General features: G+C 71.7%; 50 protein-coding genes and 2 pseudogenes (1 of these 52 running past the window's edge). 35 read left to right on the forward strand and 17 right to left on the reverse strand.

The window, feature by feature from the left end:
* On the reverse strand, positions 1-462 hold a 462-nt coding region (locus SSP24_RS28365), incomplete at its 3' end, for an ATP-binding protein (protein ID WP_141312557.1).
* 130 nt (positions 463-592) lie between these two features.
* On the opposite strand from SSP24_RS28365, the pseudogene SSP24_RS28370 reads away from it, so the two are divergent.
* The 6 genes and pseudogenes from SSP24_RS28370 to SSP24_RS28395 all read left to right on the forward strand — a co-directional run bounded on the left by SSP24_RS28370 (position 593) and on the right by SSP24_RS28395 (position 5,852).
* Positions 593-1,428, forward strand: a pseudogene (locus SSP24_RS28370) (helix-turn-helix domain-containing protein).
* Positions 1,425-1,610, forward strand: a complete 186-nt coding sequence (locus SSP24_RS28375) for a DUF397 domain-containing protein (RefSeq protein ID WP_141312558.1) — start codon at positions 1,425-1,427, stop codon at positions 1,608-1,610. Before SSP24_RS28370 ends, SSP24_RS28375 begins: the two are co-directional and overlap by 4 nt.
* A gap of 78 nt (positions 1,611-1,688) precedes the next feature.
* The gene (locus tag SSP24_RS28380) at positions 1,689-1,994 is read left to right on the forward strand and encodes a hypothetical protein (RefSeq protein WP_141312559.1); all 306 of its coding nucleotides are present in this window, start codon (positions 1,689-1,691) and stop codon (positions 1,992-1,994) included.
* 104 nt (positions 1,995-2,098) lie between these two features.
* A complete protein-coding gene (locus SSP24_RS28385; protein WP_141312560.1) occupies positions 2,099-3,196 on the forward strand; it encodes a hypothetical protein in 1,098 nt (365 codons plus the stop codon).
* Complete coding sequence (locus SSP24_RS28390) at positions 3,126-4,904, forward strand: RHS repeat domain-containing protein (RefSeq protein ID WP_268255085.1); 1,779 nt, start codon at positions 3,126-3,128, stop codon at positions 4,902-4,904. The genes SSP24_RS28385 and SSP24_RS28390 overlap by 71 nt, the downstream gene beginning before the upstream one ends.
* Positions 4,905-5,372: 468 nt before the next feature.
* Positions 5,373-5,852 carry an Imm1 family immunity protein gene (locus SSP24_RS28395; protein ID WP_141312562.1) on the forward strand — a complete coding sequence of 160 codons (480 nt, stop codon included), beginning with the start codon at positions 5,373-5,375 and terminating at the stop codon, positions 5,850-5,852.
* Positions 5,853-5,919: 67 nt separating this feature from the next.
* Here the strand turns inward: SSP24_RS28395 and arfA are convergent, their stop codons facing one another.
* The 4 genes from arfA to SSP24_RS28415 form a co-directional block, all read right to left on the reverse strand.
* Entirely contained in the window at positions 5,920-7,431 is a 1,512-nt protein-coding gene (gene arfA, locus SSP24_RS28400; protein ID WP_141312563.1) for an arabinosylfuranosidase ArfA, read from the reverse strand.
* Between the two features lie 104 nt (positions 7,432-7,535).
* Positions 7,536-8,384: a carbohydrate ABC transporter permease gene (locus tag SSP24_RS28405; protein WP_141312564.1), complete on the reverse strand. Its 849-nt coding sequence runs from the start codon at positions 8,382-8,384 to the stop codon at positions 7,536-7,538.
* Entirely contained in the window at positions 8,381-9,322 is a 942-nt protein-coding gene (locus SSP24_RS28410) for a carbohydrate ABC transporter permease (protein ID WP_141312565.1), read from the reverse strand. The genes SSP24_RS28405 and SSP24_RS28410 overlap by 4 nt, the downstream gene beginning before the upstream one ends.
* Positions 9,319-10,647: an extracellular solute-binding protein gene (locus SSP24_RS28415; RefSeq protein WP_141312566.1), complete on the reverse strand. Its 1,329-nt coding sequence runs from the start codon at positions 10,645-10,647 to the stop codon at positions 9,319-9,321. Before SSP24_RS28415 ends, SSP24_RS28410 begins: the two co-directional genes overlap by 4 nt.
* Positions 10,648-10,895: 248 nt before the next feature.
* On the opposite strand from SSP24_RS28415, the gene SSP24_RS28420 reads away from it, so the two are divergent.
* Genes SSP24_RS28420 through SSP24_RS28430 form a run of 3 tightly spaced genes read left to right on the forward strand, consistent with a single transcriptional unit; the run spans position 10,896 to position 14,099 of the window.
* Positions 10,896-11,465: a toxin-antitoxin system, toxin component family protein gene (locus SSP24_RS28420; protein ID WP_174864732.1), complete on the forward strand. Its 570-nt coding sequence runs from the start codon at positions 10,896-10,898 to the stop codon at positions 11,463-11,465.
* A 14-nt stretch (positions 11,466-11,479) separates the two neighbouring features.
* Complete coding sequence (locus SSP24_RS28425) at positions 11,480-12,703, forward strand: MAB_1171c family putative transporter (protein WP_141312615.1); 1,224 nt, start codon at positions 11,480-11,482, stop codon at positions 12,701-12,703.
* Positions 12,696-14,099 (forward strand): NAD(P)/FAD-dependent oxidoreductase, encoded by a 1,404-nt coding sequence (locus SSP24_RS28430; RefSeq protein WP_141312567.1) that lies wholly within the window; start codon positions 12,696-12,698, stop codon positions 14,097-14,099. The genes SSP24_RS28425 and SSP24_RS28430 overlap by 8 nt, the downstream gene beginning before the upstream one ends.
* An 89-nt stretch (positions 14,100-14,188) precedes the next feature.
* Here the strand turns inward: SSP24_RS28430 and SSP24_RS28435 are convergent, their stop codons facing one another.
* The 4 genes from SSP24_RS28435 to SSP24_RS28450 form a co-directional block, all read right to left on the reverse strand.
* Positions 14,189-14,680 (reverse strand): tetratricopeptide repeat protein, encoded by a 492-nt coding sequence (locus SSP24_RS28435; RefSeq protein ID WP_141312568.1) that lies wholly within the window; start codon positions 14,678-14,680, stop codon positions 14,189-14,191.
* Positions 14,681-14,690: 10 nt separating this feature from the next.
* Positions 14,691-15,536: an SMP-30/gluconolactonase/LRE family protein gene (locus SSP24_RS28440; RefSeq protein WP_141312569.1), complete on the reverse strand. Its 846-nt coding sequence runs from the start codon at positions 15,534-15,536 to the stop codon at positions 14,691-14,693.
* Entirely contained in the window at positions 15,533-16,306 is a 774-nt protein-coding gene (locus SSP24_RS28445) for an IclR family transcriptional regulator (protein WP_141312570.1), read from the reverse strand. The genes SSP24_RS28440 and SSP24_RS28445 overlap by 4 nt, the downstream gene beginning before the upstream one ends.
* Before the next feature lie 200 nt (positions 16,307-16,506).
* Positions 16,507-17,127 carry a TetR/AcrR family transcriptional regulator gene (locus tag SSP24_RS28450; RefSeq protein WP_141312571.1) on the reverse strand — a complete coding sequence of 207 codons (621 nt, stop codon included), beginning with the start codon at positions 17,125-17,127 and terminating at the stop codon, positions 16,507-16,509.
* A 74-nt stretch (positions 17,128-17,201) separates the two neighbouring features.
* Between SSP24_RS28450 and SSP24_RS28455 the strand changes: the two genes are divergently transcribed.
* From SSP24_RS28455 to SSP24_RS28510, 12 genes are all read left to right on the forward strand, one after another.
* Positions 17,202-17,939, forward strand: a complete 738-nt coding sequence (locus SSP24_RS28455) for an LmeA family phospholipid-binding protein (protein WP_167529733.1) — start codon at positions 17,202-17,204, stop codon at positions 17,937-17,939.
* 88 nt (positions 17,940-18,027) lie between these two features.
* Positions 18,028-20,262, forward strand: coding sequence for an MMPL family transporter (locus tag SSP24_RS28460; protein WP_141312573.1), 2,235 nt, complete (start codon positions 18,028-18,030; stop codon positions 20,260-20,262).
* Between the two features lie 278 nt (positions 20,263-20,540).
* A complete protein-coding gene (locus tag SSP24_RS28465; protein WP_141312574.1) occupies positions 20,541-21,626 on the forward strand; it encodes a type III polyketide synthase in 1,086 nt (361 codons plus the stop codon).
* Positions 21,627-21,695: 69 nt separating this feature from the next.
* Positions 21,696-22,823, forward strand: coding sequence for a sulfotransferase (locus tag SSP24_RS28470; RefSeq protein WP_141312575.1), 1,128 nt, complete (start codon positions 21,696-21,698; stop codon positions 22,821-22,823).
* Positions 22,820-23,368, forward strand: a complete 549-nt coding sequence (cysC, locus tag SSP24_RS28475) for an adenylyl-sulfate kinase (protein WP_141312576.1) — start codon at positions 22,820-22,822, stop codon at positions 23,366-23,368. Before SSP24_RS28470 ends, cysC begins: the two co-directional genes overlap by 4 nt.
* Positions 23,365-24,273, forward strand: a complete 909-nt coding sequence (gene cysD / locus SSP24_RS28480) for a sulfate adenylyltransferase subunit CysD (RefSeq protein ID WP_141312577.1) — start codon at positions 23,365-23,367, stop codon at positions 24,271-24,273. Before cysC ends, cysD begins: the two co-directional genes overlap by 4 nt.
* A 169-nt stretch (positions 24,274-24,442) precedes the next feature.
* Entirely contained in the window at positions 24,443-25,693 is a 1,251-nt protein-coding gene (locus SSP24_RS28485) for a sulfate adenylyltransferase subunit 1 (protein ID WP_141312617.1), read from the forward strand.
* The gene (locus SSP24_RS28490) at positions 25,680-26,828 is read left to right on the forward strand and encodes an ABC transporter substrate-binding protein (RefSeq protein WP_141312578.1); all 1,149 of its coding nucleotides are present in this window, start codon (positions 25,680-25,682) and stop codon (positions 26,826-26,828) included. The genes SSP24_RS28485 and SSP24_RS28490 overlap by 14 nt, the downstream gene beginning before the upstream one ends.
* Before the next feature lie 19 nt (positions 26,829-26,847).
* Positions 26,848-27,636: an ABC transporter ATP-binding protein gene (locus SSP24_RS28495; protein WP_141312579.1), complete on the forward strand. Its 789-nt coding sequence runs from the start codon at positions 26,848-26,850 to the stop codon at positions 27,634-27,636.
* Positions 27,623-28,519, forward strand: a complete 897-nt coding sequence (locus SSP24_RS28500; RefSeq protein WP_141312580.1) for an ABC transporter permease — start codon at positions 27,623-27,625, stop codon at positions 28,517-28,519. The genes SSP24_RS28495 and SSP24_RS28500 overlap by 14 nt, the downstream gene beginning before the upstream one ends.
* Before the next feature lie 60 nt (positions 28,520-28,579).
* Entirely contained in the window at positions 28,580-29,851 is a 1,272-nt protein-coding gene (locus SSP24_RS28505; RefSeq protein ID WP_141312581.1) for a PucR family transcriptional regulator, read from the forward strand.
* A gap of 321 nt (positions 29,852-30,172) precedes the next feature.
* Complete coding sequence (locus SSP24_RS28510) at positions 30,173-31,285, forward strand: MBL fold metallo-hydrolase (protein WP_141312582.1); 1,113 nt, start codon at positions 30,173-30,175, stop codon at positions 31,283-31,285.
* Between the two features lie 63 nt (positions 31,286-31,348).
* Here the strand turns inward: SSP24_RS28510 and SSP24_RS28515 are convergent, their stop codons facing one another.
* Positions 31,349-32,653: a PucR family transcriptional regulator gene (locus tag SSP24_RS28515; RefSeq protein ID WP_141312583.1), complete on the reverse strand. Its 1,305-nt coding sequence runs from the start codon at positions 32,651-32,653 to the stop codon at positions 31,349-31,351.
* A 3-nt stretch (positions 32,654-32,656) separates the two neighbouring features.
* Positions 32,657-32,809, reverse strand: a complete 153-nt coding sequence (locus tag SSP24_RS43060; RefSeq protein WP_167529734.1) for a hypothetical protein — start codon at positions 32,807-32,809, stop codon at positions 32,657-32,659.
* A 308-nt stretch (positions 32,810-33,117) separates the two neighbouring features.
* Here SSP24_RS43060 and SSP24_RS28520 point away from each other — a divergent pair, with 308 nt between their 5' ends.
* From SSP24_RS28520 to SSP24_RS28560, 9 genes are all read left to right on the forward strand, one after another.
* Positions 33,118-34,269, forward strand: a complete 1,152-nt coding sequence (locus SSP24_RS28520) for a glycosyltransferase family 4 protein (protein ID WP_141312584.1) — start codon at positions 33,118-33,120, stop codon at positions 34,267-34,269.
* A gap of 5 nt (positions 34,270-34,274) precedes the next feature.
* Positions 34,275-35,096 carry a class I SAM-dependent methyltransferase gene (locus tag SSP24_RS28525; RefSeq protein WP_141312585.1) on the forward strand — a complete coding sequence of 274 codons (822 nt, stop codon included), beginning with the start codon at positions 34,275-34,277 and terminating at the stop codon, positions 35,094-35,096.
* A complete protein-coding gene (locus SSP24_RS28530; protein WP_141312586.1) occupies positions 35,093-39,364 on the forward strand; it encodes an alpha-(1->3)-arabinofuranosyltransferase domain-containing protein in 4,272 nt (1,423 codons plus the stop codon). Before SSP24_RS28525 ends, SSP24_RS28530 begins: the two co-directional genes overlap by 4 nt.
* A complete protein-coding gene (locus tag SSP24_RS28535) occupies positions 39,361-40,644 on the forward strand; it encodes a condensation protein (RefSeq protein ID WP_141312587.1) in 1,284 nt (427 codons plus the stop codon). The genes SSP24_RS28530 and SSP24_RS28535 overlap by 4 nt, the downstream gene beginning before the upstream one ends.
* Positions 40,641-41,363, forward strand: a complete 723-nt coding sequence (locus SSP24_RS28540) for a class I SAM-dependent methyltransferase (protein WP_141312588.1) — start codon at positions 40,641-40,643, stop codon at positions 41,361-41,363. Before SSP24_RS28535 ends, SSP24_RS28540 begins: the two co-directional genes overlap by 4 nt.
* A 15-nt stretch (positions 41,364-41,378) precedes the next feature.
* A complete protein-coding gene (locus SSP24_RS28545) occupies positions 41,379-42,284 on the forward strand; it encodes a hypothetical protein (protein ID WP_141312618.1) in 906 nt (301 codons plus the stop codon).
* On the forward strand, positions 42,281-42,520 hold the full coding sequence (locus SSP24_RS28550) for a Trm112 family protein (RefSeq protein ID WP_141312589.1): 240 nt from the start codon (positions 42,281-42,283) through the stop codon (positions 42,518-42,520). The genes SSP24_RS28545 and SSP24_RS28550 overlap by 4 nt, the downstream gene beginning before the upstream one ends.
* 71 nt (positions 42,521-42,591) lie before the next feature.
* Entirely contained in the window at positions 42,592-43,416 is an 825-nt protein-coding gene (locus SSP24_RS28555) for an FkbM family methyltransferase (RefSeq protein ID WP_141312590.1), read from the forward strand.
* Positions 43,379-43,993 carry a hypothetical protein gene (locus SSP24_RS28560; protein ID WP_141312591.1) on the forward strand — a complete coding sequence of 205 codons (615 nt, stop codon included), beginning with the start codon at positions 43,379-43,381 and terminating at the stop codon, positions 43,991-43,993. The genes SSP24_RS28555 and SSP24_RS28560 overlap by 38 nt, the downstream gene beginning before the upstream one ends.
* A 559-nt stretch (positions 43,994-44,552) precedes the next feature.
* On the opposite strand, the gene SSP24_RS28565 is transcribed toward SSP24_RS28560, so the two are convergent.
* Both SSP24_RS28565 and SSP24_RS28570 read right to left on the reverse strand, forming a co-directional pair.
* Positions 44,553-45,425 (reverse strand): ATP-grasp domain-containing protein, encoded by an 873-nt coding sequence (locus tag SSP24_RS28565; protein WP_141312592.1) that lies wholly within the window; start codon positions 45,423-45,425, stop codon positions 44,553-44,555.
* Between the two features lie 192 nt (positions 45,426-45,617).
* Complete coding sequence (locus SSP24_RS28570; protein ID WP_141312593.1) at positions 45,618-46,919, reverse strand: RNA-guided endonuclease InsQ/TnpB family protein; 1,302 nt, start codon at positions 46,917-46,919, stop codon at positions 45,618-45,620.
* A 28-nt stretch (positions 46,920-46,947) separates the two neighbouring features.
* Between SSP24_RS28570 and SSP24_RS28575 the strand changes: the two genes are divergently transcribed.
* From SSP24_RS28575 to SSP24_RS28585, 3 genes are all read left to right on the forward strand, one after another.
* Complete coding sequence (locus tag SSP24_RS28575; RefSeq protein WP_141312594.1) at positions 46,948-47,100, forward strand: Arc family DNA-binding protein; 153 nt, start codon at positions 46,948-46,950, stop codon at positions 47,098-47,100.
* Positions 47,101-47,261: 161 nt separating this feature from the next.
* On the forward strand, positions 47,262-48,713 hold the full coding sequence (locus SSP24_RS28580; protein ID WP_141312595.1) for an acyl-CoA synthetase: 1,452 nt from the start codon (positions 47,262-47,264) through the stop codon (positions 48,711-48,713).
* Complete coding sequence (locus SSP24_RS28585) at positions 48,706-50,025, forward strand: carboxyl transferase domain-containing protein (protein ID WP_141312596.1); 1,320 nt, start codon at positions 48,706-48,708, stop codon at positions 50,023-50,025. The genes SSP24_RS28580 and SSP24_RS28585 overlap by 8 nt, the downstream gene beginning before the upstream one ends.
* A 48-nt stretch (positions 50,026-50,073) precedes the next feature.
* On the opposite strand, the pseudogene SSP24_RS28590 reads toward SSP24_RS28585, so the two are convergent.
* Positions 50,074-53,680: pseudogene (locus SSP24_RS28590) on the reverse strand (S8 family serine peptidase).
* A 323-nt stretch (positions 53,681-54,003) separates the two neighbouring features.
* Between SSP24_RS28590 and SSP24_RS28595 the strand changes: the two are divergent.
* On the forward strand, positions 54,004-55,041 hold the full coding sequence (locus SSP24_RS28595; RefSeq protein ID WP_141312597.1) for a rod shape-determining protein: 1,038 nt from the start codon (positions 54,004-54,006) through the stop codon (positions 55,039-55,041).
* A gap of 27 nt (positions 55,042-55,068) precedes the next feature.
* Here the strand turns inward: SSP24_RS28595 and SSP24_RS28600 are convergent, their stop codons facing one another.
* Together SSP24_RS28600 and SSP24_RS28605 are read right to left on the reverse strand one after the other, a co-directional pair.
* Positions 55,069-55,986, reverse strand: coding sequence for an anti-sigma factor RsbA family regulatory protein (locus tag SSP24_RS28600; RefSeq protein ID WP_141312598.1), 918 nt, complete (start codon positions 55,984-55,986; stop codon positions 55,069-55,071).
* Entirely contained in the window at positions 55,983-56,333 is a 351-nt protein-coding gene (locus tag SSP24_RS28605) for an STAS domain-containing protein (RefSeq protein ID WP_141312599.1), read from the reverse strand. The genes SSP24_RS28600 and SSP24_RS28605 overlap by 4 nt, the downstream gene beginning before the upstream one ends.
* Positions 56,334-56,539: 206 nt before the next feature.
* Between SSP24_RS28605 and SSP24_RS28610 the strand changes: the two genes are divergently transcribed.
* Positions 56,540-57,232, forward strand: coding sequence for an ANTAR domain-containing protein (locus tag SSP24_RS28610; RefSeq protein ID WP_141312600.1), 693 nt, complete (start codon positions 56,540-56,542; stop codon positions 57,230-57,232).
* Between the two features lie 5 nt (positions 57,233-57,237).
* Here the strand turns inward: SSP24_RS28610 and SSP24_RS28615 are convergent, their stop codons facing one another.
* Positions 57,238-57,503, reverse strand: the final stretch of a protein-coding gene (locus SSP24_RS28615) for an adenosine deaminase family protein (RefSeq protein WP_373306690.1). It continues 1,357 nt past the right edge of the window; the window shows 266 of its 1,623 coding nt (coding positions 1,358-1,623); its start codon lies beyond the right edge, outside the window; its stop codon occupies positions 57,238-57,240.

A 57,503-nucleotide genomic window follows, 5' to 3' on the forward strand; every position in this document is an offset into this window, starting at 1 on the left:
GAGCAGGGACAGCCAACCCGGCACATCGATCTCCGCGCGCACCGTCTTGCCCGGCGGTGGCTCTCGGTCCAGTACCTCCCAGCGGGCGGCCAGCGCGGCGACGAGTGCGAGGCCGCGCCCGGCTTCCGCGAGCGGCTCCGGCGTCCGTACGGCATCCGGATCCGGCGGGCGTGGCTCCGTACGGGTGTCGGTGACCTCGATGCGGACGCTGCCGGGAACGAGGGAGAGGCGCAGCTCGAAGTCCCTACCGGGTACGCGGCCGTGGGTGACGGCGTTGGCGGCGAGTTCCGCGACGATCACCGCGGTGGCCTGTGCGGTGTCGGAGTCGTACGGGAGGCCCCAGATCCGGAGTTGGTCGAGGGCGAGGTATCGCGCGAGGCGGGCACCTCGGGGCGTTGCGCTCAGGCGCTGAGTGAACGCACGTACGGTAACCGGACTTTGGGGGGCCGAAGGTGCTGTCATGCGCCCAATGTGACGCCGGGAAAGGGTACTTCTCCAGGTCGGAGCCGCGTACGCTGCGCAAGCGTACGCGGTGACGGGGTGGACAGTACTCGTGACATCCCGTAACCATGAGCGCGGGAGGTGACCGGCTGTGGTCGATGGCGTGGTGGGTACGGGTGGCGAGCCGGAGTCGTCGGACAGTCTGCGGACGTTCGGGGCGGTGGTCCAGGCCTTGCGGGAGCATGCGGGGCTGAGCCGGGAGGAGTTCGGGGAGCTGGTAGGGCTTTCCAAGCACATGGTGGCCTCAGTGGAGTTGGGGCGACGGATGGCGGATCCGCAGTTCCCGGATCGCGCGGAACCTGTGCTCGGCAACACAGGGGCGCTGAAGCGGTCGGCGCCGCATCTGATTCGGCAGCCGGGACTGGCGGCGTGGTTCAGGCAGTGGGCGCAGTTGGAGGCCACGGCGATCACGCTGTACACGTACGAATGCCGCATGATTCCGGGTCTGCTGCAGACCGAGGCGTACGCACGCCAGTTGTTCGTGGACCACTGCCTCCACTGAGCGACGAGCAGATCGAAGCGCAGTGGATCGCGCGAGCCGAGCGCCAACGGCTCCTGAAGGAGTGCCCCAACACGGCGTTCGGCTTCATCCTCGAAGAGCATCTTTTCCTGCGGCAGACGGGCGGGGCGGAGGTCACGCGGGAGCTGATCAACCACGTGCTGGAGATTGCCGAACTTCGGAACGTCGAGATCCAGATCATGCCGCAGGTGCAGGAGAGCCATGTTGGTCTGCACGGCCCCATGCGGTTGCTGGAGACGCCGGAGCACCGCAGGTTCGCGTACTGCGAGGGTCAGGAAAGCGGCCAGCTCTTCGCTGAACCAAAGGTGGTCAGCACGCTTCAGATGCGATATGCCAGGATGCGCTCACAGGCACTCACTATCAAAGACTCCAGAGGCCTGTTGCAGCGGATGCGAGGAGCCTTATGAGCACCACTGAACTGGCCTGGTTCAAGAGCAGCTACAGCAGCGGCTCCGGCGACGACTGCGTCGAGGTAGCCACCTCCCCCACCACCATCCACGTCCGCGACTCCAAGAACAAGCGCGGCCCCCAACTGACCCTCTCCCCCGAGGCCTGGGTCGGCTTCATCTCCCGTATCTCAGTCCGCTGAAGCAGCCACTTGATCTCAAGTCCACTTGAGATTCTAGGGTCGGGTCCACTGATGTCGATGTACGGGAGAGGAACGGCCATGAGGACACTCGTGCTGGGAAGGACGCCCGCCAGGGTGACGGCGGTGCTGGCCACACTGCGCGAGGACGGCTTTGACGCGGAGGGAGTGAGCACCGACGAAGAGGCCCGGAAGTTGTTGGAGACCAGGGAATTCGGGGTGCTGATCATTGGCGGGGGTGTGGGGCCCGACTCCCGCGCAGCGTTCAAGAAGCTCGCGACGGAGTACCAGGTGCGGCGGGTGATCGACGGCGCGCTGACGGAGCCGTTCGACGTCTACGTACGGCGTGAGTTCGAGCCGCTGATCCGGGAGGCCGCCGAAGGGTGACGGCTCGCTGGAGCTGACCGAAAACGGGCTGTCCCCCGGCATTGCCTTCTTCCGCGCGCTGGTTCACGGTGTCCAGCAGGTCCGGCTGAGGAGGGGGAAACGCCGTGCGGAGACGGAGATTTCTGGGTGGGGTGGGGGCGTTGGTGGGCGCGGGGGTTCTCGGCACCGCAACCGACACCGGCACCGCTGTCGCGCGGGACGCCGCCGCGCCCCGGGAGTGGGAGGCCGTCGGTGCGCCCGAGCGCACTCCCGCCGCGCAGCTGATCGATGTGGCCGCCGCCCGGGGCGGACTCGCCTGGGCGGTGGGTGAGGAGGGGCGCAACGGCAGTACCCGCGGCATGCCGCTCGCCCTGGTCCACTCCGGCGGCACGTGGACGCGGGTCGACCTCGCTCACCTCGGCTTCGGCGGGGCCCTGCTCTCCGTCGCCGGTACCTGCGCCCGCTCCGCCTGGGCCCTCGGCACCGGCGCCCACCTCCTCGCCTGGGACGGCAGCACGTGGCAGGAGGCCGACTTCCCCGGGCGCGGCCAGTCCGGCACCACCCTCACCGGCGTCGCGGTCGCCCCCGACGGGGAGGTGTGGTGCTCCGGCCGCGACAGCGAAGGCTCGGTGCTGATGCAGGGCGCGCGGACGTGGCTGCCCCCGCTTCCCAGCGGCAGCACCGCCACCCCCTCGGGCGTCCACGTGGCACCCGACGGGCAGGTCTGGGTCTACGGCCCCGGCATCGTCGCCCGCTGGAACGGCACCGCCTGGACCGAGCTCCCCGCCTACACCGGCATCCGCCTCACCGTCACCGGCCTGCTCCCGGTCACCCACGACGACATCTGGCTGACCGGCTACGACTACGGAGTCGGCGGTCCGCCCGGCAAACCCCCCGGCGTCACCCTCCTCCACGGCGACGGCACCACCTGGCAGAGCGTCACCGCGCCCTTCACGGTCGGCATGCTCACCGGGATCGTCGCCGACGAACGGGGACGGCCCGACCGTATCTCCGGCTGGGACTTCTGGGACCAGAACCGGGCACACCACCTGCGCTGGGACGCCGCCGGCGCCGCGTGGGTGAGCGAGCGGGGGGCCGCGTCCGAGACCCCGGTGGTCATCAGCTCCCTTGTGTCCGTGCCGGGTTCGTCGGGTGCGTACTGGGCGGTGGGTACGACGTCCACCTCGCCGTACCCGCCCGCCCAGGTGCGCATCGAGCGGTGACGGAAACGTCACTAGCCTCACCACCGCCAGCGGCCAGGACCTTCAGAGGACCGTCGACACCCAGTGCTTCACCAACGACTCCCTGCAGCGCCTGACCGAAGCCTGGACCACCACGACCGACTGCACCGCCGCACCCACCAGCAGCACCGTCGGCGGACCGGACCCCTACTGGCAGAGCTTCGCCTACGACGCGATCGGCAACCGCACCCAGCTGGCCGACCACCGCACCGGCGCCACCACCACCTACACCCACAACCCCGCAGGCGGCACCGTCCCCCACGCCCCGCAGACCGCCACCATCAGCGGCGGACCAGACAACGGGCAGACCAGCACCTACACCTATGACGCGGCCGGCAACACCAAGACCCGCACCATCGGAGCGCGCACCCAGAACCTCACCTGGGACGACGAAGGCCACCTCGCAACCCTCACCGAAGCCGGCAAGACCACCAGCTACCTCTACGACGCCGACGGCAACCGCATGATCGCCCGCGACGCCGACGGCACACAGACCCTCACCCTGCCCGGCGACAACGAACTCAAGGTCACCCCTGCAGGAGTCAAGGAAGGCATCCGTTACTACACCCACGGCGGCGAAACCATCGCCGTGAGAACCACCCAGGGCTTCTCCTTCCTCATCAACGACCATCAGGGCACCGCCAGTGCTGCGGTCGCCATGACCACCCTCGCCCTCACCCGTCGCCGCCAACTGCCGTTCGGGCAGCCCCGCTCTGAACAGAGCGAGACGATGCCCGGCACCCGTACCTTCGTCGGCGGCACCAGCGACCCCACCGGCCTGATCCACCTCGGCGCCCGTGAATACGACCCAACTCTCGGCAGCTTCATCTCCGTCGACCCTCTCATCGACATCGACGACCCCCTGCAGATGAACGCCTATGCCTACGCCAACAGCCGACCCGTCACCGCATCCGACCCCGACGGACGGATGATCTACGACGACTTCACCGGCCAGGGCTACGGCAACTCCAAGGTTATGAAGAACGCCTACAAGAGTTACGGCTACCTCGACAGCCAGGGCCGCACCACCAAGAAGTACAAGCAGAAACTCGCTTCATACAACAAGAGCTGGAATTCCTACTACCAGTCCACCTATTACAAGAAGCAGGCAGCTGCAGCCCGCAACAAGGCACAAGCTGATGCCCGCAAGCAGGCGGCTATGGACGCTGAAAGGCGCAAGAAGGACGGCATTTGGGCCTCTATTAAAGGATGGGCTTGGGATCACATGAGCACGGATCAAAAGATCACAGCCTACGTGCTGAAAAGGGCTGGCAAGTACACCTTGCAGGCTGGTGAGTATGCCTGGAAGCACGGGTACGTGTCAGGGACGGCATGTCTTATGGTTTGTGCGAATGTTGGATTCCAGAATGGCACCGTATCGTTCGGTATCAGTGGTGGCATTACCTTTGGTGGAGCCAAGGGTATTGTGCCCACAAATGCCGGCCGTTTTCTAGGCTTCTCTGCAGGGGTCAATACGGCCACGCCAGAGGATCAAGCCTTCCAACTGGCGAACGTGACAGCGGCAAACGGCTTCTTGGGAGGAAATGCTGCCGTAGGAAGGAGAGTTTCCGGCGGGAACTACTACCAATACGGCTACGCTGCAGGTATGGGATATGCTGTGCAAGGACCAATCACATTGGGAGGCAGCTGGTCTCCCAGTCGTGGGTTGTCCTGGATCCCGTACTCGTAGCAGCGGTTGACAGCCCCAGAGCAGTTCACACTCGACTTCGAGTAAGTCACCCGGCAGGCTTCGAGACCCCTGCCGGGTGACCCTAGGAAGTGGAAATGAATCTCATTATAGTAATTCTCGTAGCTGTACCGCTAGTGCTTTTTGGTGTTGCACTGGTGAGGAATTACCGCGGGCTCGCCGACTTCTTTAACCGGGAAGGGCGTCGCGATGTAGATAAAATCTCCAAGATAGTTGGTTCCGTGTTCATTATCCTGCCGCTCTACCCTGTGATCTGGGAGCTGTTCGTACTTGTGAGCTGATCCTCGATCCACCGCGTGATCACAGGCCTGGGCGAGTGTCTTCCTGAGGGCCGCGGCCTGCTCCTCTCGGCTCGTATCCGGCGAGGACCAGGAACTGCTCGCCGCCTCCTGCTGCGCGTGGCTTAGCTAAGCGGTCACCTCATTTGGTCGATTCGGTAGGCTGCGGGCCGTGGTGGGGAACGTTGAGCGGCTGATGCAGGACGAGTTGTGGCCCGTGACAGTAAGAGCTGAAGCGCGATACAAACTGGGCCATGGTGCCGACCCGGCGAAACTTGTCACGCCGGAAGACGTGGACCGGGTCATCGACGAACTTTTGACCGGCGGTCCGAAATACCAGACTCTGGCACAGATCCACTCCATGGAACGGGAACGCACGTGGGCCGGGGCTTTCGACCATGAGCTTGTCGTCGGGGCGAACGCAGAGCTCAATGCGGGAATTATGACCTACATGGATGAGTTTGGGAATTTCGCGACAGTGGGAGATCCGGGTAGCCGCAAGGAACCCCTCTACCATCTCATGGGTCACATGCGGGAGCTTCCCGACGAATGCGAGATCTCCCTAGACCTTGTCCGACAGGCCGCGAAGGAATTTGTCTTCGCGGGAGGGGTCCGGCCAACATGCGTCGCATGGAAGCCGATCGAATGGTAAGCCAGGGGGGCCGAAGGCCCGGACCTTTCAAGGTCCGGGCCTTCAATGAGCCCCTTCAGCTCTGTTTCTACGCCAGCCGGATCACGTTCCAGGACAGTGGCTCCAGTACCGCCGTCAGACGGCCCTCCTCCACGGTCGTGCCCTCGACGGTGTGCGGGGTGACGCGGTCGGGGGCGGTGAGTGTGTTGCGGGCGTCGGGGTCGGGGTCCGCGAGTGCGCTGTGTTCGACGACCCGCGTTACGTCCAGGGCGCCGAGGGCGACTTCGAGGGGCAGCGGGTTTGTGCGGTCGCGGTTCACCGCGAAGATCGTGACCGAGCCGTCCTCGGCGCGTACTGCCGTGGCGTGCAGCAGCGGGGTCTCGCCGTACTTCTGTGTCATGTATGTGGGTGCGTCCACGCGGACGTCGAGGACTTCACCCCGGCCGTATTTCGACGCCTGCGCGAACGGGAAGAACGTCGTCTGACGCCAGGCCGGGCCGCCGGGCTCCGTCATGATCGGGGCGATGACGTTGACCAGCTGGGCTAGGCAGGCGACGGTGACGCGGTCGGCGTGGCGGAGCAGTGCGATGAGGAGGGAGCCGAAGACGACGGCGTCGGTGACGCTGTAGTTGTCCTCCAGGAGGCGGGGGGCCTCCGGCCAGTCGAGGGGGTCGGTTTCGTTCTGCTCCTGGAACGTCGACATGTACCAGACGTTCCACTCGTCGAAGGAGAGGTTGATCTTCTTCTTCGACTTGAGTTTCGCGCCGATGTGGTCGCAGGTGGCGACGACGTTCTCGATGAAGGACTCCATGTCGACGGCTGAGGCGAGGAAGGAGTCGATGTCGCCGTCATGGGGTTCGTAGTAGGCGTGGAGTGAGATGTAGTCGACCAGGTCGTAGGTCTCCTTGAGGACCGTGGCCTCCCATTCCGCGAACGTGGGCATGCCCTGGCCGGAGGAGCCGCAGGCGACGAGTTCGACGGTGGGGTCGATCTGGCGCATGGCGCGGGCGGTTTCGGCGGCGATACGGCCGTATTCCTCCGCCGTTTTGTGGCCCGTCTGCCAGGGGCCGTCCATTTCGTTGCCCAGGCACCACATGCGGATGTCGAAGGGGTCCTTGTCGCCGTGGGTGACGCGGAGGTCGGAGAGGGCGGTGCCGGAGGGGTGGTTGGCGTATTCCTGGAGTTCCAGGGCCTCTTGCACGCCTCGAGTGCCGAGGTTGATGGCCATCATGGGTTCGGCTTCGGGGCCGAGTTTCTTGAGGAAGCGGATGTATTCGGAGAGGCCGAACTGGTTGGTTTCGGTGGAGCGCCAGGCCAGGTCCAGGCGGCGGGGGCGAGTCTCGGCGGGGCCGACCGAGTCCTCCCACTTGTAGCCCGAGACGAAGTTGCCGCCGGGATAGCGGATGGTGGTGACGCCGAGTTCGCGGATCAGGTTCAGGACGTCTGTGCGGAGGCCTTCCGGGTCGGCTGTGGGGTGAGTGGGTTCGTGGATGCCGGTGTAGACGCAGCGGCCCAGGTGTTCCACGAAGGAGCCGAACAGGCGGGGGTTTACCTTGCCGATGGTGAAGGTGGGGTCGAGGGTGAAGCGGGCGGTGGGCATGGGGTCCTTTCGCCGTGTGGGTTGCTCTTGTGGGTGCGTGCAGATTGTTTGTGGCTGGTCGCGCAGTTCCCCGCGCCCCTGAGGCCAACTGTCCCTAGGGCGTTTTATTGGCCTGCCAAGCCGGTGTGCGCCACCCCCGCCACTATCTGGCGTTGGAAGAAGATGAAGACGATGACCAGGGGCAGGCCTGCCATCAAGCCGCCTGCCATGAGCTGGGCCCACTGAATCCCGTAGGAATTCATCACCGTCGCAATACCGTTCGGCATCGTCATCAGGTCCGGATTGTTCGTCACCATGTACGGCCAGAGGAAGTTGTTCCACGAGGCGATGAACGTGAAGATGCCCACCGCCGACAACGACGGGCGGGACAGGGGGAGCACGATCGTGAAGAAGACCCGCCAGCGGCCCGCGCCGTCGATGAACGCGGCCTCCTCCAGTTCCTTCGGGATGCCCTGGAAGAACTTGTAGAGGATGTAGACCATCGCCGCCGGCGCGCACTGCGGCAGGATCATGCCCCAGTAGGTGTCGACCATGCCCATCGCCTGGACGGTCGTGAAGAGCGGGACGCCCAGCACCGCCGGGGAGATCATCAGGCCCGCCATCACCAGGCCCAGCAGCGCCTTCTTGCCGCGGAACTCCGTGCGGGCGAAGCCGTATCCGGCCAGGGCGCTCACCAGAACCACGATGAAGGTGACGCAGACCGAGACCACGACCGAGTTGACGAACCAGTTGGTGATATTGCCGGTCTCGAAGATGTTCCGCCAGGCCTGGAGGGTCCAGTCCTCCGGGAGCCAGTGGGTGGGGACGGCCACCGCCTCGGTCTCGGTCTTGAGGGAGGTGAAGAGGGTCCAGAGAATCGGGGCCATCATCACCGCGGAGACGAGGGCACCGAGGGTGGTGAGGGCGATCTGGCTCGGGGTCCAGCGGCGGCGTATCCCTGCGGTGGCGCTCATCGGACGGCCTCCTCACGCTTGCGCAGCAGCCACATGCGGCCTACGGCCACGGCCGCGATGATCAGGAAGAAGAGGATGGAGATCGCGGAGGCGTAGCCCACGCGGTAGCTGGTGAAGCCCTGTTCGAGGGTGTACTGGACGAGCGTGCGCGTCGATTCCTCGGGGCCGGGGCCGAACTCGTACATCACCACCACCTGGTCGAAGACCTGGAGCGAGGCCAGGATCTGGAGGGCCACGACCAGGCCGGTGACGTTGCGCAGCATGGGGAGCGTGATGTGGAGAGCGCGGTGCCAGGCGTTCGCGCCGTCGAGGGCGGCGGCCTCGTAGAGGTGGGGCGGGATGTTCTGGAGGGCGGCCAGGTAGAGCAGGAAGCTGAAGCCGACCGTCCACCAGAGGGTGGCGATGACGACCGCCGTCATGGCCGTCGACTTCTGGGTGAGCCAGGCCGATTCGAGGTGGAAGACGTGGTCCATCAGGCCCGTGTCGGGGTTGAACATCCAGCGCCACATGTTGCCGACGACCGTGGAGGGGAGCAGGAACGGCGCGAAGAAGCAGAGGCGCCAGAGCCACTTCGCGTGCTGGATGTGGTGGGCCAGCATCGCCAGCAGGAAGGCCAGCACGGTGATGCAGGGGACCACCAGGAGCGTGAAGTAGGCGCTGTGGCCGAGCGAGCTCCAGACCAGGGGGTCGCCCAGGGCCTCCGTGTAGTTGTCCAGGCCGACGAAGCTCGTGCCCTCGCCGGTGATGTTGGCGTCCGTCAGGCTCAGCCAGAGGCCGCGGGCGATCGGGGTGAGGACGAACAGGGCGTAGAGGAGCAGGAAGGGGGCGACGAACCAGCCGCCGCGCTGGAGGGAGCGGCCGAGGCGGGCGCGGACGCCGGTCACGCCCACGGTGGCGGCGGGGCGTACGACGGGGGCCGTGGTGTCGATGGTGGTCATGCCGTGCCGCCTCCCATCGGGTTGCTGGTCTCCAGGAGTTGGGTCAGGACCTGGCGCATACGGCGGGCCGCGGCGTCCGGTGTCGTGGAGCCGAGGTTGGCGGCGACGACGACCGGGCCGATGCGCTGGGCGAGGGTGCCGGAGGATCCCGCGAACCAGGCGGGGGGTTCCAGGGCCATGTGGTCCATCGCGGAGGCGTACTCGGACTGCGGCGTGAGTTTCCGGTACGCGGGATCGGTGAGGGTGGGGGTGTACGCCGGGATGTGGCCGCCCTTCGCCCAGTCCACGGCGTGCCGCACGATGTAGGCGGCGAGTCGGTGCGCGGCCTCGTTGGCGGCGCCGCCCCGGTCGGACTGGTGGGGCAGGACGAAGGCGTGCGACTCGGCCTGCGTTGCGGGCTTGCCGAAGAGCGGCGGCAGCGGGGTCGCGCCGTACGGGATCTTCGGGGCGTCGTAGACCGGCACCGACCAGCCGCCCTCCCAGACGAAGGCACCGCCGTTCATGAAGTGCTCGGCGTCGGGGCTGCCCGCGATGTTGTAGCCGTCGGTGATGTGGCGGCGGAGGAATTCCAGGATCTCGGTGGCCTTGCCGGTGTCGAAGGTGACGTCGGTGAGGTGCTCGTCGTAGTAGGTGCCGCCTGCCTGGGCGTAGAAGGACATGAAGAACCACCAGGCGAAGTTCTGGTCGAAGGCGTGCAGGCCGATGGTCTGCAGGCCCTTCTTCACCACCTTCTTCGCCTCCTTGAGGGCGTCGAACCAGTCATCGGGGGAGGTGAGGGTGATCAGGTTGCCGTCGTCGCCGATGAGGCCCGCCTGTGCGCAGATGTCCTTGCGGTAGAAGTTCAGCTGGGGGTGGATGTCGAGGGGCAGGGCGTACAACTGGCCGTCGATGAGTGAGCGTTGCCAGAGGGTGGGGTTGAAGTCCTGTTCTCGTACGCCGTATTCGGCCAGGAGGTCGGTGTCGAAGGGGTCCAGCTGGCGTTCGGGGGCGAAGCCCGCGAGGCGGCCCAGGTGGAGGACGGCCAGTTCGGGGGCTCGGTTGCCGGAGGCCGCCATGGCGAGCTTGGTGTAGTAGGGGTTGCCCCAGCGCAGGGTGGAGTCCTTGACGTCGACGCCGGGGTTGGCGGCGCGGAAGGCGTCCAGCATGTCGATCATGTTGACGCCGTCGCCGCCGCTGAAGAGGTTCCAGTAGCGGACCCGGGTGCGGGCGTCGGAGGCGAGGGCGTCGGCGCCCGTGCCGAGGGCGGCGAAGCCGAGGCTGCCGGCCACGGTCAGGCCGCCGAGTGCGGTGAGCAGTTGCCTGCGGTTGAGGCCAGGTTGTCCCATTCCCTGCCCTTACTGTTCGAGAGACGGTTCGGCTGACTCCACGCGAGGTACGTTCGATATTTCGTATGGCGCCCGTAACTTCGAACGGGACCGTAAAATCGAAGGTCTTGCGCGTCAATGGGTTGCGCACGACTTTCGACAGCGAGTGATCGTTCTCGATTGAACAACGGTCGCCGGACCACATGACGCGGGCAGTTCCGGCCGCGTACTCTCGAACCGCCCGCCGTGCGGCGGTGGAAGGGGGTGCGATGGATCTCGCGGCGCTACGGCGGTGGCGGCGCGGCTGGGCCATGCGCACGCTGGTCGCTCAGCTCGACACCGCCCTGCGGACCCGCCCCCGTCCCCCCGCCGACGTGCGTGAACTGTGCCGGGCGCTGTGCGAGGCGATGAGCGCGCACCGCGGCGGACGGCCCATCGAGCTGCGCTTCGAACGGTTCCCCGACGAGATCGAAGTGACCGGTCTGTGGGTGGAGTTCCAGGACTTCGACCTCGTCATCGTCGAGGAGCGCGCCGAAGCCCTGCAACAGCTGGTCATCCTCGGGCACGAGTTGTGGCACATGCACGCCGGACACGACCATCAGCATGTCGCCGGGACGGCCGCAGCGCACGCCCTCGCGGACCCGTCCGGCCGGAAGGGCACCGCCCTCGCCGTCGCCGCCCGCAACGGCTCGCGCCGACGGGAGGAAGCCGAGGCCGACCACTTCGGCCACCGGCTCGCCGCGCTGTTCCGGCCGCTGCTCTGCGGCGACCGGAGCGCCGACGCCTCGCTCGACCCCGTGCGCCGGTCCATGGGCTACCGCGGACGAAAGGGTACGTAGCGGTGACGAACACCGTGGGCGGTCTCCCCACCGCCGGCGACCTCTTCAGCCCGGTGCACCTGACCTTCTGGGTGCCGACCGTCGTCCTGACCGCCGCCCTGGCGATCAAGCTGCCCAGCATCATCAAGATGTGGCGGGACCCGCTGCTGCGGGCCGTCGGTGGTCTGCTGCTGTTCGCCTGCGCCGTGTTCGTCTTCGCGGCCCCGCAGACCATCGCCTGGACGAACCGGGTCACCGGAGTGCCGAACATCTCGGCACCCTGGGTGTACTCCCTGCTCACCGCGCTCTGCGCGTCCTGGCTGCTGCTGATCATCGCCTGGCGCAACGGCCTCACCGACCGCGCGGACCGCACGCGCCGCGCGGTCCGCTGGGTCGTCTCCGTCTACGCCGGTGTCATCGTCGCCCTGTGGGTGCTCTTCTGGCTGGCGGACGCGCCCGTGGAGCGGCTGCGCGACCTGGACACGTACTACGCCACCACCCCGTTCATGCGCGAGCAGATCCTGCTCTACCTGACCGCGCACACCGTGGCCTGCGCGATCACGGCCCGGCTGATCTGGAACTGGATCCGCACCGACGGCCTCGACGCCTGGCTGCGCTGGGGGCTGCGGCTGCTGGGCATGGGCTACGCGACGAACCTGTTCTTCGACGCGTCCAAGCTCACCGCCATCGGCGCCCGCTGGACCGGCCACGACCTGGACTGGCTGAGCACCGATGTGGCGCCGGCGGCCGCCTGTGTCTCCGCCACCCTCGTCGCGATCGGCTTCATCGTCCCGCACGCCGGCCAGTACCTCCAGGAGCACTGGCGGGTCCGGGCCCGCCACCGGCAACTGCGCCCGCTTGGCCTGCTGATGCGGACCGTCACCGGCGGCCGCGAGCCCTTCGCCCCGCACGCCCCCGCCGAACTGCGCCTGATCCGCCGCGAGACATTCATCCGGGACGCGCTCCTGCAACTGTTCCGCCATCTCGACGAGGAGCTGAGCAGGCGGTCCTACGAGGCAGCGCTCGCCCTCGGCCATCCGCCGGCGCGGGCGCAGGCGCTGGCCGCCGCCGTGGCCCTTCAGGACGCCGTCGAGCGCAAGCGGCGGGCGCCGGACAGCGACGGCACCGGCGACCCCGACACCACGTACCTCCTCCGGGAGATCCACGCCGTGTCCCAGGCCCTTCGCAGTCCCGACGAGATCAAGGCGGTGCGCGCCCGCGCCGCCGCCCCGGCAGAGAGTGTTTCCGCGCATGACTGAACCGTCCGTCCCCGCCAGAACCGCCGTCGTCCTGGGGGGATCCCACACCGGCATGCTCGCGGCGCGCGCCCTGGCCGGGTTCGCCGACCGGGTCGTCGTCGTGGAGCGGGACGTGCTGCCCGAGGGCCCCGAGCCCCGCAAGGGGCTGCCGCAGGCGCGGCACGCCCACATGCTGTGGTCGGGCGGTGCGCGGGCGGTGGAATCACTGCTGCCGGACGTCACCGACGCCCTGCTGGACGCCGGGGCGCACCGGCTGCCCGTCACGACGGACATGGTCGCGCTGTCGCGGCAGGGCTGGTTCCGCCGCTGGCCCGAGTCCCACCACGTGATCCTGGCCGGCCGCGACCTGCTGGACGCGACGATCCGCGCGCAGGTCCTCGCGGACGACCGGGTCGAGGTCCTCCAGGGCACGCAGGCGGTGGGTCTTGAGGGCAGCGCGGCAGCCGTCACCGGGGTCCGCGTGCGCGGGCGCGACGGCGGCGAACGCGTCATCCGCGCGGGCATGGTCGTCGACGCCACCGGGCGGGGTTCGGCGGCGGCCCGATGGCTGACGGACCTCGGGCTGCCCGCGGCCCGGCAGCGGAAGGTCGACTCCGGACTGGCGTACGCCAGCCGCCTCTATCTCGCCCCCGAGGACGCCCGGTCCGGCTTCCCGGTCGTCAACGTGCAGCCCGACCCGCGCGACGGCGGACCGGGGCGGGCGGGGTTCCTGCTGCCCATCGAGGACGGCCGGTGGATCGTCACCCTGTGCGGCACCCGCGGCGGCGAACCCTCCGACGCCGACGACGACTTCGTCCGGTACGCCCGCGAGGACCTCCGGCACCCGCTGATCGGCCACCTGCTGGAGCAGGCCGAGCCGCTGTCCGGCGTCTCGTACACCCGCGCCACCGTCAACCGCCGGTACTTCTACGAGCGGATGCCGGCCTGGCCCGAGAACTTCACCGTCCTCGGCGACGCCCTCGCCGCCTTCAACCCGGTCTACGGCCACGGCCTGGCGGCCGCCGCGCGCAGCGCCCTGATCCTGCGCGACCTGACACGGCGCCACGGATGGGGCACGCCGGGCCTGTCCCGCCGGGTCCAGAAGGCAGTGGCACGCCCTGTCGGCGCCGCCTGGGACATGGCCATCGGCCAGGACGTCTTCTACCCCGGCGCCACCCCCAACGGCCCCTCACTCAGAGACCGCCTCGTGGCCGCATACGTCGACCGCCTCATGCACACAGCCACCGGCAACGGCCGCATCGCCCGCAGGGTGACCGACGTGACGTCCCTGGAGCGGGGCGCGGAGACGCTACTGGCGCCGGGAATGGTCCTGGCGGCAATGATCGGCCCCCTGAAACCCCCACTGCCAGGCCCACCCCTGACGCCCGAGGAACGAAAGTCGGCGGGCCTTTCCTAGTCGACGGTCCAGCAACGCCCCAAAGGGGCGCGGGGAACTGCGCGCCCAGCCCCAACGGCGCCGCACACGCACGACGACAACCCGCGGCACTACCTCCGAAGCGCCTCCCGCGCATAGTTGGCCAGCGACCGGTTGTACCGCGGCAGATGCTTGGAGAGCGCCCCCAGCGCCAGCGAGGCCGCCTCCCGCTCCCGACCCACGTCCATCAACGCCAGGGCAAGAAAGGCAGTCACCGCGTCGTCGAGCTGGTCGGAGCCCTTCTCCCGTTCCGCGGTGAGCAGTTCGACACTGGTCTCCGCCTCCCCCAACGCGCGCAGGGTACTCGCCAGCTGGATCACGGCCCGCCGCCGCCGCTCACCGCTCAGCCCGCTCTCCAACGCCTTCCGGTACAGCGGCACGGCAGCCGCGCCCTCACCGGTCGAGTCATGCGCCGACGCCCGCTCGAAGTACGCGACCGGATGCCCCTCGGGGAGCTCATCGGCCAGCGCCCCGATCTTCGCGCGGAAGTCGGCGGCGTCGTAGTCGTCGATGGCGGCCCACAGGTCGGCGGAGCGCCGCTCCCATTCTGGTGTGGTGGTCATCGGCACAGCCTCACAGAGCGAACGCCGGTTGGGCCAGCCCCTTTCCGACCCCCCGCACCACCAGCAGCGAGCCCGACAGCGGCGTAGGTGCCGTCAGGCCGACGCGGGCCGTGGTGATGTACAGGTCCGTCAGGTCGGGGCCGCCGAAGGCGCACGCCGTGGGACGGGGCACCGGGAGTTGAAGGACCCGGTCCAGTTCGCCGGTCGGCGTGTATCGGCGTACCGCGCCTCCGTCCCACAGCGCCACCCACACACAGCCGTCGGCGTCGACCGTGAGGCCGTCGGGGAAGCCCGCGCCCTCCTCGATCCCCGCCAGGGGGCGGCGGCCCGTCACGTGGCCGTCCACGGTGTCGAAGACGTCGATACGGCGGGTCGGGGAGTCGATGTAGTACATGAGGCGGCCGTCGGGGCTCCAGCCCGTGCCGTTGCTCACCGCCACGTCGTCGAGGACGACCGCCACCGAGCCGTCGGGCGCGAGGCGGGACAGCGTGCCGCCGCCCGGTGCCTCGTCGTAGCGCATGGTGCCCGCCCACAGCGCGCCGTCCGGCGCCACGGCGGCGTCGTTGGCGCGGCGGCCGGGGACCGGGTCGTGGTGCAGCCAGCGGAAGGTGCCGTCCGGGTCCAGCAGGCCCACACCGTCCCGGAGGTTGAGGACCATGCCGCCGTTCGCACGGGGTTTGGCCGCGCCGACGTGCTGGGGCGTGGTGCGGGTCGTGCGGCGGCCGGTGGCGGGGTCGTAGGTGTGCAGCCGGGAGCCGAGGATGTCGATCCATATCAGCCGTCCGGCCGCCGCGTCCCACGTCGGGCCCTCGCCCAGCGTCGCCTCGGCGCGTACCGCCACGTCGTACGGCGTCATACGGCGCTCCGGTGGCCCAGGTGCTCCGACAGCTCGGCCGCGCCCTTCACGGCGAGCTGCTCCAGCTCGGCGCGGCGCTCGTCGCTCCAGCGGATCATGGGCACGGAGATGGAGAGGGCGGCCACCACCCGGCCGGTGCGGTCACGGACCGGCGCGGCGACGCAGGAGACGTCCGGGTTGGACTCGCGGTTCTCCACCGCGATGCCCCGCTGCCGGATCCCGGCCAGCGCCTCGCGCAGGGCCACCGGGTCGGTGATGCTGTTCGGCGTCATCGCGACCAGCTCCGCACCGTCGGGGATGCGGGCGGCGAGTTCCTGCTCGGGCAGCGAGGCCAGCAGCATCTTGCCGACGGACGTGCAGTGGGCCGGCAGCCGGCGGCCGGCCGCCGAGACCATGCGCACGGCGTGCGTGGAGTCGACCTTGGCGATGTAGATGACGTCCGTGCCCTCCAGGATCGCCACGTGCACCGTCTCGTCGCAGGTCTCGGCGACGGACCGGGCGACCTGCTGGCCCTCGGCGGCGAGGTCGAGCTGCTCGGCGTAGCGGCTGCCGAGCTGGTACGGCCGTACGCCGAGCCGGTAGCGGCCCGGCTGGCCGGGGACCTGGACGATGTACGACCGGGCGGCGAGCGTGGTGACCAGCTCGTGCACGGTGGTGCGCGGCAGCTGGAGCTTGCGCACGATGTCGGGGGCGGAGAGCGTGCCGTCCCCGTCGAGGAAGAGCTCCAGGATGTCGAGAGCCCGGGTCACGGCAGGTACGAGGCGTCCCACGACCGGCCCCCTCCCTTGCGTTCTGAGACGTGTGTCTGTTGGCTAGAGCGTTGGTCTGAGTTGGTCTGACGGCTGAGTGTCGATCCGAGCAGCTATGTTCGAAATTTCAACACGCGGTCGGAATGGCGAACACAGGCTACTCATGGAGTGTTTGCCTGGGCAATGGCCTTGCACGGGCCAGGTGCGGGCGGTGAGCCCGCTCAGTCCGCGCGCAGGTACTCGAAAGCCGTGCGGAGCAGGTCCTCGGCGACAGCCGGTGTGCGCTCCTCATCCGGCAGGGCCGCGTACGCGAACAGCGCGGAGCGCATCGCGCCGACGGCGGCGCGGGCGAGCACCGCGGCGCGCAGGGGCGTGGCCGCGCCGGGGTGGTGCCGCGCGAGCCGTTCCCGTACGGCCTGCGCGAGTTCGTCCTCGAACTGGCTGAGCACCGGCAGGAACTGACGCACCGGCTGGTCGGGGAAGCGCTGCGGCGGACCGCTGAACATCAGGCCGACGCCACCGTCGGCGATGAGGTCGAGGGCCGCGCCCAGCACGGCGGAGTACGGGTCCTCGCCGGCGGGCCGGGCGATCACCCGGGCCCGCATGACCGGGATCAGGTCAAGCGTCTCGTCGAGGACGAGGTCCTCCTTGGACGGGAAGTAGCGGAAGAACGTCCGCTCGGTGACCCCGGCGGCCGCCGCGATGTCCCGCACGGTGGTCCGGGCGTACCCGCGCTCCTCGAACATGCGGTGCGCCGCCTCCTGGAGCGCCTTGCGCGTGGCCGCCTTGTGCGCCTCGCGCCGGCCGCGGGGCGCGGCGGGGGGAGTGTCGAGGGTTGCCATGTGAGGAGTATCGCAGGCGGAAAACCGACGGTACAGAATCTGTCAGTCATGACACTTTCGCTATGCTGTCAGTCATGACACTTTTTCGGAGGGGGCATGCGGTCCGGCGTACGGTCCGCGGGCGGGTCTCCCGGCGGGCCCGGCTGGTCGCCCTCGGCGTGGCCGGCGCGGTGCTGGCCGCCGGGGGCGTCGCCGAGGCGGTGGCACGCGACCGGGCGGCCGACCGGCTCGCGGACCGTATGGAGCGCCGGCTGCACACCGCGCTGGACATCGGGTTCGGCCCGACACCGGTGATGGTGCAGCTGGCCCGCGGGTCCTTCCCCCAGGTGGAGGTCTCCGGCGAGGGCGCGACCTTCCGCCGGTTCACCGGAGTGGATCTGCACGCCGAGCTGGCCGACGTGGTGCGCACCGGCGACGGGCTGTCGGTGGCCGACTCCCGGGTCAGCGCCGAGCTGGCCGACGCCGCCCTCGCGGACGCCGTCGCCACGATGACCGGGGGCGCGCTGGGTGCCGCCGTCGTCAGCACCGACCCCGGCGCGGGCGAACTCGTCGTGCACGCCGGGCCTGCCGGGCGGATCGCCGTCGGTTTCCGGCCGGTGCTCCAGGAGCAGGGCATCCGTTTCGAACGCACCGCCGTGAAGGTGGGTGACCGCACAGTTCCGGACGCCCTTGCCGCGCAGCTGCTCGGCGAGACCCCGCAGGAACTGGACCTGTCCGGACTGCCGCTCGACCTGACGCCGCAGCGGCTCGCCGTGACGTCGAGCGGGCTGCGGCTGGAGCTGACAGGGGGCAGTACGACCGTGCAGGCCTGAGCCCGGCCGACGCCGATCGCCGTAGCACTGCCGTACCCCCTCCCGAAGACCCCCACCGCACTGCCACTACTGCACGAGGAGCATCTCCGTGGCGACTTGGCTCTATCGGCTCGGTCTCGGCGCATACCGTCGCCGGCGGCTCGTCCTGGCGGCCTGGCTGGCCGTGCTGGCCGGTGCCGTCTGCGCGCTGGTCGTCGTGGGCGGCAAGCTCGACAACGAGTTCACGATCCCCGGCTCCGAGTCCCAGCGGGCCCAGGACACGATGGCCGAGGACTTCCCGGCGGCGGCCGGGACCAGCGCGCAGATCGTGTTCACCGCACCCGAGGGACGCAAGGTGAGCGATCCGCAGGCGGCACAGGGCATCCAGCGCACGCTCGCCGCCACGCAGGACGCTCCGCAGGTGGCTGCGGTGATCCCGCCGGACCGGGCCGGGACCGTGACGCCGGACGGGCGGACCGCGCTGGCGCAGGTCAACTACGACGTGAGCCGTTCCGCCCTGGACGACGGCACACTCGACGCGCTGGAGGACACCACGCGGGCCGCCGAGGAGGCGGGGCTGGAGGTGTCCGTCGGCGGGCAGGCGTACGGCAACGGTGTGCTCACCCCCAGCGTGCTCGAACTGCTCGGCGTGGTCGTGGCGTTGGCGGTGCTCGCCCTCACCTTCGGCTCGCTGCTCGCCGCCGGGATGCCGCTGCTGACCGCGTTCATCGGCATCGGCACCGGGCTCGCGGCGCTGCTGGCGGTGTCGTCGGGGGTCACCGTGTCGTCGACCGCGCTGAGCCTGGCGCTGATGCTGGGGCTGGCCGTCGGTATCGACTACGCCCTGTTCGTGCTGTCCCGGCACCGCACGCAACTGGCCCAGGGGATGGACCCGCGTGAGTCGGCCGGGCGGGCGGTCGGTACGGCGGGCAGCGCGGTGGTGTTCGCGGGGATGACGGTCATCATCGCGCTGGTGGGTCTGATGGTCGTCCGCATTCCGTTCCTGACCGTCATGGGCCTCAGCGCGGCGGCGACCGTGCTGATCGCGGTGCTGGTCGCGGTGACGCTGCTGCCTGCGCTGTTCGGCCTCGCGGGCGCACGGCTCGCGCCGCGTCCGGGGTCGCGGGCGGCGCGGCGGGCGGTGGTGGCGGGCGGCACGGAAGATACGGACGAGTCACGCCCCTCCGTCATGGGCCGACGCTGGGCCCGCCTGGTCACCCGCCGCCCCCTCCTCGTCGTCCTCGCCACCGTCGCCGCCCTGGTCACCGTCGCCGTCCCCGCCGCCGATCTGCGCCTCGCGCTGCCCGACAACGGCACGGCCGCGCACGGGACGTCGCAGCGGGAGACGTACGACACCGTCGCCGACGCCTTCGGGCCGGGATTCAACGGGCCACTGCTCGTGCTCGCCGAGGCGGACACGCCGGGGCAGGCCGGGCAGCGGCAGGCGGCCGCCGTGGCCGGGCGGTTGCAGCAACTGCCGGGCGTGGTGAAGGTCGGGCAGCCGCAGTACGCGCCGGAGTCCGGGCGGGCGGTGATCCAGGTCGTGCCCGAGGGCGGCCCGCAGGACGAGTCCACGCAGGATCTGGTGGCCGCCATCCGCGACGACGCGGCCACGATCGAGGGCGAGACCGGCGCCGCCGTCTCCGTCACCGGCACCACCGCGATCGGCATCGACGTCTCCGACCGGCTGAGCGCCTCGCTGCTGCCGTTCGCGGCGGTGGTCGTGGGCCTGTGCCTGGTGCTGCTGCTGCTCGTCTTCCGGTCGCTGGTCGTGCCGGTCAAGGCGACCGTCGGCTTCCTGCTGTCGGTGGCGGCATCCTTCGGCGCGGTGGTCGCGGTGTTCCAGTGGGGGTGGCTCGCCGACGCGCTGGACGTGGCCAGGACCGGGCCCGTCGTCAGTTTCCTGCCCATCGTGCTGATGGCGGTGCTGTTCGGACTGGCGATGGACTACGAGGTGTTCCTGGTCTCCAGCATGCGCGAGGAGTGGGTGCGCACCGGGCGGGCCCGGGACGCGGTGGTCGACGGTGCCGGGCATGCCTCGCGGGTGGTCACGGCGGCGGCGCTCATCATGTTCTTCGTCTTCGCCAGCTTCGTGACGACCGAGGACGCCATCGTCAAACCCATCGCGTTCTCCCTGGCGTTCGGTGTGCTGGTGGACGCCTTCGTGGTGCGGATGACGCTGGTGCCGGCGGTGCTGGCCATGGTGGGCCGCGGCGCCTGGTGGCTGCCACGGGGACTGGACCGGCTGCTGCCCGACCTCGACATCGAGGGGGCGCGACTGCACGACGGCTCCCACAAAGAACCCGTACGGCCGCTGACCGAAATCAAAGCGGGTTCTGGCTGAAATTATCCGGGAAAACATACCGCCGGCCTGCCTCTCAGGTTCACCGAGAGGCAGGCCGGCGTTTTTCGCCATTAATTGTTTCCGCTGCGGAAATTAACAGCGGAACATTTGATTCCGGTGAAGCCCCTGTGTTTGACTGAGGGCACCGAATACACCCTCCTGGTGTATCTTCACTCTGCGCCACTCTCACGGGTCTGGCCTGCGCAAAGACGCCCTGGCCGACTTTCCTTCGGCACCCACGATGCCCTCTCCCTCCTTTCACCGAAGAGGAATCACGCATGCACCTCGAAGAGAAAATCGCCCCTGCCCGGCGCGCACAGCGTACCGTCGCACGCCCTGTCATCACCGGCTCCTCGCATTCCTTTCCGGGCACCCGGAGCAGCCAGGACGACCTGTGGCAGGACTTTTTCCTGGACCACTACGACGGTTTTCCGCTGGCCCGCCGGATATTCGAGAATTCCGGCATCACCTCCCGTTCCACGGCCGTCGACCCGCGCGCCGAGAAGGAAGTGTCCGGCTGGAGCACCGGCCGGCGCATGGCCCGCTACATCGACGAGGCCGTACCGCTCGGCAAGCGCACCGTCGCCAACGCCCTGGAGTCGGCGGGCCTGGCCCCGCAGGACGTCGGCCTGCTGGCCGTGGCCTCCTGCACCGGCTACACCACTCCCGGCCTGGACTTACGGCTCGCCGACGAGCTGGGCATGAGCAGCAGGGTCCAGCGGCTTTTCGTCGGCCACATGGGCTGCTACGCCGCCGTCCCGTCCCTGGGCGCCGTCTCCGACTTCGTCGCCTCCCGTGGCCGCCCGGCCGTGCTGCTGTGTCTCGAACTCACCTCGCTGCACGTCCAGCCGCCCTCCCGGGACATCGAACAGATCGTGGCGCACGCCCTGTTCGCGGACGCGGCCGCCGCCGTCGTCCTCGAACCCGACGCCGACTCCGGCTACGAGGTGATCGACGTCGTCGCGGTCACCGACCACTCCACCGCCGACCACATGAGCTGGCAGATCACCGACCTCGGCTTCAAGATGGGCCTGTCGCCCAAGGTCCCCGACGTCCTCGCGCAGCACGTCGGCGAGGTGGTCCGCGACCAGCTGCTCGCCCCGCACGGGCTCACCCCCGAGGAGGTCACCGGCTGGGCCGTGCACCCCGGCGGCAAGCGGATCCTGGAGGTCGTCGGCGAGCGCCTCGACCTGCCGGCCGGCGCGCTGGACGCGTCGTACGGCGTCCTCGACGAGTGCGGCAACTGCTCCTCGCCCACCGTCCTGATGGTCCTTCAGCGGCTGCCCCGCACCGACGGCCCGGTGGTCGCCATGGCCTTCGGCCCCGGCCTCACCCTCTACGCGGCCCTGCTGCGCCGATCCTGACACCGGCCGGGCACCTTCCCGCACGACCCACGGACACCGCCCAAGGACGCACGGAAGGAACAGCTGCGCATGCCCACCCCGACCTCACCGGCACCGGGCCAGGTCTTCGTCACCGGCACCGGCCGCTGCGGCTCCACCCTGGTCTCCGAGTTACTGCGCGAGCACCCGCAGGTCCTCAGCCTGTCGGAGCTCTTCAACCACCTCACGGACATGTACCGGATCACCGCCCGGGTCTTCCCCGAAGGCCCGCTCACGGCGGCGGAGTTCTGGCGGATCCTGTCCTCCCGCAACACCGTCAACAAGCTCCTGACCGCCCATGGACTGGCCCCGAAGGAAGTCCTCTACCGCCCCTCGGCCACCACCCGCTTCCAGGCCGACACCGGCGTCCCCGCCGTCCTGCTCACCACGCTCCCCCACCTCACCGACACCCCGGACGAGCTGTACGACGAACTGGAGGCGGCCGTCGCCGGGTTCCCGGACGCCGGTGTCGGCGAGCACTACCACCGCCTGTTCGCCTGGCTGTGCGCCCGCTTCGGCAAGGCCCTGTGGGCCGAGCGCAGCGGCGGCTCGCTGATCCTCGCCTCGCAGTTCCGCGAGCACTTCCCCGAGGCCCGCTATCTGCACATCGTGCGCGACGGCCGGGACACCGCCCTGTCCATGAGCCGCCACACCGGCTTCCGGATGGCCGCCGTGGTGATGGCACTGCACCTGACGCTGGGCCACGACCCGTACGCCGAGCAGCCGTCGCTCGACGCCGAGCGCGACCTGGGCTTCGTACCGGAGGAGCTGCTGCCGTTCCTGCCGGAACGTTTCGACGCCGCCGCCGTGCGCGACTACCGGGTCCCGGTGTCGCTGTTCGGCACGTACTGGGCGGACGAGATGCAGCGCGGCATGACGGCGCTGTCCGCGCTGCCGCAGGAGAACGTGCTGCACATCTGGTACGAGGACCTGCTCGCCGCGCCCGAGGAGTCCCTGCACCGCATCGGCGAGTTCCTCGGCGCCGACTTCGTGGACGCCGACTGGGAGCGGCGGTGCGCGGCCAAGGTGGGCGCGCCATCGTCGTCCTGGCGGGAGCTGCCCGACGCCGAGCGGGAGGAGCTGGAGCAGGCGTGTGCCGCCGGGTTCTCGGTGCTCGCCGCGCACGGGGTCGTCCCCATGGTCGGTACGGCGGCTTCGGCGGCAAGGAGCGGCATATGAGGACCCCTGCGACCCAGGGCGCCACGATCTGGCTGACCGGGCTGCCCAGCTCCGGCAAGACGACGCTGGCGCAGGCGCTGGCCAGCCGCCTCACCCGCGAAGGGCACCGCGTGGAGGTGCTCGACGGTGACGAGATCCGCACGTTCCTCAGCGCCGGCCTCGGCTTCACCCGCGAGGACCGCGACACCAACGTGCAGCGCATCGGCCTGGTCGCCGAGGTGCTGGCCCGCAACGGCATCCTGGTGCTGGTCCCGGTCATCGCGCCGTACGCCGACAGCCGCGAGGCGGTGCGCAAACGGCACGAGGCGAGCGGGACGCCGTATCTGGAGGTGCATGTCGCCACCCCGCTCCAGGTGTGCGCGGTACGCGATGTGAAGGGCCTGTACGCGCAGGCCCGCGCCGGGCGGCTGTCGGGGCTGACCGGCATCGACGACCCCTACGAGCCGCCGCAGGCGCCGGACGCGCGGGTGGAGACGCAACTCCAGTCCGTCGGCGAGTCGGTGGACGTCGTGCACGCGCTGATGGCGGATCGGGGGCTGCTGTGACCGCCGTGGCCGCCCGGCTCACGCACACCGACGTGCTGGAGTCGGAGGCGGTGTACATCTTCCGCGAGGTGGCCGGCGAGTTCGAGAAGCCGGTGCTGCTGTTCTCCGGCGGCAAGGACTCCGTGGTCATGCTGCATCTGGCGTTGAAGGCGTTCGCGCCGGCGCCGCTGCCGTTCCCGCTGCTGCATGTGGACACCGGGCACAACTTCCCGGAGGTGCTCGCGTACCGGGACCGTGTGGTGGCCGCACATGGGCTCACCCTCCATGTGGCCTCCGTACAGGACTACATCGACCGGGGTGTGCTGCGCGAACGTCCCGACGGGACGCGGAATCCGTTGCAGACGCTGCCGCTGCTGGAGGCGATCAGCGGCGGCGGGTTCGACGCGGTGTTCGGCGGCGGGCGGCGCGACGAGGAGAAGGCCCGCGCCAAGGAGCGGGTGTTCTCGCTGCGCGACGAGTTCGGTACGTGGGACCCGCGCCGCCAGCGGCCCGAGCTGTGGCAGCTGTACAACGGCCGCCATCTGCCCGGCGAGCACGTGCGGGTGTTCCCGCTCAGCAACTGGACCGAGCTGGACGTGTGGCAGTACATCGCCCGTGAGGGGATCGAGCTGCCGTCCATCTACTTCGCGCACGAGCGTGAGGTGTTCCTGCGGTCCGGCATGTGGCTGGCCCCGGGCGACTGGGGCGGCCCCAGGGACGGCGAGCCGGTGGAGAAGCGCCGGGTGCGCTACCGCACCGTCGGCGACATGTCCTGCACCGGTGCGGTCCTGTCCGAGGCGTCCGGCGTCGACGAGGTGATCGTCGAGATCACCGCCTCCCGGCTCACCGAACGCGGCGCCACGCGTGCCGACGACCGGCTGTCGGAGGCCGCGATGGAGGACCGCAAACGCGAGGGGTACTTCTGAGATGACCGCCGACCTGACGACTTTCGCCGACCTGACGGCTTTCGGCCACCCCCACCATGTCACCCACCCCCCGCATGTCACCGCCGCCCTGATGATGCGCGGCATCTTCCAGGAGGCCCGGTCCCGGCTGACCGTCGGGACCGGCGCACAGGAGGGACACGTGAATCCCATGCCCACCCAGCCCCTTGAGGCCCCGGCGGCCGAGGCGGACCTGCTCCGCTGGGCCACCGCCGGCTCGGTGGACGACGGCAAGTCCACCCTCGTGGGACGGCTGCTGCACGACTCCAAGTCGGTCCTCGCCGACCAGCTGGAGGCCGTGGCCCGCGCGTCCTCCGGGGAGGGACCCGACCTGGCCCTGCTCACCGACGGGCTGCGCGCCGAGCGCGAGCAGGGCATCACCATCGACGTGGCGTACCGCTACTTCGCCACCCCGCGCAGGCGGTTCATCCTCGCCGACACCCCGGGGCATGTGCAGTACACCCGGAACATGGTCACCGGCGCCTCCACCGCCGCCCTCACCGTGATCCTCGTCGACGCCCGCAAGGGCGTGGTCGAGCAGACCCGGCGGCACGCGGCGGTGGCGGCGCTGCTGCGGGTGCCGCACGTGGTGCTCGCCGTCAACAAGATGGACCTCGTCGGCTACGAGCAGTCCGTCTTCGCCCGGATCGCCGGGGAGTTCACGCACCTCGCGACCGGGCTCGGCATCCCCGAGGTCACCGCGATCCCGATCTCCGCGCTGGCCGGGGACAACGTCGTCGAGCCGTCCACGCGCATGGACTGGTACGGCGGCCCTACCGTCCTGGCTCACCTGGAGACCGTGCCGGTCACCGAGGAGGCCGCGGACGCACCCGCCCGCTTCCCGGTCCAGTACGTCATCCGCTCCGGTGACAAGCGCCTGTACGCTGGTCAGCTCGCGACCGGTGAACTGCGGGTCGGCGACCGGGTCACCGTGCTGCCGTCCGGGCGGACCACCACCGTCACCGGCGTGGACGTCCTGGGCGCCCCGGCGGAGCTGGTGCGCTCCCAGCAGTCGGGCGCGCTGCGCCTCGCCGACGACCTGGACGTCTCGCGCGGGGACCTGATCGTCCCGGCGGTCGCCCTGCCGGAGGTGTCCCGGGATGTCGAGGCGGCGGTGTGCCATCTGCACGAACGCCCGCTACGGCCCGGGGACCACGTGCTGCTGCGGCACACCACGCGGACCGTGCGCGCGGTGGTCCGGCGGATCGCGGGTGCAGGGCGGCTGGACCTCAACGAGATCGGTCAGGTGGCGCTGCGCACCGCCGAGCGGCTGGCGTTCGACCGCTACGAGGACAGCCGCCGCACCGGCTCCTTCGTGCTGATCGACCCGGCCGACGGGGCCACACTGACCGCGGGCATGGTCGGCGCCACCGCTCCGGGGACCCCCGATGCCGCTGCCTGAGCGCCGCCGCACGTCCCGCCGCTCCCGGCGTCCGCTCCGCGCGGCCCTGGCGCTGCTGCTCCTGCTGCTCATGGGCGTGGCGGGCTGCGGCTACGGGTCCCGGGCGCCGGGCGCGGCGGCCGTCCCGGCCGTCGGTACGGGTCCGCCGCTGTCGGCGGAGTCGGTCTCCGTCGGCTACTTCGCGGGCGTCACCCATGCCACCCCGCTGGCCGCCGTCCAGGAGGGCTACTTCACCCGCGAGCTGGGCGGCACCCGGCTGCGCACCCAGGTGTTCAACGGCGGCCCGTCGGCGCTGGAGGCGCTCAACGCGGGCGCGGTGGACATCGCGTGGATGGGCCCGTCGCCCGCGATCAACGGCTTCCTGCGCTCCGGTGGCCGTGGCCTGAGGATCGTCTCGGGTGCCGCCTCGGGCGGGGTCGCGCTGGTCGTCGACGCGGACACCGAGGTGCGCGGCACGGACGTCCGGGGGCTGCGGATCGCGACGCCCGAGGCGGGCGGCACGCAGGACGTGGCGCTGCTGCACTGGATCCGGCAGCAGGGCTGGCAGGTCGACCCGCGCACCGGACGCGGTGACGTGACGGTCGTACGGCAGTCCGTCAAGGAGATCCCGACCAGCTTCCGGCGCGGCGCGATCGACGGGGCGTGGGTGCCGGAGCCGGTGGCGGCGCAGCTCGTCGCGTCCGGTGGGCGGGTGCTGCTCGACGAGGCGGATCTGTGGGACGGCGGCGCGTTCGTCACCACGCTCGTGGTGGTCGACCCGTCGTTCCTGAAGGACCATCCGGACGTCGTCGAGGCCGTGCTGCGGGGGGCGGCGCGCACCAACGCGTGGCTGCAGAACCGGCCCGCCGAGGGACGGGCGGCCGTCAACCGGGCCATCGAGACGCTCACCGGCCGCCCACTGCCGGACCGGGTGCTCGACGCGGCCTGGCCGCACGTCCGCCTCACCGCCGATCCGCTCGCCGCGACCCTCGCCGAGGAGGCCGAACGGGCCGAGCGGCTCGGGCTGCTCGGCGGCAGCCGCAACGCCCTGGACGGAATCCTCGATCTGCGCCCCCTCAACCGGGTCCTCGCCCAGCGGGGCGAGGAGGCCGTGGACGACGCGGGGCTCGGTGTCGTGGCCACCCCGACTCCCTGAACCCAAAGGATTTGATCTCATGTCAGAAACGGTGCTGCGGGTAGGCGCACCGGCCCGCCCCGTCCTAGTGGCCGAGGCGGAGCGTCCCGCCGTACGCCTCACCCATGTCTCCAAGTGGTTCGACACCGCCGGGCGCCGCCAGACGGTCCTCGACGACATCGGGCTGACCGTCGGCCGCGGCGAGTTCGTCTGTGTGCTGGGCGCCTCCGGCTGCGGCAAGTCCACGCTGCTCAACCTGGTCGCGGGCCTGGACCGGCCGTCCACGGGCGCCATCGACGTGCCCGGCGGTCGGCGGCCGGCGCTGATGTTCCAGGACCACGCCCTGTTCCCCTGGCTCACCGCCGGGCGGAACGTGGAACTCGCCCTGCGGCTGCGCGGGGTGCCCCGGCGCGAGCGGCCCGAACGGGCGCGGCGGCTGCTCGACCTGGTCCGGCTGAAGGACGCGTACGGCAAGCGGATCCACGAGTTGTCCGGCGGGATGCGCCAGCGGGTCGCGCTGGCGCGCGCGCTCGCCCAGGACGCGGACGTGCTGCTGATGGACGAGCCGTTCGCCGCGCTGGACGCCATCACCCGCGATGTGCTGCACGAGGAACTCGCCCGGATCTGGGCCGAGAACAACCTCACCGTCCTGTTCGTCACCCACAACGTCCGTGAGGCGGTGCGGCTCGGGCAGCGGGTGGTGCTGCTGTCCTCCCGGCCGGGCCGGATCGCCCGCGAGTGGGCCGCCACCGGCACCCCGGAGGCCGCCCTGACGGCCCGGGTCACCGACGCGTTACGGGAGGAGATACGCCGCCATGGCCGCCGGTGAGACGGTCGCGCCCCGCGAGGTGCGGGAGACGGCGGCCGTCGAGGCGGGCCTGGACGCGCTGGACAGCGCACCCGCCGGGACCGCCCGGAGGCCCGTCGGACGGCTGCTGCGACAGCGGCTGCTGCCGCCCGTGGTGGCCGTCGTCCTGGTCCTGCTCGCCTGGCAGGCCGCGTACGAGGCCGAGCTCAAGCCGGACTATCTGCTGCCCTCGCCCGCCGACGTGGGGCGGGCGCTGTCGGACCAGTGGTACGAGGGGACGCTGTTCTCGACGGTGTGGACCAGCATGGAGCGCGGCGCGCTCGGTTTCGCCGCGGCCGTGCTCCTCGGGACCGCGCTGGGGCTGCTGCTCAGTGCGGTACGGCCACTGCGGGTCGCCGTCGGGCCGGTGCTGTCCGGGTTGCAGTCGCTGCCGTCGGTGGCGTGGGTGCCGGCGGCGGTGGTGTGGTTCGGGCTGACCGACGCCACGATCTACGCGGTGATCCTGCTCGGGGCCGTGCCGTCCGTCGCGAACGGGTTGCTGTCCGGGGTCGACCAGGTGCCGCCGCTGTATCTGCGGGCCGGTCGGGTACTGGGCGCCACCGGGGCCGCCCGGGTGCGGTACGTACTGCTGCCGGCCGCGCTGCCCGGCTATCTGACCGGCCTCAAACAGGGCTGGGCGTTCGCCTGGCGGTCCCTGATGGCGGCCGAACTGATCGCCAGCTCCCCGGAATTGGGGCTCGGCCTCGGCCAGCTGCTGGAGAACGCCCGCTCCTACCAGGACATGGCACTGGTGCTGGCCACCATCGGGGAGATCCTCGTCGTGGGCATCGCGGTGGACCTGCTGCTGTTCGCTCCACTGGAGCGGCGGGTGTTGCGGTCGCGGGGGCTGGCGGGGGCGCGGTGAGGGGGTGGCGGAGTGGGTCAGGAAGGCGCCGGGGTGGGGCGTATCTGCTGTACTGGCTGGGTGAGTGTGTCGTCGTGGCTGTTGCGGCTGGCGCCCTCGGTGGCGGCGCCGGTGGCGGTGTGCTCGGACGAGACCCTGGCCGCGGCGCGCGGGCCGCTGGGGTCGGGGCCGGTCGGCTGGGGCGTCGAGGTCGCCCGGGACATGGCGGCGCACATCGTGCGGCACGTGCCCGAGCACGGCGGGCCCGGCGCGTATCCGCCGTTCCACCGGGCGGTGGAGGCGACGGTGCTGCAGGCGCTGCGCGGGCTGCTCACCGAACCGGAGCCGAAGGGCTCGCTGGTGGTGCCCGAGGCGATGGCGAGCAACGCCGAACTGGCCCGTCGTAACGTGCCGTTGGAGCGCGTGCTGCGCGGGGTGCGGCTCGGGCACGCGTATCTGCACGGGCGGCTGATGGAGGCGCTCGACAAGGAGCCGGACGACGTCCGGATCCAGGAGAGCCACCGGGTCAGCGAGCTGCTGTTCGTCTACGCCGATGTGCAGGCCAGCCGGCTCGCGGAGGAGTACGTCGCCGAACGGGACCGCTGGCGGCGCGGCCGGGAGGCGGCACGCCGCCGGATCGTGGACGACCTGCTGGCCGGGCGGGCGGTCGGCGGCGCGGTCGCGCTCCGCACGCTCGGCTACGAACTGGCCCGCCATCACGTGGCGTTCATCGTCACGTCCGGTTCACCCGACACGTCCGTGGAGGAACTGCGGGCGCTGGCCGGGGAGCTGAGCCGGGCGGCCGGGGCGGAGAACCTGCTCAGCGTGGCGGCGGGCAGCGCCGAGCTGTGGGCGTGGGCGTGCTGGCCGACCGAGCCCCCGAGGGATGCGCTCGCCTGCCTGCCTCGGCTGGTCCCCGAGCGCCGTCCGCTTCTGGCCGCTCTGGGCCCGGTGGGGTACGGCGCGGAAGGCTTCCGGCGCAGTCACCGCGGGGCCCGCGAGGCGCGGCGCGTGGCCCACTTCGGCCACACCGGATGGCTGTGCGACTACGCCGAGGTGAGTACGGCGGCTCTGCTCACCGCCGATGTGGAGCACGCCCGGTGGTTTGCGGCGCGGGTGCTCGGGGGGCTGGGCGCCGACGATCCGCGGGTGCGGGAGCTGCGGGAGACGCTGCGGGTGTATCTGGCGGAGGGGCGCAGCCCGCAGGGGGCGGCCGAGCGGCTGTTCGTGGCGCGGAACACGGTGACGTATCGGGTGCGGCGGGCGGTGGAGCTGCTGGGGCGGCCGTTGGAGCAGGACGCGCTGGAGCTGCGGATGGCCTTGGAGATCGTGCGGTTGCTGGGGCCGGGGTAGGGAGCGACTCGCTGCAAGTGCCGGGCCATGTAGTCGATCGGGTGCGGCAGCGTCGTGGTTGATCGCGCCCACGCGGCGGAGCCGCATATCGATACAGCCCCGTGCCCCTTTTGGGGCGTTGCATGAGGCGCGTGTCCCAAAAGTGCGGCGGAGTTTGGGGCGCCGTACCAAAGCCCGGAGGGGCTTGCGGTCGTTGACTGCTTGACGAGGTCGAACTCCCGGGGCCCGGTGGGGCAACGGGAGAACAACAGCACCCGACTTCGCATCCCCCAGTGCGTACCCGCAGCCCCGTACACCTCCTCAGCCTCCCCGGGATCCGCCATGCCCAACTTCCCCGCGCCCACCCGCCGCACCCTCCTGCGTACCGCCGCCGTCGCCTCCGGTGTCGGTGCGGTCGCCGCGCTTCCCCTGCGCCCCACCCCGGCGGTCGCCGTACCGCACCAGGGCACCCAGCTCGTGCTGCTCGGCACCAGCGGCGGGCCCGTCCCCATGCACGGGCGGGCCGGAATCTGTTCCGCGCTGGTCGTCCACGGGCGGGTGTATCTCGTGGACTGCGGGCCGGGCACGTTCGGCCGGTACGCGGAGGCCTGGCTGACGGCCGAGCAGCTCACGGCGGTGTTCGTCACGCATCTGCACTCGGACCACCTGTCGGACCTGTACCCGCTGCTGTGGTTGCGGTTCGGGGGTTTCCAGCCGCTGGGCGGGCCCGTGCACATCTATGGCCCCGGTTCCGCCGGTACGCTCCCCGCCGTCCACCCCGCCGGGCGCAGCGTCCGTACCGTGTGCCCGTCCGAACCCGCCCCCGGCACCAAGGACCTGATCGCCGGTCACCTCGCCGCGACCGCCTACGACATCAACGTCCGGATGCGCAGCGAGGGCTGGCCGGACATCCGTGAGCTGATCGTGCCGCACGACATCCGGTTCCGCCCGCCCAAGGGCGCCGGGCCGCGGAAGCTGATGGCGCCGCCGATGGAGCCGTTCGAGGTGATGCGGGACGAGCGGGTGCGGGTCACGGCGGTGCTGGTGGAGCATCCGCCGGTCTACCCGTCCTTCGCGTACCGCTTCGACACCGCTGACGGGTCGGTCGTGTTCAGCGGCGACACCGCGCCGTGCGGAAACGTGGCCCGGCTGGCGCGCGGTGCGGACGTCCTGGTGCACGAGGTGATGGACCTGGACACCCTCGCCCTCGGCGGGCTGAAACCGGCCCAGCGGCGGCACATGGAGATCAGCCACACCGACGCCACCCGGCTCGGCCCACTCGCCGAACGCGCCGGCGTACCCACGCTGGTCCTGAGCCACCTGGTCCCCGGCGCCACCAACATCGTCCCGAACGCCACGTGGCACGCCAAGGCGAGCCGGGGCTACTCGGGGCGCGTGGTCGTCGGCCACGACCTGGCCCGCCTGCCGGTCGGCTCCGCCGCTCGACGGGATTAGCGCATGTCGTTCGCGCGGCGGCCCGGGTTAACGCCTACTGGATCACGCCGCCACCCGCCGGGATCAACGCCCACCGTTCGCGCCGCCCCGGCCGATCCCGCCGCCCCGGCCGATCTCCCCGCGCAGGCGCTGGGCGCGCAGGACCAGTTCCAGTTCGAAGCGGCGGTCGGGGTTGTCGATCTCGTCGCCCCACAGCTCCCGTATCTGGCGTAACCGGTACCGGACGGTCTGAGGATGCACACCGAGCCGCGCCGCCACCTCCGGCGCCCCGCCCCGCGTCTCCAGCCAGGCCAGCAGGGTCTCCGCGAGCCGCCGGGCGTGGGCGGGACCGCAGTGTGCGAGCGGGGCGAGGCAGCGCAGGGCCAGGTCGTCGAGGAGTTCCTCGGGCTGGAGCAGGACCAGCGCCTCGGTGTGCTCGGTGCAGAACAGCACCTCCCCGGCGGGCAGCAGCCGCCGCTCCATCAGGCGTACGGCGGCCTCGGCCCAGCGCAGCGACTTCGCGGCGTCGGCCAGCGGCACCGGCGGCCCGATCGCGCCCGCCCAGCCGCCGAGCGCCCGTTGCAGCAGCTCGCCCCGCCCGGCGGCGTCCGGCTCGGGCACGACCATGCGGGGCTGCTCGTACTCCAGGTCGAGCAGCACGCCCTGCCCGACCGCCGGCGCGACCGCCTCCCGCGCCGGGCGCAGCAGCACCCCGACGGCGACCTTCTCGGGCAGCTGCCAGCCGATCCGGGCGGCGCGTTCGGCGAGGGCGTCGGCGGGGTCGCCGCGGTGGCGTTCGGTGAGCAGCAGCTCCATGAGGCGGCGTTGCAGGCGCAGCCGTTCCCCGGCCTGGCGGGCCGCGGCCTCGGCGTAGCCGCGCACGGACTGGTCGACCAGGCCGTCGAGGTACTCGTAGCCCGCGTCGACCAGTTCGTACATCGCGGGCGGCGGGATCTGCACGCGCTGGCCGATGTCGGCGAAACGGCGCCAGGCCAGTCGTACCCCCATCCGGTAGATGGCCTGGAGGGAGTCGAGGGTGCGGCCGTTGTAGCCCTCGCCGCGGCCGAAGTCCTGGAAGACGCCGGGCGGCACGGTGGGGCGGCCCGTCGAGTAGTCGGCGTGCTCCAGGTGCTGCACGAACACCTCGATGGCACGCCGGATGCCGACCAGCGCCATCGGCTCGCCGTTCTCGTCCAGCACGAGCGGCAGCTGCGGGTACTCGCGGCGGATCTCGCGCAGGATCTCCTCGGCCAGCTCGGGCGCCTCGGCCATGGCGATCGCCGCGAACCGGCGCACCTGGAGCCGGGGCACGTCGTGCCAGGCGGAACGGGGCGTACCGGCCGTGCCGGTGCGGGCGGCCGGAGTGACGGTTGCCGGGCGAGCCGTCACCGGTCAGTCCCCCTGACCCGCTTGTTCGTACGTGATCAGTGGGCTGTTTGGCTGCTCGGGGGTGGCTTCGAGCAGTGCGACGATGCCGAGCGCGGCGCCCACGGCGAGGGCGGCCGCGACCACGACGGTCACGGTGGCGGCGATCAGTCTGGACATGCAGGGTCAGCCTCTCTGGTCCAGAGTCCGGAGGTCGTCCCCACCCCGGCATGCCCGCCCTGCCCGTCGGCCCAGTGTCGGTGGGTGTGCGAGTGCCGTCAAGGGCCGGAATCGGACCGACGCTCACGTTGTGACGTGACGTCAGGTACAACAAGCGCCGAAATTGTCATGCCGGTGAGTAGCCGTGACGAACGCCTGGGCGAAAACTGTCCAACCCCACCCCGAGCACAGCCTGTCCACAGCCCCGGCTCAAGAGGTACCCCTTCCCCCACATCGAGTACCGCACCCCGAGACGAGTTGGAGCACCCATGCCCCAGCACGTGCCGCCGCCGCTGCGCACCGCGCTCCCCCGGCCGCAGCAGCACCCCTCGGCGCTTCCCCCAACCCCGCGCCGAATCGTTTTCCTCGCCCACCGGGACCTCGGCAACCCGGCCGCCGGCGGCTCCGAGCTGCTCGTCGACCGGCTGGCCGAGGGCCTGACCCGCCTCGGCCACCAGGTCACCCTGCTGTGCGGCGGCCCCGCGGCCTTCCGCGACTACCGGGTCGTCTCGGCGGGCGGCCCCTACGGCCACTATCTGCGCGCCCGCTCCGCCTTCGCCCGCCAGATCGGCGACTGCGATCTGCTGGTCGAGGTGTGCAACGGCATGCCCTACCTCGCCCCCCTGTGGCATCGCGGCCCCACCCTCTGCCTGGTCAACCACGTCCACTCCGACCTGTGGCGGATGCGGTTCGGCGGGCCGCTCGCGCCCGCCGCCCGGATCGGCCGAAGACTCGAACACTGGGCGCTGACCGGGGCGCAGTCCCGCAGCCTGCTGGTCGCCGTCTCCCCGTCCACCGCGCATGCGCTGCGCGCGCTCGGCGTCGAACGTGAGCGCATCCGGGTCGTCCACAACGGCGTCGAGGAACCCGGGCCGCGCGCCGACCGCTCGGCCGAGCCGTTGTTCGTGGCGGTCGGTCGGCTTGTCGAGTACAAGCGGATCGATCTGCTGCTGCGGTTGTGGGAGCGGGTGCGGCCGGTTACCGGTGGGCGGCTGGTGATCGTGGGGGACGGGCCGGAAAGGGAACGGCTGCGCGGGCTCGCGGGGCCGGACGTGGAGTTCACCGGGCATGTCTCCGAGGCCGAGAAGCACCGTCTGTTGTGTGCGGCGTGGCTGTTGCTGCATCCGTCGGCGGTGGAGGGGTGGGGACTGGTGGTGACTGAGGCTGCCGCCCGTGAGACGCCGACCATTGCTTTTGATGTGCCTGGGCTGCGGGATTCCGTCGTGGACGGGGAGACCGGTGTGCTCGCGCACGGTGAGTCTTCATTTGCTGCCGCCTGGTGCACGTTGGCCCTGTCGGGACTTCGCCGGGAGTTGATGGGCAAGGCTGCGCGGGATCGGGCGGCGCAGTATCGGTGGGACCGGACCGTGAGGCAGTTCCGTGCGGTTGCCTCCGAGGCGGTGAGGGGCTGGGTGCCGTGACGCCTATGCGCCGTGCTGGTGAAGTCGTCCGGCGGCTGCGGGTTCGTTGTGGCTGGTCGCGCAGTTCCCCGCGCCCCTTACCGGCGTCGCCTCGCCGGGGTTTCAAGGATCCGTCTTTTCGGCGTTCCCTTGCCCTCTTCCGGGCGTTCCGCCACGAACAGCACGCCCCGGACGCCTGCTACGCCCTCCTCGCCCGCGACGCCGTCTCCCAAGTCGAGGCCTACGACGGTCCCGTCGCCGGGCGGATCGTTGTCGATGTCGGTGGGGGTAGTGGGCACTTCACCGAGGGGTTTCGGCGGCGTGGTGCGCAGGCCTACCTGTTTGAGCCCGACGTGCGTGAGCTGGGCGAGAAGCCGCCCGATGGCGCCGTGGTCGCCGACGGGTATCTGCTGCCGCTGGCCGACGGGGTGGCCGACGTCACCTTCTCGTCCAATGTGCTGGAGCACGTGGCCGACCCGCAGACGTTTCTCAGTGAGCTGGCGCGTGTGACCCGGCCCGGTGGGCTGATCTACGTGTCGTTCACCAACTGGCTGTCGCCGTGGGGCGGGCACGAGTGGGCCCCGTGGCACTACTTCGGCGCCGAACGGGCCCGCGCCCGCTACCGGCGTCGTACCGGAAAGCCCGCCAAGCACACCCTCGGCGAGAACCTCTTCGCCGTGCACATCGGCCCCACCCTGCGGCAGGTCCGCGCCCGTGACGACGTCACGCTCGTCACGGCGCGGTCCCGCTACTGGCCCTTCCTCCCGGAGGCCGTCGTCAAGGCGCCCGGCATCCGCGAGGTGGCCACCTGGAACCTCCTCCTCATCCTCCGGCGGTGTCCCCCATGACGACCACGGTCCAGGCTCCTCCCCCGGCAGCCGTCCCCACCACCGCGACCACCGCGGGCCCCCCGGAGGGCCCGCGGTCGCGGCGCTGGCTGCTGGGGTTCTGGGCCGTGGTCCTCGTGCTGTTCCTGGTGGTGCGGCCGGGTCGGCAGACCTTCGACACCAAGCTGGGTGTCACGGTGGATCCCGGTCAATTCCTCGCCGACCTGGGGCAGTTGTGGCACGACCGGGGCGGGTTCGGCGGGATCCAGGACCAGTACGTCGGTTATCTGTGGCCGATGCTGCCGTTCCACTGGCTGTGCCGCGCGGTCGACCTGCCGGTGTGGCTGGCGGAGCGCCTGTGGATGTCGCTGGTCGTGTCCGTCGCCTTCTGGGGTGCGCTGCGGTTGGCGGAGCGGCTGCGGATCGGCAGTGGTGCTTCCCGGCTGCTCGCGGCGGTGGCGTACGCGCTGTGGCCGGTGTTCACGATCGTCGTCGGCTCGACGTCGGCCGCCGCGCTGCCCGGCGCCTTCCTGCCGTGGGTGCTGCTGCCGCTGACCGACGAGCGGTACAGCGCCCGTGTGGCCGCGCTGCGGTCGGCGCTGATCATCCCGTTCATGGGCGGCGTGAACGCGGCCTCGACGCTGGCGTCCCTGCTCCCGGTGGGCCTGTATCTGCTGTCCCGCCCGCCGGGTCCCCGGCAGCGGAAGCTGATCGCGTGGTGGGTGCCGGGCGTGATCGTGGCGACCGCCTGGTGGTGGATTCCGCTGCTGCTGCTGGGCGTGTACGGCGAGAACTTCCTTCCGTACATCGAGAGTTCCGCCACGACCACGGCCACCATGTCGGCCACCGAGGCGCTGCGCGGTGCCGGGAACTGGGTGGCGTATCTGCACTTCGGTGAGGCGTGGCTGCCGGCCGGGTGGTCGGTGGTGTCCTCGGTGGTCGTGATCCTCTGCTCGGCGGTCGCCGCCGGGCTGGGGCTGGCCGGGCTGGCCCGGCGGGACATGCCGGAGCGGCGGTGGCTGGTGCTGACCGTGCTGGTGACCGGGCTGGTGCTGCTCGCCGGGTACGGCGGCGCGTTCGGGGCGCCGTTCCACGAGACCGTGCAGGACTGGCTGAACGGCTGGCTGGCCCCGTTCCGGAACATCTACAAGTTCCAGACGGGCCTGGCGCTGGCCCTGGTCCTCGGCCTGGCCCACCTGGTCGCCGTGGCGGCGGAACCGCGCGGGGCCCGGAGGGTACGCGGACGCCGGTACGCCCCGCTGGTCGCGGCGGTGCTGGTGCTGCCGGGGCTGGTGTGGCCGTACGTCAACGGGTCGATCCTCAACCCGGGTTCCTTCCAGGAACTCCCCAAGTACTGGCAGGCCACCGCCGACTGGCTGGAGAAGTACTCCCCCGACTCCCGGGCCCTCGTCGTCCCGGCCACCGCGCACGGCATCTACACCTGGGGCTCGCCCATCGACCAGCCCCTCGACGTCCTCGCCGAGTCCCGCTGGGCCCAGCGCGACTACGTCCCCTTCGGCACGCCCGGCAATCGGCGCGCGATGGACGCGGTGGAGCAGGCCCTGCTGACCGGCGGCGAAGTCCCGGGCCTGGCCGACTACTTGAGCCGCGCGGGCGTCCACTATGTCGTCGTACGCAACGACCTCGACCCCGACCAGATCGGTGCCGTGCCGACCACGATCGTCAAGCGCACGCTGGAGCAGTCCGGCTACCAGCGGGTGACCGGGCTCGGCCCGATCATGACCGGCGGGCGGATCGCGGACGACACCCCGCTCCAGGTCGAGGGCCTCTACCCGCGGCAGCGGGCGGTGGAGGTCTATCGGCCGGGCGGTGAGGGCGTGCCTCGGCCGGGGCAGGCGAGGCTTTACCCGATCGCCGACACCGCCGTCGTCTCCGGCGGCCCCGAATCTCTGCTGCCGCTCGCCTCCGAGCTGCGCGGCCGGGCGACCGTGCTGGCCGGTGACCACCACCCCGGGCTCGGCTCCCCGCAGCTCCAGGTGACCGGCGACGGGCTGCGTCGCGCGGACACGCGGTTCGGGCTCGTCAACGCCAACACCTCGTACACGTACACCCGGGACGAGCACAACGCGCCCGACGCCCACCAGGACGCCGGTGAGCCACCGCACCAGATCCTGCCGGTGACCGGCCTCGACCATCAGACGGTGGCCGAGCTGCGCGGGGCGCGGTCGGTGACGGCGTCCTCGTACGGCAGCTGGTTCTTCCATCTGCCGCAGTTCGACCCGGTCAACGCCTTCGACGGCAATCCGGACACCGTGTGGACGGAGGGGTCGGACGGGTCGCCGAACGGGCAGTGGCTGCGGATCGAGTTCGCGGGCGAGGGCGATGGGGAGTACGACATGCCGTCGTCGTTCAAGGTGACGCCGTTGCCGCAGGAGAGTGTGCGGGCGGCGCCTACGCGGGTGCGGGTGGAGACCGAGCGGGGGGCGGTGACCAGCTTCCTCCAGCCGAACGGTATGACGCAGAGCGTCAAGGCACCGGCGGGCGCGACGGGTTGGATGAAACTGACGATCGTCGACTCGGTGGCCCGCAAGTCCGGGCTGACCGGAGCGGGCTTCGCCGAGATCCAGCTGCCGGACGTGCAGGTGACGCGCATGCTGCGGCTGCCTACGGACGTCTCGCCGGCGGCCTCGGAGATCGTCTCCTTGCACCGCCCCGCCGACCCCACCGGCACCTCCCCGACCGGCACCGAGGCCGGGCTGCACCGCCGCTTCACGACGACCGGGACGGGCACGTACGAGGTGAAGGCGAGCGCGGTGCCGGTGCCGGGTGAGGAACTGGACCGGCTGCTCTACGAGATCGCGCCCGACCAGCGCAGCCGCATCACCGCAACCGCCGACTCCACCGCCCGGCTCGGCGCGGGCCTGTCCGCGCGCAACCTCACCGACGGCGACCTGACCACGGCGTGGATCGCGGGCGACCGGCCCACGATCCATCTGCGCTGGGAGGGCAAGCGGCCGGTGAGCGAGCTGGTGCTGGCGGCGGCGGGCGGCCTGTCCACCCGCCCCACCGAGGTACACATCAGCTCCCCCGACGGCGCGGCGAGCGCGGGCGTCGACGAGAACGGCTGGGTGCGCTTCCCGGCGATCACGACGGACCGCCTGGACATCACAATCACCGAGACGGCCCCGCTCACCCTCCACAACCCGGTCGTCGACGAGGACCTGCAACTGCCGGTGGGCCTGACCGAGGCCTACCTCCCGGCCCTCGACAGCTACCGCACCCCGCAGCCCCGCCCCGACCGGGAGTTCTCGCTGCCGTGCGGTGAGGGGCCGGTGCTGGCGGTGGACGGCGAGCTGTACCGGACGAGTGTGAAGGGCACGGTACGGGACCTGACGGAACGCCGGCCGGTGGAGGTGTCGCTGTGCCCGTCGGACGGTGTGGAACTGTCCGAGGGGGCGCACCGGGTCGAGGCGGGCGACGCCGGTCCGCTGGTCCTGACGGACGTGACGCTGACGCGCGGCACGGTGACGGAGCCGGTGTCCACCGGTCGGGACCTTCGGATACGGGACTGGCTCGGCGACCGCCGCGAAGTGACGGCCGGTTCGGGCGCGGCCTCGTACCTGACGACGTACGAGAACTTCAACGACGGCTGGAAAGCCACGCTGAACGGCGAGGAACTCACACCGGTCCGGCTGGACGGCTGGCAGCAGGGCTGGCGGATCCCGGCCGGGGCGGGCGGCACGATCAAGCTGTCGTACGAGCCGTCGACGACGTACGAGGCCGGGCTGATCGGCAGCGGGGTGGGGCTGGCCGGGCTGGTGGGCCTGGTGCTGTGGCGGCGGCGCGCTCCCAATCCCGACGCTCCGCAGCCGGTGCCCGCGACGCCGGGTCTGTGGCTGGGCACGGTGGCGCTGACGCTGGTCGGCGTGGTGATCGCCGGGTGGTTCGCGCTGCTGGTGCCGGTGCTGGCGGTCCTGGCGTACCGGCGGCACGCGCTGCTGGTGCCGGTCGCGTTCGTGGCGCTGGCGGGAGCGGGCGCGGTGGCGGCGACGGGGGCGGGTGAGCCGGCCGGGGACGGCGGCGGCGCGTTCTCGCACGTGGCCCAACTGCTGGCGTTGATCGGTCTGTTCGCGGCGCTGGTGAGTGTGCGGGAGCGGCGTGCCGAGGGGACCACGGCGGTGCTGCCGCCGGTGGCGGCCCCGAGGCAGCCCCTGCCTCAACGCAGGAGGGGCGCGCAGGACCCGTTCCCGCGCGCGGAGGCCGGACCACCCGTGTCGGCACGCGGTCCCGGCAGCCCGGACCTCAAGGGGGGAGACGGCATCCGATGACCACACTGGACGACGCGACGCACCGCCCGGCGGTACGGATCCCGTTCCCGGTGGTGGACGAGGTGGCCCGCCACTGCCTCCAGGACGAGGAACCGGAGACGGTCCACATCGAGGTCCACCTCCCGGGCCCCCTGGACCCACCGCGCCTCCGCAAGGCCTTCACGGAGGCGTTGCAGCGCCATCCCCGCATCCTGATGCGCGAGGCGCCGGGCCCGTGGTACCGCCGCCGCTACGAGTGGGAACTGACGGAGGAACCGGATGTGGAGGTGGTGACGTTCCCGGCGCCGGGGAGGGATGCACTGAGGGACGCGAGGACGAGGGCCCTGACGGAGGCGCCGCCGCTGTCGCTGTCTCCGCCGGTCCGGTTGGAAGTGGTCAGGACTGCGAACGGCACCGTCCTCTTCCTCACCATCAACCACACCGCCCTCGACGGCCCCGCCTGCCTCCGTGTCCTCGCCACCGCCGCGGAGCTCTACGGCGGCAAGGACAACTCCCCCGCAGCCCCGCCCCTCCGTACGGTCGAGCCCGAACCCCCCGCCGAGGCCGCCCCCTCCAACTGGGCCCCACCGGCCCGAGTAGCCCCCGGCACCCCCGACCCCTCCCCCGGCAACGGCATGCTCGTCGCCGACCTCCCCCTCCCCCACCGCCCCAAAGGCGCCCCCTACACGGTCAACGACCAGCTGATGGTCACCACCGCCCTCACCCTCGCCCACTGGAACCGCGAGCACGGCGTCCGTCCCCGCCCCCTCCGCATCACCATGCCCGTCGACGACCGTCCCCGTGACACGACGATGCCGATCGGCAACGGCACCCGCCTGGTGGAAGTCCCCTTCTCGCCGGACGAGTTGAGCCCACACGACATGCCCGCCCTGATGCGCCGCACGGCACGCCGCACCCGCGCCCTGAAGTCCCTCCCCCGCCCCCAACTCGGCCACGGCGCCGCCCTCCTGACCGCCCCCGTCGTCCCCGTCCCCTGGCGTGCCGCCCTCACCCGCGCCCTCCGCCGGGCCGCCGCCCCCTGGACGTCCACCACGCTCCTCAGCAACATCGGCCGCATCCCGTACCCCCTGGACTTCGGCGAGGAGGCGGGCCGCGCGCACGCGGTCTGGTTCTCGGCCCCCGCCCGTATGCCCCGCGGCCTGACGGTCACCACCGCCTCCACCGCGGGCCGCCTCCACCTGGCCCTGCGCTGGTCCCGCACCCTCCTCGGCCCCGGCGACGGCGCCCACCTACGGGACCTGTTCGAGCACTATCTGCACACGACGGAGGTGACTCGATGACCATCACCGCACCCCCCGGTGGCCTCCGCGACTTCTACGAGAACCCCGCCGTCCCGGTCGCCTCCGGCACCCCCCGCAGCCTCCGCCAGGCCCGCATGCTCGCCACCGCCCTCGGCAAAGGCACCAGCCTGATCCTCGACATCGGCTGCGGCGACGGCACCGCCGCCGCCACCGCCGCCCCGCTCCTGCCCGGTCACCGCATCATCGGCGTCGACTGGTCCCAGGACGCCCTCACCCGCGCCCGCCCCCACCTCGCGTACGCGATCCGCGGCGAACTCACCGACGGCGGCCTGCCGTTCCGCACCGCCGCCGCCGACGCCGTCCTGTTCAGCGAGGTGATCGAGCACCTGGTCGACCCCGACGCGGCCCTCGACGAGCTCCGCCGCGTCCTGCGCCCGGGCGGCCACCTGATGCTCTCCACCCCCAACCTCGCCGCCTGGTACAACCGCGCCCTCCTCCTCGCCGGCGTCCAGCCCGTCTTCTCCGAGGTGAGCCTGCGCGCCATCCACGGCCGCCCCGGCCGGGAGGTCGTGGGGCATCTGCGGCTGTACACGGCCCGCGCGCTGCGGGAGTTCGTCGCGGCGGCCGGTTTCGAGGTCGTACGACTTCAAGGGGCCCCCTTCCACGGCGTACCGCGCCCGCTGCGGGCCCTGGACCGTCTCGCCTGCGCCCGTCCGGCCCTGGCCTCGATCCTGCTGCTGCACGCGCGAAGGACGTAGGCCGTGTGGTGGGGAGTGGCCGCGGCCCTGCTCGCGAACGTCCTGTACAGCGGCGGGTTCGTGCTGGAGAAGCGGGCGCTGGCCGCGCTGCCCGAGGTCACCGTCCGCCGCCCGGGCCGCCTGCTGCGCCTGGTGCTCGGCAGCCCGCTGTGGATCGGCGGTTCGCTCGCCCTCGCGGCCGGTTTCGCCGCCCAGCTCATCGTCTACCGCACCCTGCCGATCGCCGCCGCGCAGGGCATCTTCGTCTCCGGGCTGGTCCTGCTCGTCCTGCTGTCCGCGCGGCTGCTGGGCGAGGAGACCACCGGGCGTGAGCGGTACGCCCTCGCCGCGATCCTCGGCGCGCTGCTGATGGTCGTGCTCTCCCTGGACGAGGGCACGGACACCGTCAGCCACGGCGCCCCCTACCCGCTGGTGCTGCTGCTGTGCGTGCCGTCGCTCGCGGGCGGCGTGTGGCTGTACCGCGCCGCCGAGCGCCGCGCCTCGCGCCGGCACCGGATGCCGACGACGGGCGTCGAGTACGGGGTGGCGGTGGGCCTGCTCTACGGGGTGAGCTCGCTCGCCATCAAGGGCGTCTCCGGCTACTGGTCGGGCGGTGACATCGGGGGCGCGCTGCTCGGCGTGCTGCGCTCCCCGTATCCGTACCTGCTGCTGTTCACCGGCGCGTTCGGCCTGGTGATGTCACAGGCGGCGCTGCAACGCTGCCGGGCCTCGCTGATCGTGCCGGTGTGCACGACGGTGACCTGCCTGTACACGGCGGTGCTCGGCACGCTGTCGTTCGGCGAGGCGCTGCCGGACGATCCGTTGCGGCTCGCCCTGCGGCTGGCGGGCACGGCGCTGGCGGTCACCGTGCTGCTGACGATGCCGAAGCACGACCCCGCTCCCCAACCCCCCGCTCCCGCCAAGGAGTTGACCCCACCATGAGCTCCTCCCCGAGTTTCGACGACCAGCTGCTGAAGATCCTGGCGTGCCCGCTCGACAAGGGGCCGCTGCACCTGGTGCCGCCGGACGAGTCGGTGACGTCGGCCGAGGCGCTGTACAACCCGCGCCTGCGCCGCCGCTACCCGATCGTCGACGGCATCCCGCAACTCCTGCCGTCCTCCGGCGAACAGGTCTCCGAGGACGAGCACGAGGAACTCCTCAAACGCATGGCCACGTGACAAGTGGCCCCATGACGGACGGCCTCGGACCCTCGGACCCGAAGCCTTGTGCACCGGAAACGGATGGCCCCATGACCACGCTCGCCGCCCGCCTCGCCCCCTTCCTCCCGGCCCGCCTCGTCGCGGCGACCGCCCGTGCGGTCTATCCCCGCTTCGAACCGGAGCTGGCGAGGATCGCCGAGCTGTGCCCGCCCGGCTGCGGCACGGCGGTGGACATCGGCGGCTGGTACGGCCCCTGGACCCGCCGTCTGTCCGGGCACGCCCGCCGGGTGGTGACCATCGAACCGGTCCCGCACCTGGCCCGGCTGCTCGCCGCCACGGCGCCGCCCAACGTCCGGGTGATCCAGGCCGCCGCCGCGGACCGCCCAGGCCGGGCCCGCCTCTGGCTGCCGCCCGACGGCACCGGAAACCGGGGCGTGTCGTCCCTCGTCCGGAGGGACATCCACGCCGTCGCGGTGGACGTGCGCTGCGTCGCGCTGGACGATCTGAGCCTGCGGGACGTCGGCTTCATCAAGATCGACGTGGACGGCAGCGAGCTGGCGGTCCTGCGCGGCGGCACGGCGCTCTTGACCCGCGACCGCCCTGCCCTGTTCGTCGAACTGGAGTCCCGTATCCAACCCATCTCGCCCGTCCTGACGTATTTGGCGATGCTCGGATATGACGGCTGGGTGCTCCCCGGCGACCACTGGATCCCCCTCGCCGACTTCCCCCTGGAGGCCCACCAAGCAGCCACTTCGCACGTCGCGTCACACGGACTACTACGGAGGGTCCTCCCATTACACGACCGGACCCGATACGTCAACTCCGTGCTGTTCCTTCCGGACGGACGGCGCCCGGGAAGGGGCCGAATGGGCGACGATGGTTCGCATGCCGTCCTCCGCAGAGAACCCCACTAGCCCCTTCAGCCCTGTCGAGTTCCAGGTGGTCCTGCTGCGCCGCATGGCCGACCACAACCCCGACCTGGTCGAGGACGCCCGCCGCGAACTGGGCGTCTCCGTCACGCGCATGCAGGAGGCGAACCGGCGCTGGCAGATGCTGCTCCGCTCACCGCGGGTCCGCGCCGCCCAGAGCAGGCACCGGGCGATCCTCGGCGCACCCGAGTGGACGACCTCCCGCCGCATCGGCGACCTGGACTGCGAGGCCTGGCAGTGGCCGGTCATCCTCTGGCCCGACCTGCGCTTCGAGGTGCTGCTCGCCCCGGGCGGCGCGGTCTGGAACGAGTGGCTGGTCCGCGCACCCGACGCCAAGCCCGCCGAGCTGCTCACGGTCGAGGACCTCTACCCCTGGTCCTGCACGGTCGACGACGCGGCCCGCGCCTTCGCCCCCGCCCGCCCCCTGGAGGGCACGGCCCCCAGCCGCTGGGGCCTCGCCTTCACCGCCCCGGACATCGACGGCCACCGCCACGAGGTGGTCGCGGAATTCACGTGGGGCCTACTCCAACGCACGATGATCGGCGGCCGCCGGATCCTGTGACCCCGGAGGGGGCGGGGTGGGCGTAACGGGGGTGCCGGGCGCGCCTACGTGCCCGGCGTGCGACCGGCACGCCCACGTCCACTCCGAACCGACCGCCCGGCGCGGCCCCGCCCGGGCCCCCGACCGGCATACCCGGCCCGGGCCCACCGACCGTCAGCCCGTCCCGGACCCACCGACCGGCACCCCCCCCCGGCCCCAGACCCACCGCCCCGGCACGCCCAGACCGGCATGCCCCCTCCGAACCGACCGGCTGGCCCGCGCGGCCCGGCCCACCGACCGGCACTCCCGCCCCGAACGCGCCGACCGTGACGCCCGTCCCGAACCACCGACCGGCACCCCCGGCCCCAGACCCACCGCCCCGGCACGCCCACACCGGCATGCCCCCTCCGACCGGCGCAGCCGTCCCCAATCCGCCCACCGGCACCCCCGGCCCCAGACCCACCGCCCCGGCACGCCCCGCCCCAGACCCACCGACCACACACCCGCCCAGAGCTACCGCCCAGCACGCCCGCCGCGCCCCCGGACCCACCCGTACCACCCGCACCCGACCCCCACCCGATCACCCCCGAGCAGCCCCCAACACCGCCCCCACAACCCCCGGCACAGAAGCACTGTGCAGCGACAGAAACAGATTCGGCTCGACCAGCTCCAGCTCCATCACCCGCGGCTCCCCGTCCTCCCCGTCGACCAGATCGACGCGCGCGTACAGCAGCTCCGGAGCGCCGGGTACGGCGGCCAACGCGCGTTCCGCGACGGCCAGTTCCGCGTCCGTCGGGTGCCAGATCTCCAGCCCGGGATGGGCGACCTTGCGTTCGTCGTACGCCGTCCCCCGCGCCAGCACCGCCCCCTTCCGGCTGGCGTGCAGCAACCGGCCGGCGAAGAACTGCAGCGCCCGCTCCCCGGCCACGTCGATGCCCGTGACGTACGGCTGCACCATCGCGGTGAAACCCTCGGCGTGCATCCGCGAAAGGTGCCGTACGGCGATGTCGTGCTGGTCGGGCGTGTACCGGGCGGCGAACCGTGCGCCCGCGCCCGAGGTCGGCTTGACGACGTACTCCCGGTCACCGGGCAGCTCGACCGTCTCGCCCGGCGCGACATACCGGGTCGGCACCACCGGCACCCCGGCCGCCGCCAGCTCGCCCAGGTACCGCTTGTCGACGTTCCACCGCACCACGTCCGCCGGATTGGCCAGCCGCGTGGCCTTCCCGCAGGCCTCGGCCCACTCCACGAACTCGGCCGCCCGCCAGCTGTAGTCCCAGGTCGATCGGATGACGGCAAGATCGAACGCACCCCAGTCGACCCCGGCCCGATCCCACTCCACGGCAACCGCGTCGGCCCCGGCCTCCCCCAACGCCTCCACCAGCACCGGCAGATCCCGATCGACACTGACCTCGGGCCCGGGACGACAAGTGACGAGGGCTATACGGGTCACGGCGATCTCCATCCTCGTAGGACGTCCCCACACGACGTCTTCGCACATACGTTGACCTTCACCTTCGGTCAAGCCCCAGTATCGGTGCACGGAACCGGTCCCTGATCGACGAGGGCCGCCTGACTCCCGAGGAGGCCACCAGCCACCGCCGGCGGTCCGGACAACGTCAGTTGTTTGACATCCTCCCCCCTCTTAAAAGAGGGGGATTCCAACCCAGGTGGGTTGAGGTTCACGGGCGCTCGAACGGCCGGTGGCCGCTGTCACCCCTCCGGCACCGGCTGATCGCCGGGGGCGGGGGATCCCGCCCTGTCCTGCCGCGACATTCATTGCTGCGTTCTCATCGGCATTGCAGGTGAACCCGCAGGACACGCAGACGAACTCGGCTTGGCTCTTGCGCGACTTCTTCTCGATCCACCCGCAGGCACTGCACCGCACAGACGTAAAGGGTGCGGGTACGTCCTCGACCCGCCCCGGGGCTTTGTGTTCAGTGCGCCGGCGGAGCAGGCCCCAGCCCTGCGCGAGGATGCCCCGGTTGAGCCCGGCCTTCTGCCGTACGTTCTTGCCCGGCTCGGCGAGGGTTCCCTTCGCCGAGCGGGTCATGTTCTTGATGTTCAGCTTCTCGAAACGGACCACGTCGTAGGAGCGGGCGAGCATGGTGCTGGTCTTCTCGCACCAGTCCTTGCGCCGGTTCGCCTCCCTGGCCTTGAGCTTGGCGACCTTCGCGTACTCGGCGGTCTTCCGGTCACTGCTCTTCGGGGCGCGGGCGGCACGCCGCTGATGCTTGCGGATCTGCGCCCGCTCCTTGACCGTGAGCTGCGGGCAGTTCAGCTTCCGGCCGTCCGAGAGGGCGGCGGTAATGGTCACGCCCCGGTCGATGCCGATGACCTCGCCCGTACCGGGTGCGTCGATCGGCTTGGGGATGACGGCGAACGCGATGTGCCACTGCCCGTTGCGGAAGGTGACCCGGAACGTCTTCGCGGCGGGCAGTCCGGCGCCCTTGCCCTTTGCGCCGAGCCGGAAGCGCACCCATCCGCAGCCGGGCACCTTCACCTGCGCCCACCGCCGGTTCAGCTTCTGCACGACGACCGAGCGGCCCATGACCTGCTTGCCGGTCTTCGCGTTCAGCTTCGGCGAGCCGTCCTCGCTGTACTCGGGGACGCGGTCGGCACCGATGACCCGGAAGCCCTCGTGCCGGAACTTCTTGCGCCAAGTCGGCTCGCCGAACCCCGAGACGAAGCGGGCGTTCTTGGCCTTGGCAAAGTCCTTCAGCGCCTGCTGCTGGACATCGACGTTCCCGGCCCCGAGCCACCCGTTCTCGCGTCGGGCCTCGGTGAGCTGGCGGCACTGCTCGGCGAAACCGGGAGCGGATTTACGTCCGCGTCGCCAGTGCGAGTGCTGCTCGACGGCGAGGTTCCACACGTACCGGGCGTGCGCACAGTGCGTGAGCATCTGCTCTGCCTGCGCGGGCGTCGGGTACATCCGGAAACGTGACATGACCTCAAACTAGGCTCATACTGAGGCCATGGTCAACTTCACGTTCCGCATCCCCGAGGACCTGTACGCCAAGCTGAAGACCCTCGCCGCTGCCGACGACCGCTCAGTCAATGCCGAGTTGCTGCATCTCGTGCGCCGTGCGGTCGAGGAGGGCGAACGCCGTTCCGCCCAGGGGGCGTAACGGCTGTTCCTGCCCTGCTCCGCAGGGGCTCGCATTCACCCCCGGCCTGAAGGCCGGTGCACCCTGCGAGGAGAACAAGGTGGTAGCGGACGTGGTGGAGGCGCCGGGAGTCGGCTGAAATCGTGGAGGCAACAGGTGACGACGACCAAGGAGTACGACGCGTGTCCTCTCTCTTCCCGGCCCTGACCGGCGACGTCGGCGACGCGGGCGACCGGCCCGCGCTGCGCTTCGGCGACCGGGTCATGACCTACACGGAACTCGCCGCCGCCGCGGCGTCCGTGGCCGACCGGATCCGTACGGCCAGCCGGATCGCCGTCTGGGCGACCCCGACCCTGGAGACCGCCGTCGCCACCGTCGGCGCCCTCGCCGCCGGGGTGGCCGCCGTACCGCTCAACCCGAAGTCGGGCGACAAGGAACTCGGGCACATCCTCACCGACAGCGCCCCGGACGCCGTACTCACCGACCCCGGCGCCGAACTCCCCGCCCCGCTCACCGACTTGCCGCGCATCGACGTCGACATCCACGCGACCGGCCCCGCCCTGGGAGACGACGCCGACGACGCCGCCCCCGCCCTGATCGTCTACACCTCCGGCACCACTGGCCCGCCCAAGGGCGCCGTCATCCCGCGCCGCGCGATCGCCGCGACCCTCGACGCGCTCGCCGACGCCTGGCAGTGGACCGGCGACGACGTGCTGGTGCACGGGCTGCCGCTGTTCCATGTGCACGGGCTGGTCCTCGGGATCCTCGGCCCGCTGCGGCGCGGCGGATCGGTCCGTCACCTCGGCCGGTTCAGCCCCGAGGGCGTCGCCCGGGAGCTGAGCACGGGCGCGACCATGCTGTTCGGCGTCCCGACGATGTACCACCGCATCGCCGAGGCCCTCCCCACCGACCCCGAGCTGGTCAAGGCGCTGGCCGGGGCGCGGCTGCTGGTGTCCGGCTCGGCCGCGCTCCCCGTGCACGACCACGAGCGGATCGCGGCCGCCACCGGCCGCCGGGTCATCGAGCGGTACGGGATGACCGAGACGCTGATGAACACCAGCGTCCGCGCCGACAGCGAGGCCCGCCCCGGCACCGTCGGCGTCCCGCTGCCCGGCGTGGAGCTGCGGCTGGTGGAGGACGACGGGACGCCCATCGAGGCCTACGACGGCGAGAGCGTCGGGGAGATTCAGGTGCGTGGCCCCAACCTGTTCACCGAGTACCTCAACCGGCCCGACGCCACCGCCGCCGCCTTCACAGCCGACGGCTGGTTCCGCACCGGCGACATGGCGGTGCGTGCCCCCGACGGCTACGTCCGGATCGTCGGCCGCAAGGCCACCGACCTGATCAAGAGCGGCGGTTACAAGATCGGCGCCGGTGAGATCGAGAACGCGCTCCTGGAGCACCCCGGGGTGCGCGAGGCCGCCGTCACCGGTGAGCCGGACCCCGACCTCGGGGAGCGGATCGTCGCCTGGATCGTGCCGGCGGATCCGCAATCCCCGCCCGGTGTCGACGAGTTGGCCGACCACGTGGCCCGTCGTCTCGCCCCGCACAAGCGGCCGCGGGTCGTCCACCACCTCGACGCCCTGCCCCGCAACGACATGGGGAAGATCATGAAGCGGGCGCTGCATGCCTGAGCGCCCCTCCGCCCGCGCGGCCATAGCCCTCGTCACCGACGACTTCACCGAACTTTCGTCTCCAGCCAGGCAGTCCACGCCCAACGGCCCACTCGCCTGGGACGGTTACGACGCCCTGCGCGCCGGCGCCGCCGACCGCACCGGCGAGGACGAGTCCGTCGTCTGCGGCACCGCCCGCATCGAGGGCACCGCGGCCGTGCTGATCGCCTTCGAGTTCGGCTTCCTCGGCGGCTCGCTCGGCGAACGCACCGGCGACCGTCTGGAGGCGGCGCACACCCACGCCCGCGACCACCGGCTGCCGGTCGTCGCGCTGATCGCCACCGGCGGCAGCCGGATGCAGGAGGGCATGGTCGCGCTGTCCCAGCTCCAGCGGGTGGCCCGCCAGTCGGCGCTCACCCGCGAGGCCGGGCTGCCGCAACTCGCCGTGCTGCGGGACCCCACCACGGGCGGTGGCTGGGCCACCCTCGGCGCGGGCGCCGACGTGATCCTCGCGCTGCCCGGTGCCCAGGTCGGCTTCGCGGGCTCCCGGGTCCGCCCGGCGGACGCGGACCCGGCGGCGTACACGGCGGAGGCCCAGGTCGCGGCGGGCGCCGCCGACGCGGTCGTAGGCCCGGAGGAACTGCGGCCGACGCTGGGGCAATGGCTCCGGCTGCTCACCGCCCCCTCCACGGAACCGGCGCCGCCGCCGCACCCGCTCGGCGCGACCGACCTGCCCGCGTCCGGCTGGGCCGCCGTCCAGCGGGCCCGCTCGCCGCAACGCCCGCGCGCGCAGAGCTATCTGGACGCCTACTTCGGCCATCGGGTGGCGATCAGCGGCGACCGGTGCGGCGGCACCGACGACGGGATGCTGTGCGGCTTCGGCGAGCATGAGGGCCGTACGGTCGCGTACGCCGCCCAGACCGGGACGGCGACCCGTCCGGCCGGTTACCGCACCGCCGCCCGGCTGATCCGCCTCGCGGACCGGCTCGGCATCCCGGTGCTGACGCTGGTGGACACCCCGGGCGCGGCGAACGACGCGGAGGCGGAGCGGCAGGGTGTGGGCGCGGCGATCGCCGACCTGTTCGGCGCGGTGGCCTCGGCCCGCACCCCGATCACGACGCTGGTGATCGGCGAGGGCGGCTCGGGCGGCGCGCTCGCCCTGGCCGTGCCGGGCAACACGTGGGCCACGCCGGACAGCTACTTCTCCGTCATAGCCCCGGAGCTCGCCGCCGCGATCCTCAAACGACCGCCGGAGGACGTGGAGTCGACGGCCGACCAACTTCGTATCCGGCCACAGGACTTGACCGAGCTGGGGATAGCCGGGCCTTTCTGACGCGACAGCGCCGCCTCCCCGTCCCAGGGAGGCGGCGCCGTCCGTGTGCTACCGCACCCCGATCGCGCCGGTGATCGTCTGGATCACCGAGCCGCCCCGGTCGTCCCGCGCCGACGCCCGCAGCGAGACGTACGAGGCATCCCGCGGCACGCTCAGCACCCCACGCCAGGAGCCCGCCTCGCCCGTCAACCGCACCGGCCGCCACGACTGCCCGTCGTCGTAGGACACTTCGAGCGTCGCCTGCCGGATGCGCCCGGTGTCCACCGCGCCCTGCACGTACTCGGCGTGGATCCCGACGGGCATCTTCCGTCCGCCCCGCACCTCGCCCGCGAGGTCGGTGTCGATGTCGAAGCCGAGGTTGATCAGCGGCAGGTACGTCCAGCGGTCGGTGGGTGTCTCCGCCGACCGGAACGTCCACTCGGCGTGGCCCCGCGTGGCCGGTTCCCAGCGCCCGGCGTCGAGCGTGGTGTCGGTGACCACCCGGTAGGTGCGCTCGTCGGCGGGCGCGTCCCGGACGTAGACGCCGGAGCCGCGCCGCCGGTCGACCAGCTCGCCGTCCAGATACACCTCCGTGTACTGGGACATGCCGCTCTCCTCGCTCCACACATCGCCGAAGCCGGTGTGGTCGGGCCCGGAGTCGCCCCAGCCCGGCGTGTTGAACTGGAGCTGGTCACCGGAGCGTTCCTGTCCCCAGCCGAGCCCGGTGCCGAGCCAGGGGTGCCAGACCGGCTGGAACCAGTTCAGCGTGGGCCGGGTGCCGCCCCGGTAGCGGACGAGCCCGCTGCGCTGCTCCAGGTCTCCTTCCCCGAGCACGACCGACTCGTGCCACAGCTGTCCGGCGCCGGTGGAGACGTAGTCGGTGCGCTCGGCCGGGTAGTCGATCCGCTCGCGGAAGCCGAGGCCGATGGGGAAGGTGTCGGTGATCGAGTACCGGAACTCGCCGCCGGGAACCGGCTCGCGCGCGTGGAACCTGGTCCGTACGGCGGCGAGTTCGTCCTCGTCGGGCGCGTAGGTCAGATCGCGGTCCGGTACGGCGCCCGGGTAGCCCTTCGACAGGTCGTAGACGTACGGAGTGTTCCGGGTGCCGGTCATGTCGACCGTCCCGGCGTTCCGCAGCCGTGCCGCGTCGGCGGCGTTGACGGTGGCGATCTGGAACGGGCGGTCGGCGTTGTCGTCGTCGCCCCACCAGGCGTTCAGGCGGCCGGGCGCGTCGTCCGTCACGAACAGCGCCTTCACGCCCGCCTCCTGGGCGGCTTGGGCGAGCGCGGCGGGCTCGGTGCCCTCGGTGAGGCGGGCGAGGACCGCCTTGCCGCGCACATCGGTCATGGGGCCGTCCCCGACGTCCACCAACGGCAGCCTGCTGCGGCCCTCGATCAGGGTGCTGCCGGGCTGGACCAGCGCCTCGCCGACCCCGCGCACCTCAAGCAGCGGCTTGCCGAGCCGCCACACGGTCCGATACTCGAAGCTGCCCTCGGTGACCTTCCGGGTGGGCGCGGCGAAGACGCTGTCGTACCTCACCGGCACCTGCACCGCGCCGAACAGCTCGGAGCCGTGCGCGCTGCGGTCGTACTCCATGATCAGCTGCCGGGTCTCGGTGCGCCGGTCGACCTCGGCCTCGATCTCCCGCAGTTCGCGCCCGTCGAGCGTGACCTCCACGTCCCGGTCGAGGGTGATCTGCGGTGCCGCGAGGAAGCCCAGGCCGAGCGAGTCGGCGCCGTGGCTGCCGCGGACGTCGAGGAAGGACGCCAGGCTGTAGGTGCCGGGGGCCAGCCGCAGCTGGAGCGTGCCGGAGTCGCCGACATGGGCCGGGGCGGGGTCGGCGCCCTCGGCGAGGCGCTGCACGACGAGGTCGGCGGCGGTGGGAGCGCCGTCGCGGTCCTTGACGTGGACGGTGAGGGTGTACCGCTCCTCCTCCTTGACCAGCCCGAACGCGGTGTGCGCGACCGGCTCGCCGTCGACGGACGCGACGATCCGCCCGCTGTTGTTCCCCACCGGCGCCTGTGCGCCGTCACCGGTCACGGTGGTGGAGGCGGTGCCGTGCGCGGGGACGGTGAGGGTGGAGTCGGCGAGGGTGGCGATGCCGTCCGTGCCCTCGACGGACAGGCTCACCTCGATGTCTTGGTCGGAGGAGTTGGTGTAGGTGAGGGTCCGCGTCACCGGCTGATTGCTGTCGTACGGCCACCGGTAGAACCCGAGATCGACGCTTCCGGTGGCGGTGATCGACGCGTCGATCGCGTCGGGCACACTCACCCGGCCCGCGCCCAAGGTGTAGGCGGAGGCGTCGACCTGCCGGGACGTCGACATCAACGCGTCCTTGAGCTGGGCGCCCGTCCAGTCCGGGTGCCGCTCGGCGAGCAGCGCGGCCACCCCCGCCACATGCGGGGTCGCCATCGAGGTACCGCTCATGGTCGTGTAGGAGCCGCTGCCCGGGCTGAGCTGGGACCGCGCGGCGAGGATGTCGACGCCCGGTGCCGCGAGGTCGGGCTTGAGCGCCTGGTCGCCGAAACGGGGTCCGGCGCTGGTGAAGTAGGCGGCCCGGTCGGCGGAGTCGACCGCGCCCACGGTGAGGGCGGCGTCGGCGGCGCCGGGCGAACCGATGGAGGAGGGGGCGCCCGGTGTTTCCGGCGGCGACCACGAAGAGCGCGCCCGTCTCCTTGGACAGGGTGTTGACGGCCTGCGCCATGGGGTCGGTGCCGTCGCTCGGCTCGGTCGTACCTAGGCTCATGGACACGATGTCCGCGCCCACCTCCCGCGCGGCCCACTCCATCCCGGCGATGATCTGCGACTCGCTGCCCGAGCCCTGGTCGTCGAGCACCTTGCCGACGGCGAGCGCGGCGCCCGGTGCGACACCCTTCTCGGCACCGTCCGACGCGGCCCCCGTACCGGCGACGGTGGAGGCGACGTGCGTGCCGTGCCCGTCCCGGTCGGCGACCTCCTGCCCCTCGATGAAGCTCCGGCTCACGGAGACCTGCTCCGCCAGGTCGGGATGGGTGGTGTCCACGCCGGTGTCGAGCACGGCGACGGTGACGCCCTTGCCGGTGAGCCCGGCCTCCCAGGCGGCCGGTGTCCCGATCTGGGCGTTGCTCTCGGCCAGGTCGGCGCTGACCCGCCCGTCCAGCCAGACGCCGTCGATCCCGGCGGACTTCCGGGTGACCGCCCGCCAGAACTCCCGCCCCTTGACCGCCTCGACGGCGGCGCCGCGCACGGAGGGCAGCGCGCGGGTCCGCTCGGCACCGGCCGGGGTGGCGGCCCGCACGCCCTTGCCGTACGTCACGATCAGCGGCAGCTCGCCCGTCCGGTCGTCGGCGTACCCCTGACGTATCAACTCGCCGACGTCGAAAAGCCGTTCGTCGAGCGTGCCGGCGCGCAGATACGGCAGGGCCTCGTCCGGTACGACGGTGAGGGTGCCGTTCGCCGACTGGGTGCGCACCGCCCCGGTGGCCCCCTCGGGCCGGTCCACCGTGACCGTCTTCCGGCCGCCGCCGAGGTCGGTGACGGTCACCCGGTCGCCGGTGACGAGCGTGACGGTACGGGCACCGGCCCCGGCGGCGTCCGCCACGCTCTCCTGCGCGGCCACCGGACCGGCGGGCAGCAGCCCCAGCACAAGCCCGGCCGCCAGCGTCACCGCCCCACGTCCGACTGGTCCTCTGGTCATCCCACGCCCTCTCCTCGTCGGGTGATGGGGACGAGTGTCAGGGGGCTTGTGTTGCCGGGGAGTTGAACGGAGGTGGCGGGTTGGCGCAGTGGCGGGTTTCCGCCAGTGCGACGGGGAGCATGCACGAGCTGGTGGGGATCGCCCGGAGTCGGCTCCGGGCAGTCACGTCAAGCTTGCCGGGCCCGGCGCACCGCAAGACCACCCGTACGGCCGAGCCCCGCCCGGCCCCCTCCAGAAGGCGCCCCCCACCCGGGCCCCCGCACGATGCCAATGAGGCCCGCCGCCCGGCGGCACCTCGGTCCATGTGCTCGGGAGGATCCGCCATGACCGCCAGTCTGGAGCAGCTGCGGCGCTGCCATTTCGCCGTCGACCTGGGGGCGGCGCGGACACGGGTGTACGTCAAGGGCACGGGGCTCGTCGTGGACCAGCCGTCGGTGGCCGCCATGAACACCCGTACCGGGGCGCTGATCGCGGTCGGTGAGCTCGCCGAGAAGATGACCGGACGCACACCGCACTACATCCGGGTCGTCCGGCCGGTGTCCGGCGGCACGGTGGTCGACATCGAGATGGCCCAGCGGATGCTGCGCCATCTGCTCGGCGACAAGATCCGCCGCACGCTGCGCCGCAAGCCGCGGCTGCGCGCCGCCGCCTGTACGCCGCACGACGCCGATCCCCTCGCCCAGCGCGCGACCATCGAGACCCTGGTCGGGCTCGGGGCGCGGCGGGTCGAGCTGGTCGACACGCTCATCGCCGCCGCCGTCGGCTGCGGGCTGCCGGTGGAGCAGCCGGAGGCGACCATGGTTTTGGTGTGCGGGGCGGCCGCCACGCAGGTCGCGGTGCTCTCCCTCGGCTCGATCGTGACCGCCGAGCGGATTCCGGTCGGCGGTGAGGCCGTGGACCACGCGATCGTGCAGCATCTGCGGCACGAGCACGAGTTGATGCTGCCGAGTCAGTCGGTACGACCGTTGCAGCTCGCCCTGTCCGGCAACGGGCTCACCCCGCACGGACCGGCCTCCACGGAGATCCACGGGCGTGATGTCGCCACCGGCCTCCCCCGCAGCGTGCGGGTCGCCACCGCCGCCGTGCGCGACGCCATCCAGACGCCGCTGACCGCGGTGCTGGACGGTATCGGCAAGGTGCTGCGGGACTGCCCGCCGGACCTGGTGGCCGACCTCGCCGACCGGGGGATCATGATGGTGGGCGGCAGCGCCCTGCTCCCCGGGTTCGACCAGATGCTGCGGCAGGCCACCGGCATGCCGGTGCACATCGCCGAACGGCCCGACGTGTGCGCCATACAGGGCCTCGGCACCATGCTGGAGGGCCGGGTCGCACCGCTGGATCTGGACCCGCTGACGCCCTGAGCACACCGACCGGTCCCCGGGACGTGCTCAGCGGGCGAACCAGCAGCGGATCGTCGTCCCCTCCTCGCCGGTGTGCACGCGTACCAGGTCGGCGACCAGGTTCACCAGCAGCAGCCCCCGGCCCCCGCGCTGGTCCCGGGCGGCGGGGCGGCGGCCCGCGAGCGGGTCCGCAAGGCGGCCCGTGTCACGGACCTCGCACACCACGTACCCGTCCTCGGCCCACACCCGCAGCTCACCCGAACCGCCGCCGTGGACCACGCTGTTGGTGGTCAGCTCGGCGGTGACCAGCGCCAGGTCCTCCAGTCGCGTACCGGCCAGCCCGAACCGCGCCGCCTCCCGGGTGGCGGTGTGCCGGGCCGTCGGCAGCGAGTCGGCGGCGAACGCGAAGGACAGCGCGTCCGGCACGACGGGCAGCGGCTCGTTGTAGCGGCTGACGACGCCTTCCCAGTCGTACGCCGAACTGCCCTGCTCCCGGCCCGAGGAGATGACCGTGGGATGGGTGGCGCGGGCGTCGGTGAGCACCTCCTCGTCCAGGGCCCGGACGTCGTACGGGCACAGGATGGTCACCCGGCGGCCCGCGAACGCCGCGTTGATCAGGGCCTCGTGCTGGGCGCAGGCCGGGTACTCGGTGGGGGTGCGGCCGGCCCAGATCGGCTCGCCGATGATCCGCACCCGGCGGCCGGCCGGCTGGGCGTCGGCGAACGCGCGTAGCACGCCGGGAATGATGCGGCCGGGGTTGCGTCCGGCCTCGCGCATGTCCAGCAGCCGCACCGCGTCGGCGATGTCGCCGAGCCCGTCCCGGATCAGCGCCAGGTTCTTGCCGGGCACGGCCACCGCCACCGGCTCCCCGGCGGCCAGGCCCTCGCGGATGAAGGGGACGGTGCCGTCGAGGTACTCGTGCTCGTCGGCGTAGAACAGCGCGGGGTGCACGAAGGACGCACTCATGACATCGCCACCTCGATCGCCGACAGATCGGGCCAGAACAACTCCAGTGTCCGGCACAGGGCGGGCGGCGGCCGGTGGACCACGATCCGCCGGCCGGCGGGCAGCCGCCGCGCGGCGTCCACCAGCACCCCGGCGCCCGCGACGTCCACGAACGTCACGGCGGCCAGTTCCAGGTGACACACGGCCCTGCCGTCCCGCACGACCTCCTCCAGTGCGCGTTCCCAGATCCCGCGGGTGGCCAGCCCCACCTCTCCGACCGCGCGTACGCCGAACCGCTCGGCCAGCGGTGCGACGGTCAGCTCCGCCGCGCCGCCGGACCCGGACGGAACCCGGTACTGGATGGTCACAGCCGTCTCCCCATACTCCTGGACACGTCGCGCCTACCCCGACACGAACCGGTCAATCCCCGAAGCCGGGCGGCCGGCGGGGTGTAGGGCGCCGCGTCTCGGGAAGGCGCACGTTCAGCATCGGGGCGACGGGGGGCTCCACTCCAGACTGACTGTCCACTCCAGGACTGACTGTCCACGACGTTCGGGACCACGAAGGCGGTGACATGACCTCAGTGGCACCACCCTCTCTCGGGGAGCGGTTGCACCCACTCACCATCGACTGCCGCACCGACGGCACCGGCCGGGCCGTGTTGTGCGCGCGGGGCGAGGTCGTCCACGGCTGCGCCGACATCCTGGCCGAGGCGCTGGCCGAACTGCCCGCCGGTACCGGCCGGGTGGAGCTGGACATGGTCGGCGTCATCTTCATGGACACGGCAGGACAGCAGTTCCTCGACACCCTGCGCGACTACGGGCGCCGGCACCTGATCCCGGTCTCCGCCACCAACTGGCACGGCCAGCCGCGCCGCATCCTGGAGCTGATCGGCTTGGACACCACCGACCCCCTGCGCCCCGCAGACCCGAACCCCCCGGCCCGCCCGTCGCCCGCTCCCCTCCCCTCCCCCGTGTCCCTGGAACGCGCGGAACAGCTCCACGATCTGCGCGAGGAGATCGAGCACCTGCGCCGGGCCATCGCCTCCCGCCCGGTGATCGACCAGGCCCGCGGCATCCTCATGGCCACCCACGGCTGCACCTCGGACGAGGCCTGGCACATCCTGCGGGAGGCCTCCCAGCTCTCCAACACCAAGCTCCACACGGTCGCCGCGGCCATCACCTCCGGCACGGAGAGCGACGGCCCGCCCCCGCCGGACGAGGTGCGCGTGGCGCTGCGCCGGGCGCTTGAGCGGCGGGGGCAGTGAGGGGGTCACACCCCGTATCCCGGCGTGCTGCCGAAGGTCCGTTCGAAGGAGTGGAAGGCGGCCTCCTGCCGCCACTGGAGCGCGGCCTTGGGACTGGCCGCCAGCAGACGGCGACAGCCCGGACCGGGATCGGAAACACCGGGCCGTTCACCCCGGCAGGCGCCCGCGAGGTGGTACCCGTCCCGCGTCGGATTGCCGCGCCACAGGCTGCCGCCCGGCAGGAAGGCGTACTCCAGGGAGGCCCGGGCCAGGTCCTTCAGGTCCGGGTACG

This window comes from Streptomyces spinoverrucosus (genome assembly GCF_006539505.1).
In the GTDB taxonomy this organism is placed as follows: domain Bacteria; phylum Actinomycetota; class Actinomycetes; order Streptomycetales; family Streptomycetaceae; genus Streptomyces; species Streptomyces spinoverrucosus.

Coding starts and splice junctions, on each gene's coding strand:
- SSP24_RS28375 (WP_141312558.1), top strand. CDS start 1,425: ATGAGCACCACTGAACTGGCCTGGTTCAAGAGCAGCTACAGCAGCGGC.
- SSP24_RS28380 (WP_141312559.1), top strand. CDS start 1,689: ATGAGGACACTCGTGCTGGGAAGGACGCCCGCCAGGGTGACGGCGGTG.
- arfA (WP_141312563.1), bottom strand. CDS start 7,431: ATGCCCACCGCCCGCTTCACCCTCGACCCCACCTTCACCATCGGCAAG.
- SSP24_RS28405 (WP_141312564.1), bottom strand. CDS start 8,384: ATGAGCGCCACCGCAGGGATACGCCGCCGCTGGACCCCGAGCCAGATC.
- SSP24_RS28410 (WP_141312565.1), bottom strand. CDS start 9,322: ATGACCACCATCGACACCACGGCCCCCGTCGTACGCCCCGCCGCCACC.
- SSP24_RS28415 (WP_141312566.1), bottom strand. CDS start 10,647: ATGGGACAACCTGGCCTCAACCGCAGGCAACTGCTCACCGCACTCGGC.
- SSP24_RS28420 (WP_174864732.1), top strand. CDS start 10,896: ATGGATCTCGCGGCGCTACGGCGGTGGCGGCGCGGCTGGGCCATGCGC.
- SSP24_RS28430 (WP_141312567.1), top strand. CDS start 12,696: ATGACTGAACCGTCCGTCCCCGCCAGAACCGCCGTCGTCCTGGGGGGA.
- SSP24_RS28435 (WP_141312568.1), bottom strand. CDS start 14,680: ATGACCACCACACCAGAATGGGAGCGGCGCTCCGCCGACCTGTGGGCC.
- SSP24_RS28440 (WP_141312569.1), bottom strand. CDS start 15,536: ATGACGCCGTACGACGTGGCGGTACGCGCCGAGGCGACGCTGGGCGAG.
- SSP24_RS28450 (WP_141312571.1), bottom strand. CDS start 17,127: ATGGCAACCCTCGACACTCCCCCCGCCGCGCCCCGCGGCCGGCGCGAG.
- SSP24_RS28455 (WP_167529733.1), top strand. CDS start 17,202: ATGACACTTTTTCGGAGGGGGCATGCGGTCCGGCGTACGGTCCGCGGG.
- SSP24_RS28465 (WP_141312574.1), top strand. CDS start 20,541: ATGCACCTCGAAGAGAAAATCGCCCCTGCCCGGCGCGCACAGCGTACC.
- SSP24_RS28470 (WP_141312575.1), top strand. CDS start 21,696: ATGCCCACCCCGACCTCACCGGCACCGGGCCAGGTCTTCGTCACCGGC.
- cysC (WP_141312576.1), top strand. CDS start 22,820: ATGAGGACCCCTGCGACCCAGGGCGCCACGATCTGGCTGACCGGGCTG.
- SSP24_RS28485 (WP_141312617.1), top strand. CDS start 24,443: ATGCCCACCCAGCCCCTTGAGGCCCCGGCGGCCGAGGCGGACCTGCTC.
- SSP24_RS28490 (WP_141312578.1), top strand. CDS start 25,680: ATGCCGCTGCCTGAGCGCCGCCGCACGTCCCGCCGCTCCCGGCGTCCG.
- SSP24_RS28495 (WP_141312579.1), top strand. CDS start 26,848: ATGTCAGAAACGGTGCTGCGGGTAGGCGCACCGGCCCGCCCCGTCCTA.
- SSP24_RS28500 (WP_141312580.1), top strand. CDS start 27,623: ATGGCCGCCGGTGAGACGGTCGCGCCCCGCGAGGTGCGGGAGACGGCG.
- SSP24_RS28510 (WP_141312582.1), top strand. CDS start 30,173: ATGCCCAACTTCCCCGCGCCCACCCGCCGCACCCTCCTGCGTACCGCC.
- SSP24_RS43060 (WP_167529734.1), bottom strand. CDS start 32,809: ATGTCCAGACTGATCGCCGCCACCGTGACCGTCGTGGTCGCGGCCGCC.
- SSP24_RS28520 (WP_141312584.1), top strand. CDS start 33,118: ATGCCCCAGCACGTGCCGCCGCCGCTGCGCACCGCGCTCCCCCGGCCG.
- SSP24_RS28525 (WP_141312585.1), top strand. CDS start 34,275: ATGCGCCGTGCTGGTGAAGTCGTCCGGCGGCTGCGGGTTCGTTGTGGC.
- SSP24_RS28530 (WP_141312586.1), top strand. CDS start 35,093: ATGACGACCACGGTCCAGGCTCCTCCCCCGGCAGCCGTCCCCACCACC.
- SSP24_RS28535 (WP_141312587.1), top strand. CDS start 39,361: ATGACCACACTGGACGACGCGACGCACCGCCCGGCGGTACGGATCCCG.
- SSP24_RS28540 (WP_141312588.1), top strand. CDS start 40,641: ATGACCATCACCGCACCCCCCGGTGGCCTCCGCGACTTCTACGAGAAC.
- SSP24_RS28550 (WP_141312589.1), top strand. CDS start 42,281: ATGAGCTCCTCCCCGAGTTTCGACGACCAGCTGCTGAAGATCCTGGCG.
- SSP24_RS28555 (WP_141312590.1), top strand. CDS start 42,592: ATGACCACGCTCGCCGCCCGCCTCGCCCCCTTCCTCCCGGCCCGCCTC.
- SSP24_RS28560 (WP_141312591.1), top strand. CDS start 43,379: ATGGTTCGCATGCCGTCCTCCGCAGAGAACCCCACTAGCCCCTTCAGC.
- SSP24_RS28570 (WP_141312593.1), bottom strand. CDS start 46,919: ATGTCACGTTTCCGGATGTACCCGACGCCCGCGCAGGCAGAGCAGATG.
- SSP24_RS28575 (WP_141312594.1), top strand. CDS start 46,948: ATGGTCAACTTCACGTTCCGCATCCCCGAGGACCTGTACGCCAAGCTG.
- SSP24_RS28585 (WP_141312596.1), top strand. CDS start 48,706: ATGCCTGAGCGCCCCTCCGCCCGCGCGGCCATAGCCCTCGTCACCGAC.
- SSP24_RS28595 (WP_141312597.1), top strand. CDS start 54,004: ATGACCGCCAGTCTGGAGCAGCTGCGGCGCTGCCATTTCGCCGTCGAC.
- SSP24_RS28600 (WP_141312598.1), bottom strand. CDS start 55,986: ATGAGTGCGTCCTTCGTGCACCCCGCGCTGTTCTACGCCGACGAGCAC.
- SSP24_RS28610 (WP_141312600.1), top strand. CDS start 56,540: ATGACCTCAGTGGCACCACCCTCTCTCGGGGAGCGGTTGCACCCACTC.